This is a genomic window from Bacillota bacterium, assembly GCA_040754315.1.
Taxonomy (GTDB): Bacteria; Bacillota; Sulfobacillia; order DUSP01; family JBFMCS01; genus JBFMCS01.
In genome coordinates this window covers 1-57,671 of sequence record JBFMCS010000004.1, presented here as the reverse complement: position 1 = coordinate 57,671, position 57,671 = coordinate 1, and the positions used below count along the sequence as shown (strand labels likewise).

Here is a 57,671-nt window from a genome sequence, read left to right as displayed (position 1 = left end):
CAGCGTGGCGGCAGCCTCCTGCCGAGCGTCCTCCAGTATGCGCAGGGCCTCCTGCCGCGCGTCCTCCAAGAGGCGCTCCCTCTCCCTGGCCACCCACTTGGCCTCCCTGACCTCCTCCGGTATTAGTTCCCGGGCGCTGTCAATCAGGTCGTAGACCTCATCCTCGTCCACCAGCACCTTCCCGGTGAGTGGCACCCTCATGCTGTTGTTCACCAAGTCCTCCAGCCTGTCCAACAAGGCGATCAGGTCAGTATCCACATGCCGCCCCCCCTGCCTGTCAACTCCGCCCGAATATCTGATCTAGTCTCCGTTCAACGCAATATGGCACCAAGCCCTTGACGCACCCCCCGAAGGAGGCAACCTCCTTTACAATGCTGGATGAGAGGAACGACCATTCCCCGGTAGCCATCATGAACATGGTCTCCACGTCAGGGTCCAGTTTCCGGTTCATCAGGGCCAGCTGGAATTCGTAGTCGAAGTCCGACGCCGCGCGCAAAGCCCTCAGGATCACATCCGCGCCCACGCTCTTGACGTACTCGGACAGGAGTCCATGGGAGGAATCCACTCTGACGTTTGCCAGGTGCTGCGTGGATTCCTGGAGCATCGCCACCCTTTCCTTTAGCGGGAACAGTGCCTTCTTGCCAGCGTTCTGGAAAACGGCCACCACCAGGTAGTCAAAAAGCACGCTGGCTCTCTCGATTATGTCCAGGTGCCCGTTGGTGATCGGGTCAAAACTGCCTGGGTATACTGCTAATCTCAATCAGCATCTCTCCCCACCAAGCCCATTTCCTCGGACCGGTATATTGATATACCGGTGTCACCATATCTCCTGTGCCTCCACCTTCTCCAGCCCCCCAAACCGTCGGGCGGCACTTCGCGGGCGGAATGCTCCAGCACCACGCTACCGGGAGCCTTGACCAGCTCGAGAGAACCCAGGGTCTCCAGGGTGGCCACGGCCGACCCGGCATTGTAGGGTGGGTCCACAAAAACCAGGTCGAACTGGGTCCCCTTGAGAACCTTCCTCAGCGCCCGGCTAACCTCGCTTACCAACACCCGGGCACGCTGGCGAAACCCCGTTGACTCCAGGTTCTCCTTAATAATACGACAGGCAAGGGGGCTTTCCTCCACGAAGACAGCCCTGGATGCCCCCCGGCTGAGCGCCTCTATGCCCAGGCTGCCAGACCCGGCGAACAGGTCCAGCACCTCGCCTCCTGGCACTTGGGCCCCGAGAATGTCGAAGATGGCCTCCCTGACCATGGCCGGGGTGGGGCGTGTCCCCCTGCCAGGAGGTGCCTTCAACCTGGTTCCCTTGGCACTCCCACCGGTAATCCTCACGAGCCTACCCCCTCTTACGCCAATTGTACCAGAAGAAGGCGAAAGGTTACATTAGCCGGGCTCCGGCGAAAAAAGGCGCCTGGGCTAGACCCAGGCGATGGGAGAGGAGAAACCGGAGGAAGAGCCTATGGGGGAGGGTTCAAATTGGAATTTGAACCGTCCTACCGTTTGCGTTTCTAGTATTAGATGCCAACTTGGATCCTATTCACCACGCGTCATGGAAATTTGTGCCATTCCCTTAGGGGCTTCTTGTATAAGCCCGTGGGCCATGGGGATAATCTAGATCGCGGAGGTGTGCTCAATCGTGTCTTCCTCTTCCGGTAGCATCTTCAGTGTCTATACAGATCTTGCCCTGGAGGAAACGGAACGTCTCACTGCCCAGGCGGGCCCACACATACCTGGCGTTAATGTGATCCAAGAGCCCATAGACGGCATCCAGGTCACCAGGGTCCAGGTGGCTACCAAAGAAGCCGAGCGGGCAATGGGCAAAGAAAGAGGACGTTACATCACAATCGAGGCCCCCGGCATCCAGGACAAGAACAGGCTGGCACAGGAGAAGGTCTCATTCGTACTTGCCAAGGAACTTGACTCTCTTTGCAACCTTGGGCCCCATACCACCGTACTCATCATTGGCTTGGGGAATTGGAACGCCACACCCGATGCCCTCGGACCCAAAGTAATCAGCCACGTCCTGGTGACCAGGCACCTTCAGGGCTACGTGCCCCCGGAGCTAAAGGGAACCCTCCGATCCGTTTCAGCATTCGCACCGGGCGTCATGGGTCTCACCGGCATCGAGACCAGCGAGATAGTCCGAGGGGTCGTGGACCGCGTAAAGCCAGACCTGGTACTTTGCGTTGACGCGCTGTGCGCCAGGAGCGTTGAGAGGCTCATGACGACCATCCAGCTGGCCGATACAGGCATCCAGCCTGGGTCCGGGGTGGGCAATCGTCGCCAGGGTATTACCACGAAGTCCCTGGGCATACCCGTTGTTGCCCTGGGGGTTCCTACTGTGGTGGCCGCTGTCACCATAGCCGCGGACACCGTGGACATCCTCGTAAACCAGCTCAAGGGCACCGTGGGGTTCTACCAGATCCTGCAGGAAATGGGTCACGACGACAAGCGACGGCTGGTGAATGAGGTGCTGTCCCCCTCTGTGGGAGACCTTGTTGTCACTCCCAAAGAGGTAGACGTTATGGTAGATGAGGTCTCCCGAGTCGTCTCGGGCGGACTGAACATGGCTTTGCACCCCAGCATAGGGCCAGATGACCTCGCCCGGTACATACAGTAAGAAAAAGCACCCTTTTTAGGGGGTGCTTTCTCCAGCCCGTTACGTTACTGACCGCCAGGTCTCTGGCCCTGGGGTGCAGCTCCAACAAGGGACCTCTCGGCCATTTCAATCATCCGGCGCACCATATGGCCACCAATGGCCCCGCAATCCCTGGAGGGATAATCGCCCCAGTAACCTCCTTGCGGCAACGCCAGGCCAATGTCTTTGGCCACTTCATACTTGAAGCTCTCAAGTGCCTGTGTAGCCTGGGGGACAAGCGCGCGGTTCGTCCTTTGTCCCTGTCCCACTTGTGTTTCACCCCCTTTTGTCGTCCTGTAACTAGTATGAATCGGGGGCCAGTTTTCATACTGTCAATTATTCGTATAGTTGTACCACAGGAACAGTTGCGCTTGGCTGTTCCAGATTAGTCAATGTCAACATAGCCCGCCAATTGAAATCCATGTTATACAGCCCCTTTACGTCTCAGGGCGCATCTGGCCTGCATTCTGGCCCCTATCCCGCTGGACACGCACAGGCAAAGAGCAGTCAACATAATCCAGAAGGATCACAAAACCAGAAGGGCACTCGCCATAAGCGCTGCAGCCTGAGGTCTCCCTGGGGGGGGGTCACTCCACCGAGACTATGTAGTAGTGCAGGGGCTGCCCTCCATACTTCATTTCCACCTCGCGCCCGGGGAAGGCATCTGCCAGGCGCGTCGCGATGCCGGCCGCAACACCAGGGTCCACCATCTCGCCGTAGAACACACTTATGACCTCATCCTCAGGGGATACCAGGGCTTCCACCAGTTCCGCCAGTACGTCCCCGGGGGTTTCTCCGACAGACAGGATTCGCCCTTCGGATATACCTATCGCGTCTCCCGACTTGACGCTGAAGTGTTCGGAGCTCATGTCTCGCACTGCGTATGTTACCTCCCCGGTTTTGACCGAGCGAAACGCCCTTTCCATGTGCATGAGGTTTGTTTTGACCTCCCGGTCACAGCGGAGGGCCAGCAGGGCGGCCATCCCCTGCGGGAGACTCCTGGTGGGGAGCACGTGCACCTCCTTGCCCGTAAGAACCCTGGCCTGCTCCGCACCTAGGATCACATTGGGGTTGTTGGGAAGGAGGATGACACTCTGGGCAGAACACCCCTCGACAGCCCGGGCCAGCTGTTCAGTGCTGGGGTTCATCGTCTGCCCACCGTCAATGACACTGTCGGCGCCAAGGCTCCTAAAAACCTCTATGATCCCTTCACCCACAGCCACCGCCACAACGCCCAGTTCCTTGTTGTCCTCCGGCTCGGGTTCCGGCATGATGGCAGGACACCCGGCCTTGGCTGCCTGGTACTGCAGGCGCATGTTCTCCATCTCGACGCAGGATATCTCCCCGAACTCCAAGCAGGCATCCAGAACCCGGCCGGGGTTGGCAGTGTGGATGTGGACCCTGGAAATCTCACCGCCTCCCACCACCAAAAGGGAATCCCCCATGCCTTCCAGGATAGCCCTCATCCTGTCCACAGGTAAGTGCTCCCCGTGCACCAAGAGCTGCACATCATAGGGGTAGGTCAGGGCTGCCTCCGCATCAATGGCATGGAAATCGGCCCTCTCCGGAGCCGGCTCCACCCACGAGCGGCTCTCGCCTAATAGGCTTTCAAGGCCGGCGGACAGGAAAAAGACCAGGCCCTTGCCACCAGCGTCCACCACGCCGGCCTGTCTCAGGACTGGCAAGAGGCTAGGCGTGTTCTCCAAAGCAACCTCGGCCGCCTCCAGGGCAGCCCGCCACACCCTCACCAGGTCCTGGCCATCCCTGGCAGCCTCCATGGCGGCCCTTGCCGCCTCCTTTGCCACCGTCAGGATGGTGCCCTCCACAGGCTTCATGACAGCCTTGTAGGCTGTGCGGACCCCTTCCTCCATGGCCCGTGCTGTTTCCAGGGGGCTTGCGCAGGTCTTGCCGTTTAGGCTCCGGGCCATGCCCCGGAAGATCTGGGACAGGATTACGCCGGAGTTGCCGCGAGCACCCATAAGGGATCCAAGGGCGACTCGACCCGCCACCTCCCCCAGGGGGCCATCCATGCCCTTCTGGGACTCCGAACAGGCTGAAGCCAGTGTGAGTGACATGTTGGTCCCAGTGTCACCATCAGGGACGGGAAACACATTTAACGCGTCCACAGTAGCCTTCTGCCTCTTTAGGACCTCGGCCGCCGCGCACACTATGGCCTTGAGATCCCGTCCCTCTAACCTATCCTTCGACAAAAGGGCTTTCCCCCCTATCTTGCCCGGTCAACCTTCACTCCCTGGACGTTTATGCGAACCTTCACCACTGGGATCCCCGTGGTGTTCTCCACTGTGTAGCGAACCTTCTCCATGACATTCCGGGCCACTTCGGATATGCGTGTCCCGTATCCAACTATGATGTTCAGCACAATGGTGGCTGAATCACCGTCCACCGACACCTCGGCGCCTTTGGCTAGGTTCTCGCGCCCTAAGAGCTCTGCGATGCCATCGGTGATCCTGGTAGATGCCATGCCGACCACGCCATAGCACTCGGTGGCGGCTACCGCGGCAATGGTGGCTATGACCTCATCCGAGACGATGATCTTCCCGTACCGTCCCATGACCTCCTTACCCATAAAAGGAAAACCCCCCAGTTGGGTCATGATGGTTGATTCGCGCCCAGGCTTCGTTTTCCTTCCAGTGTAGTCTTGAGTGACCTTGCCACAGGACCATTCACCCGGGTTTTGCCTGGAGTCCTCAAGCCTGGAGGTGGGGTGTTAGCCCGACAGGTCCAGGCACGCCCTGTACAATACCCTTAGGCCAGCCTCAAGGTGCCAAGGGGCGCTCCACTCCTGAGGGCAATGGCTGAGCCCATCCCGGCTTGGGATGAAGATCATTCCTGAGGGCACGCTCCTAGCCATTATGCTGGCATCGTGACCGGCTCCGCTTCGCATGGGATGGGAGGCATACCCCTCCTTGGAGGCTGCCGCGGCCAGCGCCTGGCGCACTCCATCGTCCAGGAGTGCCGGTGCATCGGAGCTCAAGAGGTTCACGTGCCCCCCAAGGGGCTCAAGCACCCTGGCCATTTCCGCCTCTGCCTGGTCCAAGAGTCCGGGATCCATGCTTCTTGCCTCAACTCCAACCTGGACTTTTCCCGGCACAATGTTGTAGGCACCAGGGAAGACCCGGAGCCAGCCGGCGGTTAGCACAGCCTGTTCCTCCAGGCCAAGCACGTATTCATGCATTCTCAGGATGAACCTGGAGGCCTTCACTATGGCATCATCCCTAAGGCGCATGGGGGTGGTCCCTGCGTGCCGGGCAGTACCGGGGATTTCCACTGTGTAGCGGTTTATCCCCACTATGCCAGTGACCACGCCTATGGAATACCCCATCTCCTCCAGGGTCATCCCTTGTTCAGCATGGAGTTCGATGTAACAGTGGATGCCCAAGGGGTCCCTGCCAGCTCTCAGGACCTCTCCAGGGCTTAAGCCCGCCGCCACCAGCGTCCTGTACAAGTCCGACGTCTCGTCACCGAGGTCATGCCTTTCCCGGGTCGACAGGCGCCCCAGCATGGCGCGGCTCCCAAAGTAGCCGGAGGTAAGCGTGCCCTCTTCATCTGAGAACCCTACCACCTCGATGGTACGGCCCCTTGTTGCCTGGCCTTCCCCAAGGGTTCTCAGGCACTCTATCCCGGCCAACACCCCCAGGGCGCCATCGAATCGCCCGCCTTCAGGGACGGTGTCCAGGTGAGACCCTATGACCAGCGAGGGCAGGCCTGGCTCCTTACCACAAAGGCTCCCCCACACGTTGCCAGCGGGGTCCATGCGGGCCTCCATACCGGCTCTTGCCATGAGTTCTCGCACAAAGCCCCTGGCCTCCATGTCCGCAGGGCTAAAGGCTGTGCGGGAGACACCCTGGCCGTGGCGGCCAATGAGGGAGAGTGCCTCCAGGTCCTCCTGGAGTCTTTTCACGCTGGGCAAGACTGAGCCTGGCATACGCTCACAACACCTCCGTCTTCCGACCTGTAGTGCTCCTTCTCTGGGGTTTCTTTTCGTCTCTGCGTTGTTCCTGTTGTTCCCGGGCAATCCCTGGTCATGGTCTTCAAGGCCTCTTGCCCGTAACAGAATGTCCCTAACAACATTTTCTCAGGTCGTTTATGCGGCGACAATAGCAAAGACCGGGGCTGTTGCCAGGCTAACCAGGATTTGCGCCTGTGCTTGTAGGATTGAAGCGTTCAAGCCGAAGGAGGTGATTAGTCAGATGATGGCACAGCGGTATCCTCAGGACAAGGTGTTCTAAACGCTTTATTCGGGAACTGGCTCGCCCATCCATGTGGTCATGGATGCGTTAGGCTGTTTGCCTTAAGAAACCTGAGGGAATTTAGGGATTCCACGGGGATGGCGGGGACGCATTGATCACTGTACCCCAGATAAAGCCCCCATTCACGCACCTATGCCTGGCCCCGGTTAAATGGGGCTCTCATTGGTGGCCGGAGATCCGGCAGGAGGCAATGCCGCCAGAAATCACGGCGTTAGGCAGGCTACCTCTATACCCAATTGGAGTCATCCCTTTCTGAAGGGCCTGGAAAGTCCCAGGCCAAGAACCAGGGTTTACCAAACCTCTGCCTAGGCCCTGGGCGACACAGACCCTGGGCGGCGTGCTATTGCAGGCTGGGCTACGCCGTGCTAAAATGTACCGGGACGGTAAAGGGGGTGGAATGTATGGCCAGGGCATGTCATGTGTGCGGGAAGCGCGTAGCAGTGGGTAACCACGTGAGTCACTCCAATGTCAAGACCAAGCGCACCTGGCTTCCCAACCTCCAGAGGGTCCGGATTGACGACAGCGGGCAGCCGCGGAGGGTCTATGTATGCACCCGCTGCCTGAAAGGCGGGAAGGTAAAACGCCACGCATGATGGTGAAGGGGGCTTTGCCACAAGGCAATGCCCCCTGTTGACACCATCCCGGCCTCGGGCCGGGACCCCTTTGCCACCCGCTGGCCCTCAGCAATTGTTCCCCGCCCAACCCTGTCAAGAAACCCTGTGGCGTGCCCCCCCGAACAACCTCCTCAGAAACCCCGGCAGCCTTAGGTAGTAGAATCTCACCTCTTCCCCCCCCTAGTCCTCCAGTGCAAAGAAGGCCCATCCTCCCCAGACCATACCAGCCCCCAGGCAGGCAACCCAGAACCACCCCGGCATCATGCGAAGGAGCAATGCGACGCCGGCGGCCGCCAGAAGGACCCCCGCCAGCTTCCGGACTGCTCTCCGGCCTGATCGCGAAAATGGCCGCCGTCTCACGCAGGTCTCCCCCCCCTAACCCATTTCATCCTATTCCAGTCGGGCAGGGGTTGTGAGGCCAAGGGGAAAACGCAGCAGTACCCAGCCAAGGACATCCCCATAAAGAGTCGCGGCGAAAACATCAGATAGTCTAATTCTTCATGTACAGGCAGAAGGTGCTTGTGGGCCCGGTGGCCGGCAGGCTTAGAAACATCCCCCCTTGGTGTGGCTCTTGAGCCGCGGTGAACCTGTTGATAATCCCAGGTTCTTCGTCAAGGACTAACAGCGGCTTGCCAAGGCCCAAGGCAGACTTGCCCCGGAAGCAGAAGGGGTTAAAGAACCGGGAAAACAATCACCTTAAGGTTGCCCCGCATCACGCCAGGACTTTGTCTAGGCGCAGGGACTGGCTTCACAAGTTGACGACTTTACTGTCCGCCAAGAACGATGTGTGTGGAATCGTTGAAGGCAGGGAAACACGGTAAAGCGCAAGACACTAGCAAAGCCGTCCATGATGTGGCATGGGGCGAACTAGTCCGCCAACTGAAGCACAAGGCTAAAGGGAACGGCACGGAGATGAAGCAGGAACCGAAAAGGCGTGAGCCTCAAGAATCCTCGGACTCGGGGAGGATGTAATGAGTCCCTATCCAGACTAGCTACCACCCCTAATGGCCCTTATGGCACCGGCCATGTCCTCTTGACCGAACACGGCGCTCCCGGCCACCAGCACAGTGGCGCCCGCGTCAATAGCCGCCGGGGCCGTCCTTGGCGTAATGCCGCCGTCGACCTCTATAACTGTTCCCAAACCCATGCCATCAATGATGGCTCTCAGCCGGGCAATCTTCCTCGTCATTGAGTCTATGAAGGCCTGCCCTCCCGCCCCAGGGTTCACCGTCATCACCAGCACCATGTCGGCAACATCCAGAACCCAGCGCACGGCCGACAGCGGAGTGCCTGGATTTAGTGAGACTCCAGCCTTTATCCCCATTCCCTTGATCTGGCCCAGCAAGCGGTGAATGTGAGGAGATGCCTCCACGTGCAGGGTGATGATGTGACTGCCCGCGGCAGCGAAGGCCTCAAGGTGCCGTTCGGGCTCTTCGATCATGAGATGGACATCCAGGGGAATCCCGCAATTCCGGCTCAGACTGGCTACAAGGCCAGGGCCAAAGGTGATAGATGAAACAAACCTGCCGTCCATTACATCCAGGTGAAGCATATCCGCGCCGGCCTCCTGGGCCTGGAGCGCAGCCTCCGCTAGCCTGCCAGGGTCTGCGGCCAGGAGCGAGGGTGCCACCTGGACTCTTATACCGTTATTCATAGCGCCTCTTCTCCCATTCCAGGATCTCTGCGAAAAGGTCACAGTAGGACGAATAGCGTTCCAGGGAAATCCCGGACCCTATAGATTCCTTCACGGCACACCCCGGCTCCTTCTGGTGGTGGCAGCCAGTGAACCGGCAGCCTGCCGACAGGCTCCGGATCTCAGGGTAGCAGTCACCCAGTTCACCAGGGGACATACCCTCAAGATCAAGACGGGAGAACCCGGGAGCGTCCGCCACTATGCCCCCTCCCTGGACTTGAAGGAGCTCCACCCGGCGTGTGATGTGTTTCCCCCGTGAGATCTTGCGGCTCAGAGCCCCTGTGGCCAGGCTGAGGGAAGGGTCCAGGGAGTTCAGGAGCCGGGACTTGCCCACGCCGCTCTGACCAGCCATAACGGTAACCCTACCCTCCAGCACGGGGCGGAGACCCTCAACACCATCCCCTATAAGAGCGCTGGTGGCGAAGAAGGGAAAGCCTGAGGGCTGGTACACCTGCCCCAGGCGCAGCGCCTCACCGGGATCTATAAGGTCTACCTTGTTCAGGCAGAGTATCACCCCGACCCCGGCGTGGGTCGCCAGGACGGTTATCCTGTCCACCAGAGGCAGGTTCAGGGGTGGCTCGCTGGCAGTGAAGACTACTAGCGCCTGGTCCACGTTGGCGATGGCAGGACGCTTCAGTACGTTCCCCCTGGGCAGGACCCTCTCCACCGTCTCCTGCCCCGGAACCTCAAAGGAGACAACAACCCTATCTCCAGGCAGTATGCCACTGCGCCTCAAGCGCCCCCTGAACTGGCAAAGAAGGACATCCCCGCCTACTCTTACCCTCGCGTACCCCCCTGCCACGCTCAGAACAAGGGCCTCAAGGACCATGCGTTCAACCCCTTAGAATAGACTCCCTGTGGAACACCCCATCCAGGTATATCCTGGCCCTCGCCTCAGGACCGTACCATTGAATGGTCATTCGTATTACGTCCCCAGGCCTATGCTTCTGGGCGTACACGGTGTGGTCACCGGTGATATCGTGGAGGTCCAACCTGAGGTCAACCAGCTCATCCTCCTGGCCGCTGGGAAGGACAACGATGATATCCTTCGAGTTCTGGGTGGCGCCACCCGAGGAGACCTTGAGATTCACCGCCGCGCCCTCCATCACCGGCGAACCGGCAGAGGGGGTCTGGGAAATCACATAGCCGGCAGGATATACAGCGCTGGGTTCCTCCCTTACGCTGGAAGCCTCCATCTTCAGGGACCTCAACTCTTCCAGGGCAGCCTCGTACCGGAGACCCACTAGGCTTGGCATGACCGTTTCCCTAGGCTCAGGCCCCTTGCTGACAACGAGATCCACCAGTGTCCCCTTGGACACCCTGTTACCTGCCCTGGGGCTCTGGGAGACGATCTTCCCCTCTTCGAAGTCATCGCTATGCTGGTAGTCCAGGCTCCCGAAGTCGAGCCCGCCACCCTTGAGGGTGAGATCCGCCTCCCGGAAGGTCTTGCCGACCAGGTCAGGAACGGCCACCAGCTCTGGCCCCATGCTCATTACCAGTTTAATCTCGCGCCCTTCCTTCACCGTCTCCCCAGCCTCCGGATCCTGGGAGAGGATGAACCCTACTGGCGCCTTCTCATCATGCTTCTCGGCTATAACCAAGGAGGAAAGACGCTCCTTCCTCAACACGTCCTCGGCCTCGCTGAGAGAAAGGCCCACAACATCGGGCACCGGGACCACAGGCACGTTCACCCAGTCCTGGATGAGCCTGACCCCATATATCACCGTGCCCAGCGCCACCAGGACAATACCGGCGGCCACCAGTTTCCAGACTGAACCGATCCTCCTGCTCCCAGACCTCACGCTCTCCATGCTCTCCTTAGGCCTGGGAGGCTGGGATCTGACCTTCAGGATCTGCATCTCCTCTTCGTCCTCATCTCCCAGGTCCCTGAGTACGCGCCCGAGGTCGTGCTTCATCTCAGCGGCGGAACGGTAACGCTTCAGGGAATCCTTCTCCAGCGCCTTCATGACCACACGCACAAGGCCCTCGGGGATCCCGGGCCTGAGGTCACCCGGGGGAACTACATCTTCCTGCAGGTGTTTTATGGCAACGCTGAAGGGGCTGTCTCCCTTGAACGGGACGGTACCCGTAAGCATTTCATATAGCACAACTCCCAGGGAGTAAAGGTCTGACTTCTCTCCGGTGAAGCCCCCCCGGGCTTGCTCCGGGGAGAAGTAGTGGACAGACCCGATGATGTTCCCGGTATTCGTCAAGGTGGTATCCGACACTGCCCTGGCGATCCCAAAATCCGTGACCTTCACAGTGCCCGACGGCATCACCAGGATGTTATGGGGCTTGATATCCCTGTGGACCACCTGGTTCCTGTGGGCGTGATCCAAGGCCTCACTGATCTGGTAGGCTATCTTCGCCGCCAGTCTTGGTGGCAGGGGCCCCTTTCCCCTGACCAGTTCCTTCAGGGTTGAACCCTCAACGAACTCCATCACGATGTAGTGCGATGAGCCCTCCTGCCCTACATCGTACACGTTCACCACATTGGGGTGGGTCAAACGCGCGGCTGACTGGGCCTCTCGCCGGAACCGCCTGAGGAACTCCTCGTCCTCAACAAACTGAGACCTCAGGAGCTTCACCGCCACGGTCCTGTTGAGAAAGGTGTCATGGGCCCTGTAAACCAGGGCCATCCCGCCACCGCCCACCTTCTCTTGTATCTCGTAGCGTCCTCCGAGACTCTTGCCTAGCACGAGTCTTCACCCCCTGGCTTCACCAGGACCACGGTTATGTTGTCGTGCCCACCCCGCTCATTCGCCAGTCTAACGAGGGAGGCAGCTGCATCCTCAAGATGGCGGGCGGAGGCTATGACCCTGGCAATCTCCTCTCGGTTCACCAGGCCAGAAAGCCCGTCCGTGCATATGAGGATCAGATCCCCCCGTCCCGTGCGGAATTCCTCCAGGTCAACAAGGACCCGGGCTCTGGTTCCCAGTGCCTGGGTCAAGACGTTACGCTGGGGATGCACCATGGCCTCATCCTCGGTAATGTCACCTTGGCGCACCATCTCGGCCACCAGCGAGTGGTCCCGGGTGACCTGCCGGGCACTGCCGTTCCCTACTACATATGCGCGGCTGTCGCCAACATGGCATACATGAAAACCGCCAGGTTGCACCACGGTTGCAGTGAGGGTGGTACCCATGCCCGGGTAGCCGAAACGAGCCATGCTTCGCTTGAGGATCCTCGTATTTGCCCTGGATGCGGCCTGGCCGATAGCACCCTCAAGGCTGGCCCCCCTATCCACCAGGGACGAAAGGGTCTCCCTGAAGGCATTCAAAGCCATGCGGGAGGCCTCACCCCCCGCCTCGCCGCCGCCCATGCCGTCCGCCACAGCCGCCAAGAAGAGCCCGTCCGATATGGGACAGGCCAAAAAGGCATCTTCGTTGGTGGTGCGCGCCTTGCCGATGTCGGTGGCGGCGGCAAATCTCATGGATCTCCCTCCCTGCGTCTCATGCGCGCCAGGTAGAAACCGTCCAGGCCATGCCTGTGAGGGTACAACCAGAGCATGCCGCCCTGGCCTCCCTGTCCCCTGAGTCCCTCAGGCAGGTACCCCTCCATGTCGTCCAGGTGGAATTCAGGACTCCTTGAGAGGAATGACTCCACAACGTCCCGGGTCTCCTCCACCTCCAGCGAGCACACGGAATATACCAGGACACCGCCGGGCTTGAGGCAAGGCGAAGCACCCAGCAGGATCTCCAGTTGCACCTTGCTCAGGGCGTGAATATCGCCTTCTGTCTTTATCCACTTGGCATCGGGGTTTCTCCTGAGGACGCCCAGGCCCGAACAGGGGGCGTCCACCAGGAGCCGGTCCGCGGAGGCGGGATAAAGGGCCCCGAGTCTCCTGGCATCGGCCTCCACTATCTTCACGCACTTGGGCCCCAGGCGCTGGAGGTTCTCCCGGACCTTGGAAAGCCTGGCGGCGCTCAGGTCCACGGCCAGCACCTGTCCCTGGTCCCCCATTAATTCTGCCAGGTGAATGGTTTTTCCTCCCGGCGCGGCACAGGCATCTATGACTATATGCCCGGGACCGGGATGGCATACCAGTCCAGCCAGCATTGAGGACTCGTCTTGGACCGTGAAGAGTCCCTTATTAAAGGCCCGGACGGCCCTGAGGGGAGGGGGAGATTCGAGGGTGAAGGCTCCCGGGAAGTAGCGGCCAGGCCTCAGGGCGACGCCTTCCTCCTGGAGAGACTTGGCCAGGCCCTCTGGGGTGCACCTTAGGGAATTCGCCCTGATGCTCAAGGGAGGGATCTCCAGGTTGGCCTCGAGCAAGGCCCTGGTCTCACCGGGACCAAACCTCCGGTGCCACCGCTCCACCAGCCACTGGGGGTGGGACAGGCGCACGGCCAGGCCGGTCACGGGGTCCAGGTCACCCGGGAGCACCAGGGCATTTCTTCTCCGGTCCAGGTTCCTGAGGACTGCGTTTACCAGGCGGGCGGTGCCCTCGTGTCCTCGCTCCCTTGCGAGCCTCACCGACTCGTACACCGCAGCCCTGGCGGGTACCCTGTCAAGACAGAGGATCTGGTAGGCACCGGCGCGGAGGATGTTCCTTATGGAGGGGGTAAGACGTTCCAGGGGGGTAGTCAGCACCTGCTGGAGCATCCAGTCCAGAAGGCCTCTCCACCGGAGGGCACCATAGGCAATCTCCGTGGCCAGGGCCCTGCCGGCCCTGGAGAGATCGCTCCTTTCCAGGGCCTCATCCAAGAGATCGCCAGCGTTCTTGCCCCTCTCGACCCCGGTGAGCACCTCCAGGGCCAGATCCCTGGGGCCGAGAGGCCCTCTACGCTTCCCGCTACCCATGAGGGGAACCTCCCGTAGGAGGGGAGCCCCGTCCCCTCCAAGGTGTTCTGGACCTAATCTCGCCTGCTCCTGAGGAGCACCAGCCTGAGTAGCTGGGCTAGCGCCATGGCGGTAGCCGCAACGTAGGTCAGGGCAGCAGCATTCAGGACCTCCTTGACAGGCCCTACCTCATCCCCGGTGATGTAGCCCTGTCCCTCCAGGAGCGCCAGGGCCCTGTTGGAGGCGTTGAACTCCACGGGCAGGGTGACGACCTGGAAGATGACAGCACCCAGGAAGAACAGGATCCCCAGGTCCATAAGGAGGGGATACTGCAGTATGAAGCCGATGAAGAACAGGGGAAACGCCGCGTTGCTTCCCAGGCTGGCCACGGGAAAGATGGCGTTCCTGATCCCCAAAGGGGCATATCCCACGTCGTGCTGGATGGCGTGTCCCGCCTCGTGGGCGGCCACCCCAAGGGCCGCCAGGGACTGGCCCTGGTACACCTCGGGGGAGAGCCGCACAGCCTTGGCCCTGGAATCATAGTGGTCAGAGAGTGCGCCCCTGGAGACCTCAACGCTTACATCGTGGATCCCGGAGCCCTTGAGAATGTCCCTGGCAACATCGTTTCCCGTTACCCCGCTCCTGGCCACCTTCAGCATGTTCTTCTTGAAGGCTGTCTTCACCCTGTTCTGGGCCCACAAGGCAAAGACCAGAGCGGGCAGGACGAAGTACATCATGCCGGTATCTAGAAAGTACATTGGGAACACCTCCAGGTTTAGATGCCGAGAATATCCCCCTCGGCCACATGCCTTCCAATGGAGAAAGCCCAACCTGACATGACCCTCTTGCCCTCGGGCTGCACCTGCGTCACTAGCACTGCCCCAGGCAACGTCTTCACCACAAAACCCTGCCGCTTCTCCAGGGAGACCACCCTTCCGGGCTGACCTGAGGCGGGTTTGTCCCAGGGCTTGGCCTCCCACACCTTCAGCCGCTTGCCCCTGAGGGTCGTGTAACCACCGGGATCAGGGTTGAGGGCCCGGATCCTGTTGCACACCTCCTGGGCGGGACGTCCCCAGTCCAGCACCTCGTCGGAAACATCCAGGGCAGGGGCGTAGGTAGCCCTGGCTTCATCCTGGGGGCACCTAGGCACAGCCCCGCCCTCCAGGAGATCCAGGGCCGCCACTAAGAGCCTAGAGCCTGTTTGAAGGAGGCGGTGGGTGAGGCTGCCGGAAGTCTCGTTCTCCCCTATCTCGAGGCGCTCCTGGAACACAATGTCGCCTGAATCCATCCCTTCATCCAGAAAGTGAACGGTAACCCCTGTCACCTCGTCCCCGTTCATGAGGCTTCGCTGCACGGGGGCAGGTCCCCTGTACATTGGCAGGAGCGAGGGGTGAACGTTCAGGGCGCCCAGCCGGGGAGCCCCAAGGACCGGCGGGGGCACCAGCGCCCCGAAAGCCGAACCCGCCAGGATCTCAGGCCCCAGCCCGCGGAAGGCCTCTATGAACCCCGGTTCCGAGAGCCTTTCGGGCTTGAGCACGGGTATGCCCTCCTCAGTGGCCCTGCCGGCCACACTGTGAGGGCCCGTGTCCCGGGCGCCCCCGGGCCTGGTGAGTACACCCACCACCCGGTGCCTGGAGCCCAAGAGGGCGTCCAGCACCGTGAGGCTCACCCTGGGGGTTCCCATGAAAACCACCCTGAGGCCGTCACTCAACGACTCCTGCCTCCTCAAGCCCTTCCTGGGCCTCCACCACGCGGTCCGCCACGTCTGTGAAAAGCACACCATCAAGATGGTCGATCTCGTGCTGCAGCGCCCTGGCCAGGAGGCCGTCTCCCTCCACCCAAACGTGGTGACCCTCCCGGTCAATCCCGGTGACCCGGACCCTCTCGGCCCTGCGCACGTCTCCCACGTACCCTGGCACGCTCAGGCAGCCCTCGACAGCCGTGCATTCCCCTTCTGACCATATGATCTCCGGGTTCACAAGATATATTGGGCCCTCGCCAACATCCACCACGATAAGGCGCTTCTCTATTCCAACCTGTGGCGCGGCCAGTCCCACGCCCTTGGCCTCCTCCATGGTCTTGACCATCTCGTCGAGGATCTCCCTGACAGCCCTGTTGACACGCTGGACAGCCTTGGCCCTCTTCCTCAGCACAGGATCCCCCACAATCCTTATCTCCACCGCCATTCCCTCCGTATCCTAGAGCACCGACGCCGGGTCCACGTCCACTGTCACCCGGACACCCCGCGGCCATCCCTTGCCGTGGGCCCTGGCCAGCAATTCTCCCACCTGGACAGACAGAACCCCCGCGTTCTGGGCCTTCACCACCAGTATCCAGCGATAGCGGCCCTTCATCTTGGCTATTGGGGCCGGGCTTGGTCCCAGTATTTCCAGGCCCCCATTGTATTTTACACCACGGGCTAGGGACTCCGCACCCCCGCGAGCTGCATCCTCCGATACTGCGTCACAGGTGATCTGGGCCAGCTCCCTGAAGGGTGGGTACCCAAGATCCTCCCTGGAGGCGATCTCCTTTTCGAAAAACCCCGGGTAGTCATGGTGCCGGGCCGCTTCGATGCTGTAGTGTTCGGGGTTGTACGTCTGTATGATAACCCGCCCCTCCCTTTCGCCCCTGCCCGCCCTGCCCGCAGCCTGGGTGAGCAGCTGGAAGGTCCTCTCGGCGGACCTGAAGTCCGGGAGGTGCAGCGCGGTATCGGCCGCCATTGCCCCTACCAGGGTGACCCTCTCAATGTCCAGGCCCTTGGCGATCATCTGTGTTCCCACCAGTATGTTTGCCTCTCCGCGCTGGAAGGCGCTGAGGATCCTCTGGTGTGATCCCTTCCTGGCCGTGCTGTCAGTATCCATCCTCAACACTCGGGCACTGGGAAACGCCTTTTTGACCTCCTCTTCCACGCGCTGTGTCCCGGTGCCGAAGGCCCTGAGGTAGTGCCCTTGGCACCTGGGGCAGGTGTCCGGGGCCAAGGCGGTATGCTGGCAGTAGTGACACCGGAGGGCACGGCCCTCAGTGTGAAGGTTAAGGGAGACATCACATGATGGGCAGCGCATAACGAAACCACACTCCCTGCAAAGCATGAAGGTGGAGTGGCCCCTCCTGTTTAGAAACAGGATTACCTGTTCGCGCCGGGCCAGTGTATCCTGGATATCCTCCTTCAGCAGGGCACTGAAGATGGTGCGGTTGCCTGACCTCAGTTCCTCCCTCATGTCCGCCACATGAACCCTGGGCATCGGGCGCCCCAGTGGCCTTGCTTCCAGGCAGAAGAGGCGGTAGTCCCCCCTCAGGGCCCTGTGGTAGCTCTCCACGGAGGGGGTGGCGCTCCCCAAGAGAACCCCGGCGCCCTCCTGGCCACACCTCATGAGGGCAACCTCCCGGGCATGGTAGCGGGGGGCCTCCTCCTGCTTGTAAGTTGTCTCATGCTCCTCATCCACTATGATCAACCCAAGGCTGGCGCAGGGAGCGAAGACAGCGGAACGAGCCCCGACTACCACCGATGCCCGCCCCTCCCGGACCCTGGCCCACTCATCAAAGCGCTCTCCCGGGGTGATCCGGCTGTGCATCAGGGCGACACGCCCCGGGAAGTGATCCTGGAACACCTGGGCCGCCTGCAGGGTCAGGGAGATCTCCGGGACCAGGAATATGGCCTGCCTGCCCTGGTCCACCACCCTTTCTACCGCATCCAGGTAGATGTGGGTCTTGCCGCTTCCAGTCACACCAAAGAGAAGTGAGACGCCTCCCTCCAGGGCTTCGCTGGCCCACATGGCTGCCGCAGCCTGGGCCGGTGTGGGCACCACAGCCCGGTCCTTGGGGGGCTCCTCTACACAGGTCACCCGGGTGGCAAGGCCCTTCTGCTCCAGGGCGAGGAGCACCTCCCTGGGTACCCTCGCCTCCCTGCAGGCAAGCCTCCCGCTGACTGGGGCCGCATGGCGAGCCAGTACCTCCAGGAGCCTCGCCTGCCTTGCGGGGTACTTGCCCTGGAACGGCAGGGCCTCCCACACATCGTGAGGCATTGACCTGCGCTCCGGCGGCACCATGCAACGCAGGACCTCTCCCACCTGGCACAGGTACCTCCGGGCAACATCCCCGGCGAGGACCATCAGGTTGGGCGTCACTACGGCCACCCTCAGCCGCCCCAGTATTGGCCGGACCTCATCAACACCTGGACTGTCCACGAACTCCAGTATGTAGCCCCGGGCCTTCCGGGGCCCGAAGGGAACCAGGACAGGTGCTCCCACCTCGAGCTCGTCCCTGAGGTCCTCGGGCACCGAGTAGTGGTAGACCCGGGACACACCCAGGACCGGGACATCTACGCTCACCGCTGCGTACTGCCTCATTAGGGATCACCTCAAAAAGCCCGCCTGGCGGCGGGCTTACTGGCACGCGACCCCTTTCACTGTGCCCGGGAGACCAGTAGCGCCTCCACCCTGTCTAGTATGGTTTGGGCTAGGACCTCCTTGGGCACCATCCCCAGGTCCTCGGTCTTGCCCTGGGGCCAGACCAGCATCGCCCTGCTCTCACGGGCACCAAAGGCCGAATCCGGCCCGCCCGCGGGGTTTGCCACAACGAAGTCGAGGTTCTTGCGTTCCATCTTGCTCCTGGCATTCTCAAGGAGGTTCTCGCTTTCAGCTGCAAAGCCCACGAGGATCTGGCGGTCCTTGAGCTTGCCCATCTCCTGGAGAATGTCGGCGGTCCTTTCCAGCCTGAGTTCCAGGGGGCCTTCCGTCTTCTTGATCTTGCCCGGGACCACACGGCACGGAGCGTAGTCAGCCACCGCAGCAGCCATCACCACTACATGAGCCCCAGGAAACTCCCTCAAGGCGGCCTCCCTCATCTCCCGGGCGCTCTCCACTGGCATCAGCCTGACCCCGTGGGGCGGGCTGAGAGACGTGGGCCCGGTTACCAGCACAACTTCGGCACCCCTGTTCCGGGCCACCTCGGCCACGAGGTAGCCCATGAGGCCCGAGGAACGATTGCTCAGGAACCTGATAGAATCAATGGCCTCCCGGGTCGGCCCAGCCGTGACCAGGACCTTCAGACCGGCCAGGCCACCGGACCCCTCCAAGATGCTCAAGGCATACTCCACGATGACCTGGGGCTCCGGGAGACGGCCTTGGCCCTGGTGGCCGCAGGCCAGGTGTCCCCAGGCAGGCTCAATGAAACGGTAGCCCAGGGACAGGAGTCTCTCCACGTTCGCCCGGACCACCGGGTTTAGCCACATTGCTTCATTCATGGCAGGAGCGAAGGCTACAGGGACCCGGGCAGCCATGATTACAGCGGTGAGAAGGTCATCGGCAATGCCGCCAGATACCTTCCCTATGACGTTCGCGGTAGCCGGGCACACCAGGATCAGGTCACCCAGTTCCGCCAAGCCCACGTGGTTTACGTTCCACTGTGAGGGCTCCTGGAACATGTGGGTGTGCACTGGGTTTTCCGATATGGTCCGGAAACTGAGGGGCGCCACAAAGCGCTGCGCCGCCTCAGTCATGACCACATGCACATCCACCCCGGAACGCCTCAGCCCCCTCACCACGTCCAGGGCTCGATATGCGGCTATGCCGCCTGATACCCCTAGGACGATGCGCTTCAAAGGGCCCCCTCCTACTTGATTCCCGCCTTGGCCCGCTGGAAGTTCACCCTACCCTTGAGGATCTCCTCCAAGGCTATGCCCACTGGTTTAGGCGATTTGGCCTTCACCAGCCTGGGACTGTCCTCCACGAGTGCCCTGGCACGCTTGGCTGCCATGACCACCAGGGTATACTTGGAATCCACCTTCTTCATGAGAGAGTCCAAGGAAGGTTGGATCAGCAATCCTTCATTCCCCTTTCTCACCTGGAGAGTCTCATGAGACTCTCGGGATCCTGCCGGGATACGCGACATCTCTCCGCGGTTATGATGGCGCTGAGCCGCTGGAACGCCTCATCCAGGCCATCGTTGACCACCACGTAGTCGTAGTGCCCAATGAGGGCCATGTGTAATCGCGCCTCAGCCAGCCGGCGCTTGAGGCTGGCAGTAGACTCCGTGCCCCTTCCCCTCAGGCGCCTCTTCAGTTCTTCCATGGACGGTGCCACCACGAAGACCAGGACTGCCTGGGGGCACCTGGAGCGCACCTGCATGGCGCCATTGGTGTCAATGTCCAGCAATACATCATATCCCTCTTCGAGCAGCCGGTCAACCTCGGACCGGGGAGTCCCGTACAGGTTGCCGTAGACCTCCGCCCACTCTAGGAAGGCATCTTCGCCCTGCATACGGTGAAAGGCATCCTCACTGAGGAAGATGTAGTCCCTCCCGGGCTCTTCGTGGGGCCTGGGTGGCCGTGTAGTAGCAGACACAGAGAAACGCATCCTGGGGAAGGCCCGCAAAAGGGCCCGGGAAAGGGTGCCCTTGCCCGCCCCAGATGGGCCTGACATCACTACCACCATGCCCCTGGCCTTCACGGGTTCAGATTGCACTGCCCTCGCCACCGCTGGTTTCCATGGCGGTCACGCGGTTCGCCACAGTCTCCGGTTGCACTGCGGAGAGGATCACGTGATCCGAATCCATCATAATCACGGCTCGGGTTCTCCGGCCGTATGTAGCGTCGATGAGTACTCCCGAGTCCCGCGCCTTGGTTACTATGCGCTTTATGGGGGCCGACTCCGGGCTCACGATAGCCACTATACGGTTGGCCGACACCATGTTGCCAAAGCCAATATTGACGAGTTTTATCTCCATCACCCCTGGCCGCCCCCACAGGGCGGCCAGCTTCGCTCCCTTCTTGGATGAGGAATCTTACGCATTACGTCCTAGAGGGCTGGCATCCGCCGGCATGCCAGCCCCCGCTCATAATCGAGATCCGGTTCCACTGGAGGAACCGCACTTTGGGGATCTATGTATAACGGCTAAGTCCTACTTGCCCCCGAGGCGAGCCAGGAGCTCTTCCTTCTGCCTCCGCCCAAGTCCCTGAATCCTCCGGGAATCGTCAATACCGACCTCTTCCATGATCTTCTTGGCCTTAACCTTGCCGATCCGGGGGAGGGACCTAAGAAGATAGGCAACCTTCATCCGGGCGGTAACGGGATCATCCGTGTTCAGGACGTCCTCGAAGGAAACATCGCCCCTCTTAAGCTGGCCCCTCAAGTCGCTCCTCCTGCGGCGCATTTCCTGGGCCTTTTTCAATGCCTCCATCTTTTGTTTCTCAGTAAGCTTTGGCAGCGCCAATCTCTTCCCCTCCTCTTACTCGACGTTTTGTACTTGCTCCCGCATTCTCTCAAGTTCAGCCTTGGCCTCCACCACCATGCTGGCTATGGCGTAATCCCCCGCCTTGGAACCGATGGTGTTCACTTCACGGTGCAGCTCTTGGAGTATGAACTCAAGTTTCCTCCCGACGACACCCTCCTCTCCATCAAGCGTCGCACGGAACTGCCCGAGGTGACTGAGAGCCCTTGATATCTCCTCCTGGATGTCTGCCCTTTCAGCCATTATGGCTATCTCCATGGCCAGCCGGGTTTCATCCATACTCCCTTCGGGCAAAACCTCACTGAGTCTCCGCTCCATCTTTGACCTGTATTCCTCTACCACGGTGGGGCTTCTTAGGCTTACGGAACCTATGAGTCTCTCCAGCGCATCACAGCACTCCTGGAGGAAACTGGCTATGACTAGCCCCTCCCTCTCCCTCATGGCCACCGTCTCGCGCAGGGCCTGTCCCACCGCCACCTTGGTGCAAGACCAGAGAGCCTCCAGGTCGGGCCCCTCTTCTTCCAGAGAGAGAACCCCTGGCAAGGATGCAACATAAGCGAGCAGTTGCTGGCGTTCACCGCCAAAGTCCCGCTCCAGGCCCTCTAAGGCCCTATAATATGCCATGGCCAGCGGTTTGTCAACGATTACCTTTCTTGCCTGGGCGTCTCCTCGGAAGACAAGGACGACATCGACTCTTCCCCTAAAAAGGCACTCTTGGATCTCTTTCCGGACCCGATCCTCCAAGAACCCTGCTTCTCTTTGGGATTTTACGTTGGTCTCCAGGAAGCGGTGGTTAGAGGAGCGTATTTCCACCGTGATAGTAGCACCCTCACCGGCCTGGGTCTCTCCCCGGCCATACCCGGTCATGCTGCGTGCCACCTCTAGTTCCCCTCCAACGCAACTAGGACTTCGTTCAGGGACCTCGGGAATCCTCTTCACTCCAGGCAAATATTTCTATTATACCAGCATCTACTGGACCCTAGGCATCATGGCTGATATCCTCTGGCAAGCCTCCCTAAGCCGCTCCTCCGGGACGGTAAGGGCAAACCTCACGTAGTGCTGTCCCTGGGCCCCCCAGGCAGGCCCTGGGGCAACAATCACCCCTGCCTCCTCAAGGAGCAGTGCCGCCATGGTCCTCCCATCCATCCCGCCAGGGCAACGCGCCCACAGGTAGAAGGTGCCCTGGGGCTTCTGGACATCCCAACCCGAGGCCCCGAGCCCCTCCACCAGGACATCGCGGCGGCTCCGGTACACCTCATTCATGTGCCCGATGAACCCTTCCGGGTCATCCCTCAGGGCAACTATCCCGGCCTCCTGTATGGCGCCGGACTGGCCCGAGTCAGTGTTGGTCTTCACTTTGCCCAAGGCTGCCAGGGCCTCCTTGTTGCCCACGGCGGCAGCAATGCGCCAGCCCGTCATGTTGAAGGGTTTGGACAAGGAGTAAAACTCCACGGCCACCTCCCGGGCTCCCGGTATCTCCAGTACGCTGGGGGCCCTGTAGCCGTCATAGGTCATCTCAATGTAGGCGGCGTCATGGCACAAGAGAATACCATGCTCCCGGCAGTATCCGGTAGCAGCCTCGAAGAACCCCCGCCCGGCCACAGCCCCAGTGGGGTTGTTCGGGTAGTTCAGGAACATCACCTTCGCCCTCCGGGCAACACCCTGGGGAATAGCACGGAAGTCCGGGAGAAAACCCGCCTTCGCCTCCAGGGGCATGAAGTAGGGCTCTCCTAGGGCGTAGTGAGTATGGGCCTCGTACACAGGATAGGCCGGGTCCGGGATCAGCACCACGTCCCCAGGATCCACCATGCCCCATACCATGTGAGCAAGGCCCTCCTTAGACCCAATGAGGGCCATGACCTCCTCCCGGGGGTCGAGTGAAACCCCGAAGCGCCTCTGGTAGTACCCGGCCACCGCCTCCCTGAACCCCAATGACCCCTCATAGTCAGGGTAGCGATGGTTCCTGGGTTCCCCCACAGCCGCCCGGGCTTGTCTCCACACCCACTCCGGAGTGGGAAGGTCTGGATCGCCCACTCCCAGGTTGATTATGTCAACTCCCCTCTCTATGGCCCGTTTTTTTGCCTGGTCCAGTTGAGCGAAGGCGTACGGCGGCACCTTGTCCAAACGCTGAGCGGCCTTGATCTCTAACACCGGTCAAACCTCCCCTGATCTGGTGTAGACCCCCTGGAAAACCTCGTTGGCAGGCCCTGTCATATAGACGTGATTGTCTTGGGCCCACTCCACCAGGAGCTCCCCTCCCGGGAGTTCCACCTGGACTACCCGGGACGTCTTCCCCAGGGCCGACGTGACAACAACGGAGGCGCACGCCCCCGTACCACAGGCCAGCGTTACACCGGAGCCCCTCTCCCACACCCGGACCTTGATGCGTCCTGCGTCCCGGACCTCCACGAACTCCACGTTGGCCTTGGCGGGAAACGCCTCGTGGACCTCGATCAGGGGGCCAAGCCACTCCAGAGGCACCCGGTACACCTCGGGCACCAGGATCACTGCATGGGGGTTGCCCATGGATACGGCAAGTGCCTCCAAGGACTCCCCTTGGATCTCCAGGACCCCGCAAGGGAGCCCAGCCCGGGTGTCCTCCAGGCGGCACGGTATATCCTGCCTGGAAAGACGCGGGGGGCCCATGTCCACCCTGACACCGGTGACACGGCCCCCTTCCAGGAGCACCTCAGGCCTTATGATCCCTGCCAGGGTCTCCACTTCCATGGCGGTGCTGCCCACAAGCCCTCGCTCGTAGGCATAGCGGGCAAAACAACGGATACCATTGCCACACATCTCACCCTCGGAGCCGTCGGCGTTGAACATGCGCATCCTGAGGTCCCCGCCAGACGAGGGCGGCATGATCAGGATGAGCCCGTCCGAGCCGACCCCGAAGTGCCTGGAGCTCACGCTCCTTGACACTTGAGGCCAGTCCCTCTCTGGCGCTCCCGAGGTCAGATCCACGAATACGTAGTCGTTTCCCAGCCCTTCCATCTTCACGAACTCCAGCGCCTGCACCCCCCGGGGGTTGCGTATCCTGTACCATTCGCCGGTTTGGCAGGAATTCCTTCCCCCTGGCAAGCCCTCGCCCACAAAGCCGTGAGGATACTCCCGGCGCTTGACACCGCCACCACTATTGCCCAGTCCCCCCATGACAGGGGTACGGTGCAGAACAGCCCCTGGAGGAAGGGGTGGTAGACGGCTAGCGACAGCATGACCCAGGAAAGCGCCACGGACACCGCAAGGAAGGGGTTCCGGGACAAGGGAACCGAAATGGGCCCACCCTTCTCCGAGCGGCAATCAAACACGTGCCACAGCTGGCAGGCCACCAGTACGGCGAAGGCCCAAGTCCTGGCCTCCTCCAGGCTCACGCCAGCCTGGAGCCTCCAGGCAAACGCTCCCAGCGTTGTCACGCCAATAAGTATGCCTCTCACCACTATCTTTATGCTGAGCCCACGGCCAAGGAAGCCCTCGTTCGCAGGCCTGGGTGGCCTAGACATGACACCCTCCTCCGGGGGCTCCAGTCCCAGTGCTATGGCAGGCAAGCCGTCGGTGGCCAGGTTCACCCAGAGGATCTGCACAGGTATCAGGGGAAGAGGAAGTCCCAGGATCGCCGCGATGAACATGGTGAGGACCTCCCCAATGTTACATGCCAGGAGGTAACGGACGAACTTGCGGATGTTGTCGTAGATGGCCCGGCCTTCCCTCACCGCCACGGCGATTGTGGCGAAGTTGTCGTCGGCCAGGACCATATCCGCGGCATCCCGGGTAACGTCGGTTCCGCACCTGCCCATCGCGATACCAATATCTGCCGCCTTGACCGCGGGGGCGTCATTCACGCCATCCCCCGTCATTGCCACCACGTGCCCCTGAGCCTTCAGCGCCCTGATTATCCGCATCTTGTGCCCGGGAGAGACCCTAGCATACACCATGACATTCGCCGAGACCCTCTCCAGGAGCGCGTCAGGCATGGAATCCATTTCCATGCCCGATAGTGACCGGCCCCCTGGCGCGAGTATTCCCATCTGGGAGGCGATGGCCACCGCCGTGTTGGGGTGATCCCCGGTTACCATCACAGTCCTGATGCCTGCGCGAGCCAGTTCCCTGACAGCCCGTACCGCCTCGGGCCTTGGGGGATCCGCGATGCCCACAAGTCCCGTCAGGATCAGGGAATCCTCGACTATCACCAAAGGATCCCCCGGCTCAAGGCGACGTTCAGCCAGGGCAAGCACCCTGAGGCCCCGGGAGGCCATGGCCGCGGCAGCCTCCAAGGCTTCCTCCCTTGATCCCGCAGGCCCAAAGTCCGAGCACAGTGGCACAACAGCCTCGGGGGCGCCCTTTAGCACAACCATGATCTCCCCCCCGGACCGTACCAGGACCGACATGAGCCTGCGCTCGGCGTCAAAGGGCACCTCTGAAACACGCCGGTACCGCCGGGCCCTGGCATACACCCTGGCGTCCCACGCTGCATCCAGGAGGGCGACCTCTGTGGGATCACCCTCAGCCCCGCGGGCAAAGACCCCGGCGAAGCCCCGGGAAATGCTGGCGTTGTTACACAGCGCCCCCAGGAGAAGCAGCCTCTCCACGCTAGGTTCCCGCGGCCCCCCTGCCGGAACCCAGGTCCTGGGGCCCAAGGTGTATGTCTCCGCCAGGACCATCCGGTTCTGTGTCAGCGTGCCAGTCTTATCTGAGCAAACCACCGTAGCGCACCCCAGGGTCTCAACGGCAGGCAGGCGCCGGACGATGGCATTCCCCCTGGCCATTCGTTGCACCCCCAGGGCCAAGGCCACGGTCACCACGGCAGGGAGCCCCTCAGGTATAGCGGCCACGGCCAGGCTCACACCGGTCAGGAGCATGCGGGCAGGGGCTTCGCCCCTGAGCATGCCCAGGATCCCCACGGCCAGACACACCGCGGCGCACAGTACCACCAGGTGCCCGCCCAGGTGGGCCAGGCGTCTCTGCAGGGGTGTCTTGCCGGCCCCAGCCTCCTGGAGCATGTGGGCGATGTGACCCATCTGGGTATCCATGCCGGTGGCCACTACAACCGCCCGCCCCCTGCCCCGGGTTATCGCTGTACCTGCGTAGACCATGTTGGCACGGTCACCCAGGGCAAGATCCCGTTCCAGGCCGTCAAGGGGGGCCTTGGACACCGCGAAGGCCTCCCCGGTAAGGGCAGACTCGTCTGCCTCCATGGCCTGGACCTCCACCACCCTAGCATCGGCGGGAACCCTGTCTCCAGCCTCCAGGAGGATGACATCCCCTGGAACAAGGGTGTCCGCCCCCAGGCGTTGGGCAAGGCCATCCCGCACTACCCTGGCTGTGGGGGCCGAAAGCGCCCTCAGGGACATGAGGGCCCTCTCAGCCCGGTACTCCTGGACACTGCCAAGGACGGCGTTGAGGAATAGGATGGCAATGATGGCCAAGGCATCGGTGGTCTCGCCCACCAGGGAGGCCACCACCGTCGCTGCCACCAGGGTGAGAACCATAAAGTCCTTGAACTGCCGCACGAAAAGGTCCACTACGCTGGGGGCCTTGGTAGCGCTAATGGTGTTGGCCCCCGTGGACGCCATGCGCGCGCCCGCTATCCTCTGGGCCAGACCCTGCTCAAGATCGGTATCCAGGGCCCGCACTAGTTCCGCCAGGGCCAGGGTGTGCCAAGCCTTCAATGGCCTCCCTCCTCGATACGCATAGATATGCCTATTCACACCACCAATGGGCCATGCCAGGGAGGGCGGCTTGGAAACGGCAACCAATTTCCCGAAAGAGGAAGGTATCTGCAGGCTTGGAGAAGAAGGCTGTCATGAGCCTGGCGGTCAGCACAGAAGTCTAATACGAGGTGATGTTATGTCAAGAATAGCAGTGGCCAGCGGATCTGGCGCCCAGGCCAGGGTCCTGTCCATGCTGGAGCGGATGAGCCATCGGGGAGAAGGTAGTGGCTGCCTGAGGGAAGTGGGCCCCTTCGTCACCGGCTACGACGAGTCTCAAGACGACAGGGCAGGCGTTTATGTAGATGGGATGGCCTGCCTGTCCCAGCAGGGGCTCGATAGCGAATGGTCCCGGGAGATCCCCGCGAACCGGGTGTTACGCCCGGAGGAGATCAGTGAAGGTTACCGCCGGGGAGGGCCGGAGTTCCTGGAGAGCCTGTCCGGGCCCTTCGCCATGCTGTTCATCACCGGCGAGGGTGTTGTCATGGCCAGGGACCCCTTTGGCCTCAAACCCCTCTACTACGCCGTGACACCCGGCGGCATGCTGGCGGCCTCGGAGATCAAGGCCTTTGCGGGCTTTTCCGGGACCGTGCGCACCTTTCCCCCTGGCCATGTGGGAGTCCCCGGCCACCTTACCCCCTTTTACTCCCTGGACGACACGGAACTGGAGACCCTGCCTCCACTGGACCAGGCACTGGCGGGCTTCCGTCAGAGGATGGAGACCGCCGTCAGAAGGTCCCTTGACTCTGGGAAGAAGGCGGGCGTGCTCCTCAGCGGGGGGGTTGACTCCAGCATCGTTTCGGCGGCGGTGGCCCGCCTCGAACCTGGGGTGCCCACCTTCGTCGTGGGAACCCGGGATTGCAGTGACGTGAGTTCCGCAGCCCTGGTGGCCCAGGCCTTGAAGCTAGAGCACCATCGCTTCCTGTACGGCCTGGGGCACATAGAGGAGTGCCTTCCTAATGTCATTTACCACCTGGAGTCCTTCGATGCTCCACTGGTGAGGAGTTCGGTGGCCAACTACATGGCCGCGCGCCTCGCCAGGAAAGCAGGGATGGAGATGGTGTTCTGCGGTGAGGGCGGTGACGAGCTCTTCGCGGGGTACCACTACCTCAAGGCGCTGGAGAGGAAGAATGACGTCAGGAAGGAGCTCCGGATACTTCTCACCCAGGGCCACTCAGGGGCGTTCCAGAGGGTGGACCGCATGAACGCCGCCCACGGCCTCGAACCGGCCCTGCCCTTCATGGACCTGGATGTGGTGGACTTCTCAGTCTCCCTCCCCCTGGAGTGGAAGCTCAAGCGAGAGGGTGGCAACGCCACGGAGAAGTGGTTTCTCAGGAAGGCCTATCTAGGGGCGCTTCCCCGGGAGGTGGTGTGGAGGAAGAAGGAGAAGTTCTACCTGGGCTCAGGCACAAGCGGCCTCATGACGGTGCTGGCCGAGAGGAGGGTCAGTGACTCGGACCTGAGGCGGGCGTCCCGTGAGGCGGGCTGCTTCGTCCCCTCCAGCAAAGAGGAACTCCTCTACTACCGGATCTTCAGGGAGTTCTTCCCCCACAGGTGTGTGGACCTAGTGGGCAGGACCCGCACAGCCCGGGTCAACTGAAGGGTCCCAGGTGTCCCCGGCACCAGGCCTCTAGCCGGGCGGCTCCCCGGGGGCTCCCTGCTCCGGAGCACTCTCCGGATCCCCCGGGCATGCCAGCATGTAACCCAGCCCCTGCCTGGACAGGAGATACCGGGGACGCGAGGGGTCCCTCTCAAGTTTCCTCCGGAGGTACCAGATGTAGGCCCTGAGGTAGTCCACCTCGTTTCTGTACTCGCTCCCCCAGACCCTGGTGAGCAAGTCTTCGTGCAGCACGATCTCATTGGGGTGCTTAGCCAGCTCCGAGAGGAGCTTGAACTCGGTGGGGGTGAGATCCACCGTGCCGGCATGCTCAGTGGTTATCCTGGCCTGGGCGAAGTTGATGGAGATCTCCCCGCAGACCAGTGTCGAGGGTCCCTTGACCTTGGAACCCTCACCGCTTCGCCTCAGGATGGCCTTGACCCTGGCCAGCAACTCCTGGGAACTGAAGGGTTTGGTCAGGTAGTCATCTGCCCCAGCGTCAAAACCCCTTATCTTGTCCGCGTCCTGGCTCTTGGCGGTAAGCATCAGTACGGGAACATCGGAGAACTCTCTAATGCGCTCGCATACCGCGTAGCCATCGATTGGACCCACCAGGAGAATATCCAGGATAACCAAGTCGGGGTTCTCCCTCTCCACGATCTCCAATCCCGAGGGCCCGTCTCCGGCGCAGAGCACAGCGTACCCCGCCAGCTTCAGGTTGGTCTGGATGAGCCTGAGTATACGGGGTTCATCATCGACTACTAGAATCAGGTGCTTCTTCATCTAGGCCCTCCCTCGTTCCCCTTGCAGTATCCGGCACCTGGGACGGCCCCCCGTTCCTACGGGAAATGTCTGTGAGGGGCAGCGCGAAGAAGAAGGTGCTCCCCTTCCCGGGCGCACTCTCTGCCCATATCCGTCCCCCGTGTTTTTCGATGATCTCATGGGCCACGGGCAGCCCCAGGCCCGTCCCGGCCATCTCCGACTTGACCCTGAAGAACTTCTCGAAGAGCCTGTTCAGGTCCTCTGGGGCAATCCCCATGCCCTGGTCGGCTATGCTGATAATGGCTTCCCTGCCCACAACCCTTCCATTGATTACTATCAAGCCCCCTTCAGGGGAGTACTTCACGGCATTGTCCAGGATATTGTCCAGGACCTGCTTCATCCTGTCCGGGTCCCCCTCCAAGACCGGGAAGTCCTGGGAGATGCTCACGACAAACCTGTGCTTCCTCGTCTGAACGCTGGCGTTCTCCACGGCCTTATGTACGATCTTCGTCATCAGCATCGGCTGTTTCCTTATCCGCAGGAACCCCGCCTCGATTAGAGAGGAGTCCATCAGGTCCTTGATGAGGTTATTCATGGTATCGCTCTCACTGTCTATTATCTCCAGGAACTCCCGGCCGTTGACGTGGTCCAGCTCGGGGTTCTCCAGAAGCGTGGTAGTGTAGCCCTTGATACACGTCAGGGGGGTCCTGAGCTCATGGGAGAGGGTGGAAACCAGCTCCGAGAAGCCCTTCTCCTGGTTCTGCCGCATAGTTTGAGCCTTGTGAACAAAGAGCACCAGGAGTTCCAGGGCATGGATGACGCAGGACAGGAGACGCCGGCCTACTACCACCTGGGCAGAGCGGCTCTCCAGCACCACGCACCCCAGGGCAACGGAATCCAGGCGCAACGGGACACACACCATGCAGGAGGACATGGGAAGACTACCCTTCCCGCTCCTGGTGAGCTGGGCCTGGATCTCGCGGATACGCTTGCTCGAACGGGAGACCCTCGGCTTGCCGGTGTCAAAAACCTCGTACATGATGGAGTCCCCAAGCGCCAGGTGCTCCAGGGCATCCATCTCGTAACCGTAACACGATGCCGGGACCAGCCTGTCCAGGGTGTCATCGTATAGAAAGAGCACACCGGCGTCGAAGGGCAGGTGTCTTGTGAGAAGCAAGACAGCCTGGGGAATGAAGGTATCCGTGTTGAAGTCAGCAATGAGGCTGCGGCAGAGCCCCGCGACACCGCAGGCGCGGAAGTCACGGCACGCGTGAAAGGCCTGGTACTTCCCTTCATCACAGGGGCGGGCCCATCCCTGCCCGTTGCCCACTCTCATCACACCCTTACCGTGGAGTCCACTGCCTACACTTCTAGCCGGGAAAAGAAAATCCTGCGATGACATGGCCATCGCAGGCAATATAGGAGGGTTTACTGCCCGGATTGCTAGTTAATGGCGCCGCCAAACGCAGAAGCTGGGTGTACTCAGCGAGCCTATTATGGCACTGAGCCCCTTGCGCTGGTATAATTCCTCTTGTTCTACCAGACATATGTTTGAGAAGGAAGTCACTCCGTCCGCTGCTGGCTCCACCATCTTCCGGTACTCCGCCAAGAGGTCGCCATCCAGACTCTCGACCACAGCGTCCAGGGCCGCCGTGCGCCTTTCGGTGCACACCACCAGTGTCAGGGGTACCGTTGGCGGAGCATTCTCCTCGAGGGCCTCCTCCGGGTACAGGTATACCTGGGTGATGGTATTATCCGCCTGTCCCAGAAGGGACCCGATCTCCTGGGCAAGCCTGTACCGGAAGTAGCCTGTTGCCGTTGGCTCACCCTTCCTGATTAGTTCCAGGGCATCTTTCCTGCCAGTCTTGGCCTGGCAGTATATCAGAGCCTCCTTCAGCATCTCTCCCGCCGGCACCTTGATTCCTGCATACTCCAGGATGCTAGCCATTGTGTGAGTCCCCCTTTCAGGTCTCTCCCCTACTCGGCCCAATCCTGAGGTTATCCAAGGATCTCCTCTATCTCGTTCCTGTCTGCCTCCATGACGAAGTCGATCCCGCTGACCTCACTGGCGTGCCTGGTCAATGCAGCGATGTCGGACCGGTCCACGTACTCCAAGGCAAACTTCCTGCTGCCTGCCATAAGCTGCTTGAGGCCTTGGGAAAGCCTCTCGCAGAACGTGAAGAGTCCAATGGCACCCGCAGGGAGTTCCGCAAACCGGTCGTTGCCCACTAGCTGCCTCAGCTCCGTGGCCGTGACGAAGACCTCCTCCTTGGACCTCCCGAAACGTTCAACATACACGGGGAGACGGCCCTCGTCGATGCTCCTGCCAATTGTCTTGCCCACCATGGCCGCGGCCAGTGGCGCCCGGGCCATTCCAATGGCCTTCACGTATGGGGCCCCCAGGGCAAGGCCCTTGAACATCTGGTCCTCCATGACGAAGCCCCCGCCAAACACCAGGTGCGGCACGTACTCGCCCTTTGCCGCCAGCCTGTCACAGAACTCCCGCGCTAGAGAATGCATCTCTACCGGTGGCACACCCCACTCGTTCATCATGCGCCAGGGGCTCATTCCTGTCCCGCCCCCAGCTCCGTCCACCGTGAGTACATCCACCCCCGCCATGGAGCAGTACTTGACCGCCCGGGCCATATCCGCGGGCCTGAAGGCCCCCGTCTTCAGAAGCACGCACTTGGCCCCGGCCTTCCTCAGATCCTGCACCCGCCTGATGAAGCCCTCAGGCTCAACCATGCCGACCCTGGAGTGGCGCTCGAACTCCTTGAAGGCACCCCGCTTGAACCCCTCAATGACATTGGGATCCTCCGGATCGGGCAGCACCACGTATCCCCGGCTCTTGAGCATCTTGGCCTTTTCCAGGTCGGAGATCTTTACCTCGCCACCGATGTCCTTCGCCCCCTGGCCCCACTTCAGCTCCACGCTGGTCACGCCGAGTTCCCTGATGCCGAACTCCTGCACTCCGAGGCTGGTGTCTTCGACATTGGCCTGGAGCACCACATCGCCGTAGCCGTCCACCTGCCAGTCTTTGAAGAGCCGGACACGCCTGGCCAGCTCTGGGCTCCTTGCCACCTTCCCGTTACGGATCTCGGACTGGGGGTCCATGCCGCAGATGTTCTCGCCTATGGTGACAACGATACCGGCCAGGGCTGCCCCGATGGCCAGGCCCTCCCAGTTGACACTGGCGATACGTGTGGAACCCATTCCCGAGACAACCAGAGGCAACCTGGTTTTAATGCCCTCTCCCTTACCCATGCGTGCCTCCACGTTAACGGAGGGGAAGATGGCCTTGTCGCTGTCGGGTTCCACTCCAACGGCGCCCACCGTGGTGCCCATGATGGAGAAGTGAGAGTAGTCCAAGGGGTAGTTCTTCTCCGAGGCCGTGCTGATAAGCCCAAACGGTTGAGGGTATATAACCTCATGACCCCGGTAGGCGGACTTGCCCACCTCGCACATCCCAATGCACCCATCTATGCATGTGGCGCACATGCCGCTAAGAGAACTGATCGAATCCACGGTGCGATTCTTGGTCAGGCTTGCAGCACTTGCGTTGATTCGAGAAAAACTCATGGGTCGCTTCTCCTTTCGGTCGTAACGATCTCTGTGGGCTGTCTCTCACAGGCAACGCACGGGTCCATATAGCACATGGCATGCTCGAAACGTTCCAGGCATGCCACAGGCAGGTTGAGACAGGCATTGCACACAGGCTCGCTCTCTTGCGGGCCTTGGCACCTGGCTTGGCACGCAGGACAGACGTACATGCAACCACCGCATAACCGGCAATCCTCCGATTTCTTGTCAAACGGCGTCAGGACTCTTCGATCTGCTCCCCGGTGACCAAAATCGATGGCCTTGCCCTGCATCTGTTCGGCGCACATTCTGACACAAAGCCCGCAGAGAATGCAGTCCTCGTTCCGAGGCTTGAAGCGGACCTCAGTAACGTGATGCTTTGAGGCGAGATCCTGGATGGTCTTGGATGAGGGGCAGGTCGCCAGGTACAGTTCCAGAAGCATCTTCCTCCTCATCATCACTCGTTCAGAGTGCGTCCTGACCACAAGGCCCTCTTCTACCCTGTGAATGCAGGATGAGACTAATCTCGGCCTCTCCGGCGGGCCTACCTCCACCAGGCAAAGCCGGCATGCCCCGTATGGGCTCAGGCCATCAAGGTAACAGAGGGTCGGTATCTCGATCCCATAGAACCGAGCTGCCTCCAGTATCGTCATGCCCTCATCCACACCAACCCTAAGACCGTTCAGCGTTATTTCCAGCATTCAAATACACCCCTGCTTCTAGGATGCTCCCGCCAAAGAGTGCCGGTTGTCTTGTTCTTCTTCGTCATCTTGCTGCACGTCACACCGCAGGCAACGGGACGCCTCATTACACGCGACTTCCTCGGAGTACGCCATTTCTACCTCCCGGAAGCCCCTGATTCGTTCACTCAACGGGATCTTCCCTGGAGCATAGCGATCCAGCGGAGTCTGGATGATCTCCGACCGGAACTGGCGTACGGGCTCTTCGTCATCTCCCCACAGCACACCGTCACCCCCCAGGTACTTGTCAATTGAGGCTGCTGCTATCCTGCCCTGGGCTATGGCATCAATGGCCATGGCTGGACCTGTAACACAATCACCGCCGGCAAACACCCCCGCTACCTGAGTGGAGAGACTACGAGAGTCAACAGCAATCGTCCCGTTTCCAGCTATCGACACGGTCTTGCGGACAGTATCTGGAACATCCGGCGCCTGGCCGATGGCCCGGATAACAACATCCACAGGAAGGTGAAACTCCGTGCCTGCTTCCGCCACCGGGCGCCTCCTTCCGGTCTCGTCGAAGTCCCCCAGTCCCATACGGACACACTCGATGGCCCTAACCTTATCGTCACCCAGTATTCGCACTGGCGCAGTCAACTGTGTGAGGTGTATTCCCTCAGCCAGTGCGTCAGCGATCTCCTCTTTCATCGCTGGCATGTCTTCCTGCCGGCGCCTGTAAAGTATGTGTACCACACGAGCGCCCTTTCGCAGGGCAACCCGGGCCGCGTCAATGGCTGCGTTTCCTCCCCCTACGACTGCCACCGCTTTGCCGTCGACGTCCACCTGATGCCCCAAATTGACGGCCCGAAGGAATTCGACGCTGGAGAGGACACCCTCCAGCCCCTCCCCGGGGATCCCCATATCCCTGTCCTTATGGGCACCTATGGCCAGGAATATGGCCTCGTAACCATCCTCCCTCAGGTCTTGGAGAGTGAAGTCCCTGCCAAGCGCCGAGTTCATCCTCATCTTGACCCCTGAGTTCCTGATGGCCTCGATGTCAGCATTGAGAGAGTCCTTGGGCAACCGGTAATCGGGGATCCCTAGGGCCAGCATGCCGCCGGGCACCGGAGAGGACTCGAATACCGTTACCTGGTGGCCTTTCCGGCCTAGATAGAAAGCAGCGGTCAGCCCGGCTGGCCCAGCCCCGATGACCGCTACCTTCTTGCTGCTCTTAATGCCTGGAACCCTCGCGGGTCTTTGGCCATTACTCACGGCGTAATCGGCGGCAAAGCGCTTCAACGCCCTGATGGCTACCGGCTTATCTATCTGCTCTCTCCGGCACCTAGACTCGCAGGGATGATGACACACTCTCCCGCAGACAACAGGGAAGGGATTATTCTTTTGAACTGTCTCGTAGGCTTCAATGAACTCACCATGCCTGATCTGGTCGACGTAAATTGGCACATCCACACCCGCGGGGCACGAATTCTGGCAAGGGGACCGGAAAAGGGACTCACACACCGTCGCTCGGCAAAACTTGTGTCTTATGTGCTCCAGGTACTCCTCCCTGAAGTACCGGAGACTGCTGAGAACAGGGTTTGGAGCTGTCTGGCCGAGCCCGCATAGAGATGTATCCTTGACGGTGAGGGCTAATTCCTCAAGGAGATCCAGGTCTGACTCCACTGCCCTGCCTTGAGCAATCCGGTCCACGATCTCAAGCATGCGCTCGATTCCCACACGGCAGGAAAAGCACTTTCCGCAGGATTCACTCTTGAGAAAACCCAGGAAATAGCGGGTCACATCCACAATACAGGTATCCTCGTCCATTATGATCATGCCGCCCGAGCCAATGATGGAACCCGCCAGAGCCAATTCTTCAAAATCTATATGAAGGTTCAGTTTGTCCGCTGGGAGACACCCGCCAGAGGGGCCACCGGTTTGAACTGCCTTAAACCGTTTCCCCTTCTTCGTTCCGCCACCAATGTCGAAGATGACATCACCGAGTCTGGTCCCAAAGGAAACCTCTATGAGCCCAGCATTGAGCACCTTTCCCACCAGGCAGAATATCTTCGTGCCTCCTGATTTCTCCGTCCCGAGACTGCGGTATGCGCCGGCCCCCCTCTCCACGATGATGGGAACATTGGCCAGGGTCTCCACGTTGTTAATCACAGTGGGCTTGCCCTTGAAACCCGATTCGGAAGGGTAGGGAGGCTTCTGTCGCGGTTCGGCAACTCCTCCCTCAGCGGCGCGAATCAGGGCTGTCTCCTCACCGCAAACAAAGGCACCAGCTCCTTTGCTTATGGTCAGGTCAAAATCAAACCCAGACCCGAGGATATCCTTCCCAACAAGGCCAAGATCCTGGCACTGTTGGATAGCGTGCTGGATCTTGGCTACCGCAGTGGGATACTCTGCCCTTACGTAGATTATCCCATTGCTCGATCCTATGGCGAAGCCTGCTATCAGCATCCCTTCCAAAAGCGCGTGAGGGTTACCTTCCAGGATGCTACGATCCATGAAGGCTCCTGGGTCTCCCTCGTCAGCATTACAGATCATGTATCTTTCCTTCTCGAGCTGCTTTCGTGCGATATCCCACTTCAGCCAAGTGGGAAACCCTGCTCCACCTCTTCCCCGAAGGCATGCCTCTTTCATCATAGCGATAACCTCTTCAGGGTTCATTCCCGCCAGCACGCGAGAAAGAGCGTGGTACCCGCCCCTGGCAATGTAGTCGTAGATGTCAACGGGGTTCGTATGCCAATTGGCTTCCAGGAGCATGCGTGTTTGCCTGCTATAGAAGGGAATATCCCTGGCACGGGGGATAATCCGACCCGTAACGGGATCCGCATATACCAGGCGATCCACTACTTTGCCAGCAATGATCGCCTCCAGCAATTCTTCCACGTCATCCGGGGTCACCTTGCAGTACAGGACCTCATCATGCATGGCCATGACCGCTGGCGCCTGCTCACAGAAGCCGAGACATCCGGTGACCTTCAAGTCAACCTTGTCACTAAGTCCCTTCTTGTCGATGATGTTCCGGAAACTCTCTGCAAGCCCCAAGGAGCCGCAAACCGTACAGCCGGTGTCGCCACACACCGTCACGCAGGGTTTCCGAGTATCTAGACGAGTCTTAAGGCAATCTGCCAACTCAGCCAGGTCGCCTGGTGCCAAGAGTCTTCTTGGTGTGACGCTCATCAACGGTTCTCCTTTCATGTGGCTCCAACGGTCACGGCTTCTCGCTTGACGGAGTCTAACACCTTCTTCACCTCGTCAGGAGTCAGGTTACCGTAGTGCCTGCCATCCACCACCACCACGGGAGCAAAGGCGCAGCATCCAAGGCAGTTTACAGACTCTAGTGAGAACTCACGATCCTCAGTCACCTCGCCCACGCGTATTCCCAGGTTCTTTGTGATCTCCCTGGACACCCGCTTGGCTCCGCGGACGTGACAAGTCGTCCCTGTGCATACGACTACCTGGTGCTTCCCGCGGGGTACAAGTGAGAAGTAGTTGTAGAAGGTTGCTGTGCGGTAGATCTCACTCAGGGGAACCCCTGTCTTCCTGGCAAGGGCCCTCAGTGCATCCTCGGGCAAGTAACCGCAGTCTTCTTGAATGTCCTGAAGGATGGACACAAACCCATGGCCATTCCGCTTGATACTCTCCTCCAGGAGAGTTTCCAGACACTCACACTGATGTGACATGCTGATCCTCCCTTACAGGGAATGCATCCGAGTCAGACAATTGGGCTGAGGGCAGGAGACTACCCCCCTTAGACTGTACAGGAAAGCCTGTAAAAAAGGCATGTAAAAAGGCAGGTCGCACATAAGAGAGTCATAAAAAAGGGGGTATAAGTGGCCCGCACTGGAGACACTATTGCGATGCTGTGGCGGAACCTGGGCTACCATCCCCGTAGTGTGTTCCAGGCCCCAGGGGCTACGACGCCTGGATCCAGTGACTAGGATGCAAGAGGGCCCGAGGAACACAGTAAGCGCAGGGCCTGGGCTAATGGAGAGCCCTTAACCTGGAGGGTGGCCAAGAGGCCAGGATATGAAGGTCGTACTTGTCGCCCATGCTCAGAACGGCAGCCGAAGCGGACCATCCGGTCGTACGAGGTAACTTCCTGCCCCGCACTCGGGGCACTTCTCCGGTTCACACAGGGTACTTTCAAGCCCACGTATATTCTATCCCCTCCTTCTGGAAAGCAGCCTACTCACCCTTGTTCATCCCTCTTCGCCCTGCGGGCAAGTTCCTCAAGGACGTCCTCGGCCTTGTATCCCAAGACGCTCAACAGCACCATGCAGTGGTACCAGAGGTCAGCAACCTCCCACACCAAGCCCGGGGCTCCCTCCTCTTTGGCGGCCAGGACTACCTCAAAGGCTTCCTCCGAGACCTTCCTCAGTATGGCCTCCGGTCCCTTCCCAGCCAGGGCTGCCGTGTAGGACCCCTCGGGCTTCTTCATCACCCGGCTCTCGATTACCCCGCCCAGCTTCAGGAGGATGCCGGGGGATGCACTACCCATAACCGGCCTGTGAAAGCAGCTGGTCTTGCCTGTATGGCATGCGGGCCCCTCAGGGGTCACCTCCACCAGTACCGCGTCCTGGTCACAGTCCATTGTGATGGACTGTACGTTCAGGTAGTTCCCGCTGGTAGCGCCCTTCAGCCAGGGCCCCCCCCTGGACCTGCTCCAGAACCAGACACGCCCTTCCCTGGCGGTTCTCTCCAGGAGCTCAGCGTTGGTATAGGCCAGCATGAGCACCTGTCCCGTGATAGCGTGCTGTACCACCACGGGGGTAAGTGTCCCCTGTTCAACCTCGCTCACAATCAAGCCTCCCCTCACCACGGGATACCCTAAGGACCTCCCCCAGGGATAAAACGCCTTCATAGAGAGCCCTTCCAATGACAACCCCGGTCAGGTTAGGCAGCCCCGCGAGGTCCCGCAGGTCTTCAAGCCTGGTGACACCGCCCGATGCTATCACCCTCAACCCGGAGCGTACCAGGATGGCCAAGCCTGCAAGATCCGGACCCTCCATGGTGCCATCCCGTTCTACCGCGGTGGCCAGTACCTCCCTGACCCCCTGCTCCAGCAGGGTTTCAGTAGCCTCCTTCAATGAGAGGCCGTGCTCCTGGGTCCAGCCGGAAACCACCACCCGGTCCTCCCTGTGATCAAGGGCGACTACCACCCTGTCCCCGAACCGGTCCAGGCACCAGCAAAGAAGGTCCCTGGACCTCAGCGCGGCGGTGCCCATGACGACCCTCCACACCCCGGACCCAAACGCCTCCTTTACCGCCTCCCTGCTCCTCAAGCCCCCCCCCAACTGCACGGGGACCGTCACGGAGTCGACGATGCGCCTGACAGCATCGGAATTTGGCTTCCCTCCCAGGGCACGATCCAGGTCCACCAGGTGGAGGGCTCCGGCCCCTTCTTGCTCCCACCGGAGGGCGGCGTCCAGGGGATCTTGGTGGTAGACCCTGCTCTCCTCCGGCCTGCCCTTCAGGAGCCGGACGCACTGGCCTCCCATAATGTCAATGGCCGGCAGCACCAGCATGTTCACGACAGCACGCCCTTGGTTGACAGCGCCCTCCCGCTGAGCCTGGGATCGGGTGAGACAGCCTGGGAGAGAGCCCGCCCAAAGGCCTTGAAGGCAGCCTCGCCCACGTGGTGTGCATCGTGACCCGCCAGCCTCCTCAGGTGGATGGTGGCCTCGGCCCTGCGGGAAAAACCCAGGAAGAACTCGCGTAAGAACGCATTGACCCCCAGGTCCCCCACAGGCCCCAGGTCGTAGTTGCAGTAGGACCTTCCCGACAGGTCCAGGGCCACCTCCACCAGGGCATCGTCCATGGGCACCACCGAGTGGCCGAACCTGGACAGGCCTTGGCCCTGGCCCACAGACCTCCTTATGGCCTCTCCCAGTACGATCCCAAGGTCCTCTGCTGTGTGGTGCCCGTCAGGGTCAAGGAACACCTCGGCCTTGAGCTCGAGGTCAAACATGCCATGCCTTGAGAGGGTATCCAGCATGTGACCGAGAAAGCCTCCAACCTCAACACGGGACTCGCCATTACCGTCCAGGTTGATCCGGAGATGAATGGACGTCTCCCGTGTGGTCCTCTTGTGCTCCACTTCGCGCAACAGGTTCACCGCCTCTCCCCGATGGCCTTCATCAAAGCCCGGCCAGCGTGTGACCCTCGCTCTGGATAAACCCCTTTACCCTCGCGATGACGTCCCCCAGCTCGCGGGCCTTCACCTTGTAGCTGGCAGGGTTCGCCACCAGCCTGGCAGTTGTGGTGCCGGCGTTGGCCACCACCCTGAGGCCGTTTTCCGCCAGGGTCTTCCCTGTGGCCGTTATGTCGAATACCATTTCCGCTAAACCCACCCGGGGTGCCAGCTCCGCCGCTCCGTGTACCTTGATGATGTGGTGACTGGCCCCCTGGCTCTCCAGGAACAGCGAGGCGATCCTGGGGAACTTGGTGGCCACCCTCAACCCAGGCCTTGTCCAGTCAAAACCCTGATCCACCCATTCGGACACTGTGGCCAGCACAAAACGCCCGGCCCCGAACCCAAGGTCCAGCACCTCGTATACCTTGGGGCCCATCTCGATGAGGGTATCCTTCCCGCAGATGCCGAGGTCAGCCGCCCCATACTGTACGTAGACGGGAACGTCCGAGGGCCGGGAGAAAAGGAACCTAAGTCCCTTCTCGGGAATCTCCAGTAAAAGACGCCTCCCGTCCTCCTGGGGGCAGGGCACCCCCGCTGACCGGAGAAGCCTCAACGTGCCATTCATGAGGCGTCCCTTGGGCAGGGCATAGGTAACAAGATCCAACCGCCTCACCCCTAGTGGATACTGAGAGAGAACCCACTCAGGGCACCCTCCGTCGATATCTTCGAAATGGCCTCCACGTTATAGGCAAAGCCCACAGCCGCCTCCGCAGCACCGATCCGGCCCAGGAGATCGTCGTACCGTCCCCCGCCAGCAACGGGCTCGCCAAGCCCCCTTATGTACACGTCAAATACCAGGCCTGTGTAGTAGTCCAGGTCCCGCAGGAGACCGAGGTCAACGAAGACACTCTCACAAAGCCCCATGGCCCCGAGGCGCCCGTAGGTCAAGCGGAGGGCCTCCAGGTGAGGCTCAAGCAAACTGCCCTGCCAGGCCTTCAAGGCCCTGTCCAGGGCATCCCCGTCTCCCCGGGTATCAAGGAGGTCCTGGAAGGAGCGGGCAAGCCCCCCCCCGGCGGCACCCAGGAGTCGCTCAAGGGATACGAGATCCTTGCCAGAGAGGGCCTGGACGGTCCTTCTAAGGGTGTCCGGGGTCAATCCCGCCTGGTCCAGCCAGGCCCGGAGCACGCCGGCATCCCCCAAGGCCACGTGAACCTCCCGGACCCCCACAGCCTGTAGTCCCTCCAGCGCCACGGCAATGCACTCGGCATCAGGATCGCCGTGCGGAGACCCGATGTTCTCCACCCCGGCCTGGGGCGTCTCCCGCATGCCAGAGGTCCCCCGGCGAAACACTGAACCGAAGTAAGAAAGACGCAGCGGTCTCGGCTCGCAGGCCCACTGGCCTGTGACCATGCTGGATATGGCCGCGGTGAAGTCCGGCCTCAGGCAAAGCACCCTCCCCTGGTGGTCAATGACCTTGTAGGAGGACTCCATGAGCTGGGGCCCTGCAACGGGTTCAAGATCTTCAGCCGGTTGCAGCAAGGGCACCTCAATCTCAGCGAAGCCCCACCGGGCAAAGACCTCCGCCAGCCGCTGGCATATCCTTCTCCTGGCCCTGGCCTCCTGGACCGTAGGCTGCACCATTCACTCCACCCCCGGGGACTTTAGCGCTTTACCATAGTAAAGTCACCAGCGACTGCATTGTATACCCCTTTACCGGGATCCGTCAATAGCATGACTTGCATCATACACGACTTGACATTATAGTAGCAGCATGGCCTGGTGTCTTGAAATCTACAACAATGGTGTCATGCACCCAAAACCTTCTCCAAGATTGACTGATCCCGGCCACCCGGATATATTATCCACAACAACCGGCGTCGCTTCGCTCCGACCCGGCCGGAAACTCCGGAACAGATGGCCGGTTCACCGGAATGCACAGTTGAAGCAAGGTTTAAACAGCTTCTGAATGAGATCTGTATAGATATGGATATTGACGTAAGGTGATGCAGGAGGTATCAAAGTTGGTTGAACAAACAAATGATTTGAGCCACCTAACCGAGGTCATCAAACGGCGGTACAACCGTTCAGCGCTATACTATGACTGGCTGGATCGGATGATTGACGATGGGTTGAGAAAAAAAGCGTTAGGCTTTGCCAAAGGGAAGGTATTGGAGGTGGGTGTGGGTACCGGAAGGAATTTGCCCTATTACCCGGCGGACTGCGAAATTACCGGCATTGATTTTAGTCCAGGAATGCTGGCTAAGGCGAGAAAAAGGGTCCACCAGAGCGGTGCCCAGGTAACCTTACTTGAAATTGATGTTCAGCAAATGGATTTTCCCGATAATACTTTTGATACAATAGTGTCCACCTGCGTTTTTTGTTCGGTTCCAGACCCTGTAAAAGGGTTGACTGAAGCACGCCGGGTGTGTAAGCCTGATGGCCAGATTATCCTACTGGAACATGTACGAAGCGAACATCCTGTTTTAGGAGCGTTAATGGACTTACTTAATCCGCTGACCCTGTACATGATAGGTTCTAGTATCAACAGGCGGACAGTGGAAAACATTCAAAAAGCCGGGATAAAAATCACCAGCATCGAAGACAGGTTTGGTAAAATATTAAAACTGATTGTGGCAACTCCTTAGGTTAGCCAATCAGCCCTTTGTCCCATCGGCCATCGGACATGTTATTCCACTCACAGAAGCCCCGATGCAATGAGCAACGCCTATTTGATTCCACTGCAAAAACCCCCGGCCGGTCCGGATGGAAGACGGAGACAGAGGAATTTACGGGGTGAACGTCGAAGCAATATAAAGTAATTGGAGGAGGTGTGGGCAATACATCAGTAGCTGTCCATGCCGGAGCAGTTTGACGGTAATTGTCTGCGAATAGATGGCGGGTTTGTATTAGGTCAAGATGCGCCCTCCGGGCGCATCTTGGTTTGATAGGCGGGAGTGAATGAGAAGGTCTCAAGCCTCGAGGTCAGAGAGGACACGTGCAAGGTGAGAGTCCTTGACGAGGCGCCCTTCATGGAGGGCGGCATCCAGTAGGCAACCGCGAGTGAGGCGGTTAATGAGCCTAGGGAGGCCCTTGGAGTGGGCATGGATCTTGTCGATGACTTGCTGGGTGAAAAGGGGCTGGTCACAGCCGGCTGTCCGAAGTTGGTGGTGGATGTAGTCTTGGGTTTCGGGCGGGGCGAGTCCTCCGAGGTGGAATGTTAGCCGAAGGTCTGCTTCATCCTTGAGCCTTTGCCACACGGTGCTGGCTTTGTTCTCCTTCAAGGCTCCCCGGATATGTTCCCTGTAGGGCTCGATGGCCTTAAACCTCACGGACCGTGCCAAAGGGTCGTGAGTAAATGGCAAAGCCTCCCGTATAAACCGCATCCACTCCTCAGATAACGGCTGCTCGCGGGTGAACCCGGCTTCTTCGGCACTCCGAATGTATCTCCTGACCGCATTCCTGTCTATTCCCAGGCTCGATGCTATTCTCCGAATCCCACTTCCCGCTTGCCAGTGAAGGTAAATCTCAATGAGATCGTGGCAGCGAAATCCCTCCGCGCCATTCCGGCGCCTCCTCCTTTTTCTCTTTTGTCACCAGAATGGCTGCATTCTTCGCTGCGCTCCACGACCCCCTGTGTGGGTGAATTACTTGACACCGACAGTAGGTGAATTACTTGACTCTAGGGTGGGTGAATTGCATGACCGTTAACAAGCGCTTCAGGGTATTTTCCAGCAGCCGGCGAGCGGTGAGGTGGAATAGTTCCTCGCACTGCCCGGTTGTGAAGCGACAGGCTTTACCGGGAGCGACTTTTCGTAAGAAGTTTAGTATCCTGGCTTACTAGGACCCACGACGACAACCTTCTGACCGCAGGGAGACAAAAGCCCTTTGAAAAAAAAGACTTTTCGCCAGGGGGTCGAATCCTAGTCTAGAAGGTCTGACCATGGTAAGGTAGCGGTATACCTCAAGCCTGGCCGGTGGCAATGGGCGAACCTGGTGCTATGCCGCCGAAAGGGCTCCAGCACGCCAATCACACTGGGATACCATTCATCCGGGGGAGGCAAGGCTAATGGGTTACGGTTATAATGGCAAGGTATTGCGGGTGGACCTGACAGGCAGGAGGTGGGAGGTGGAAGAGTATCCTGAGGCCTTCTACCGCACCTACTTCGGAGGCCACGGTTTTACCTCCTACTGGCTCATGAAGAGGCTGAGGCCCGGCGTCGACCCACTGGGCCCGGATAATGTTCTGGTCTTCGCTCCTGGGTTGCTGGCTGGGTCTAACCTGGCGGGAACCTGCCGGAACAGCGTCGCCGCCAGGTCTCCCCTCACGGGAGCCTACGGGACCTCAGAGGCAGGAGGGTTCTTCCCACAGGCCCTGAAGCGCACCGGCTACGATGCCCTCGTAGTGGAGGGCAAGGCTGACCAGCCTGTCTATCTATTCATCTCTCCCGGGACAGTGCAAGTCAGGGATGCCACTCACCTCTGGGGACAGGAGCCCAAGCTTGTCCAGCAGGCCATCAGGGACGAACTCGGGGATGGCCAGGTAAGGGTGGCACAGATAGGCAGGGCTGGGGAGAATCAGGTGCGATACGCCAGCGTGGTGAATGACCTCAGGCACTTCGCCGGGCGAACCGGGATGGGCGCTGTGATGGGCTCCAAGAACCTGAAGGCCGTAGCCGTCAAGGGTGAGGGTAGGCTGTCCATGGCCGACCCCCAGCGTGTCCAGGAACTCGCCCGGTTCATGTCGGAAGAAGCCCCCAAGAGAGTCCCAAGGTACTATGACACTGGGACCGCTGGCTCCATCCTGATACTCAACGCCGCAGGAGGCCTTCCCACCCGCAACTTCCGCACAGGCTACTTCGAGGGCGCCCAGGGCATCTCCGGGGAGATGCTCAGGGATAAGCTGCAGGTTACCCGGCAGAGCTGCCACGGCTGTCCCATCAAGTGCAAGGGCGTTGTGGCTTCCCAGGGCAAGTACCCAGTGGATCCCGATTACGGGGGGCCGGAGTACGAGACAATGGCCGCCCTGGGGTCCAACTGCGCCGTGGATGACTTGGAGGCCGTGGCCAAGGGCAATGAGATGTGCAACAGGTACTGCCTGGACACCATCTCCGCAGGCGTCACCATTGCCTTCGTCATGGAGTGCTTCGAGCGAGGCCTTCTTGACAGGGACTCCATGGGAGGCCTGGAGGTGCGCTTTGGTGACTCCAAGGCCATGCTCCAGTGTATCGAGATGATTGCCCAGAGAGAGGGTTTTGGCGACCTCATGGCCCGCGGGATAAAGGCGCTCTCCAGGGAAATCGGGCAGGGCTCCGAGGAATTCGCTCATCACGTGAAGGGACAGGAGACACCCCTTCACGACCCCAGGTTTAAAAAGGGACTTGCTCTGGGCTACGCCGTTTCCCCCACGGGTTCTGACCACTGTCACAACATCCACGACACCATGTGGAATGCCAGTATCGACCCGCTGAAACCCTTCGGCATCCTCGAGCCCATCCCCGAGGGAGAGATGTCAGCCCGGAAGGTGCGCCTGGCCTACTACGTGACCAACTGGAACCACTTCGCCAACTGCGGGCTGTGTACCCTGACACCATGGCGCCCGCTGGAGGCGGTTGAACTGGTAAAGGCAGTGACGGGCTGGGAGACTAGCGTGCACGAGCTCCTTAAGGTTGGGGAGCGGGCCCACAACCTGGGCAGGCTCTTTAACCTCAGGGAGGGCTTCGGGCTGGCCGGTGACACCCTGAACTACTGCTTCCTGAAGCCCATTGAATCGGGTCTGCTCAAGGGTTCCGTCATCATCCAGGAGGAGTTCGACGACGCCCTGCGGTTGTTCTACGAGATGTCTGGCTGGGATCATGAGGGAGTGCCCACCAGAGGGAAGCTGGCGGAACTGGGCATTGAGTGGGCAGTGGACTGAAGGAGGAGAGATTCTTGGCGAAGGGACGGATGCCGGTGGGCACAGTCTTCAAGGGCGGTTACACCACCTACGGTATTCCCCTGGGTATTCTCATGCTGGAAACGGTGTTCCCGAGGATCCCTGGGGATGTGGGCAATGCGGGGACCTTTCCTTTCCCCGGGAGATATCACGTAGTCCCGAGCCCCGGAAGGATACCGGGGTCCAACGACGACTCACTGGAGCCCCTGGTACATGGGGCACGGCTACTGGAGTCTGGCGGGGTAAAGGCAATTGCCGCTGGCTCGGAGCGCCTGGCGGTGCACCAGGATGAGCTGCGGCGCGCGGTGAGTGTGCCTGTGTTCACCTCCAGCCTTCTCCAGTTGCCCCTGGTGCTGCAGGCACTGAACCCTAGGAAGAAGGTAGGAGTCCTCACGGCTGCCAGGGACCAGCTCACAGGGGAGCACCTCCGCTCGACCGGGCTAGACCCAGGGGATGCGCGCCTGGTGATACAGGGGCTCGAGAACACCTCCGAGTTCGCCCGTAGCGTGCTGGAGGACCGCCCCGAGGCAGACTTCGGGGCCATCCAAGCCGAGGTGGTCAGCGCTGCCAGGGAAATGACGGGCAAAGAGCCTGAAATTGGCGCTTTCCTGTTTGAATGTGCCAGCCTCTGCCCCTATTCCCGGGAGGTCATGGCCAAGACCAAAAGGCCGGTATATGACCTTGTCACCCTTTGTTCCATGGTCTACCACTCAGTCATCCAGCGCGACTACACCTCGGGCGGCGGCACCTCTGGGGGGGTGATGGTATGAGCGAGAGGACAAGGGGTGGATACACCACCTATGGCCAGGTAGTGGGGATCCTCATGCTGGACACCCGTTTCCCGAGGCTACCCGGGGACATAGGCCACGCCTCAACCTGGCGCTACCCCGTGAGGTATCACGTGGTCAAGGGGGCTCTCCCCAGCCGCGTTATGGGGTATGAGCCGGATGCCAGCCTCATCGAGCCCTTCATCGAAGGCGCCCGGGAACTGGAGGCGCAAGGGGCAAGGATAATAACCACCAGCTGCGGGTTCCTGGCACCCTTCCAGGAGGACCTGGCCGGGTCCGTGTGCGTGACCGTGGCCACCTCCAGCCTCCTGCAGGTTCCCCTGGTCTCCAGGATGATAGGACCGGACCAGCGGGTCGGCATACTGACGGAGCGCTCCCAGTTCATGTCCGATGTTCACTTCGAGAAGGTAGGCTTCACCACCAGTACCGTGCCAGTCGTCACCGGGGGCCTGCCGGAGGGCTCCCGGTTCGCCACGGCCTTCATCGGGAACAACCTGGAACTGGAGTATGAAACCCTGGAGCAAGAGATGATAGAGGGAGCCAAGGCCCTGATACGAGAAAACCCCGGCATAGGGGCCCTGGTTTTTGAATGCACCAACATGGTGCCCTTCTCCGCCGCGGTCCAGAGGGCTACCGGCCTTCCGGTTTTCGATGTTGTCACACTGGTGGACTGGTGCTTCGCCGCCCACAGAGGCCTGGTGGGGCCTTGGGGTTCGCCCGTGGACACCAGGAACAGGTGGTAGCATTCCAAAGCGGCAAGGTTCGTGAGGGAGGTAATGATCAATGCTTCTGTACGATGAGATGCTCAAGAAGGCCCCTGAGAGCCTGAAGAGGCCTGTCACCTGGCAAACGGCAGGCACCAAGGCCCTGGGCAAGCTGGTAATTGGCTGCGGGGTAGCCAGAACCGCCGGAGAAGAGGCCCGGAGACTTGGGGAGCCCAGGGCGCTACTGGTCACCGACAGCACCCTGTCCAGCCTCCACGTAGTTGACGTAATCGTGGAGGCGCTGGAGTCCTCAGGGGTCAACGTGGATGTGTTCAGCCAGGTTGAGGCCGAACCCAGGATTGAGCTGGCAGGCGAGGCCGGGGAAATGGCCCGGAGGCACCAGTACGGCACGGTGGTGGCCCTGGGGGGCGGCAGCGTCATTGACACTGCCAAGGCCGCGGCGATGCTCGCAACAAACCCCGGGGAGATCTTCGAGTACATCAGCGGGAAGGGTTTCGAAGGTCCAGGCCTGCCCCGGATCGCCATCCCGACCACCTCGGGAACGGGGAGCGAGGTCAGCAACTCCTTCGTCTTCAGCAGGGAGGGAAGGAAGGTGTTTTCCGCGGACGCGCTGCTCTTCCCTGACGTGGCCCTCATAGACCCCATCATGACCAGCACCATGCCTCCCAGGGTAACGGCGGGCACGGGCCTGGACGCGCTGTGCCACGCAGTGGAAGGGCTCGTGCATCCCAAGGCATACCCCATCGGGGACGCCCTGAGCTGTAAGGCCATTGAGTTCGTATTCAACTACCTGCCCAGGGCAACCCGGGATGGCTCCGACATCGAGGCGCGCTACCACATGTCGTGGGCCTCCTCCCTGGGGATGATGTCGTACAACTGGACCGGCGGTCTTTACGCTCACAGCATTTCCTATGTTCTCACCCATCACCTGGGCATGGGCCACGGGATGGGTTGCGGGATCTCTCTGCCCTACACCCTCATGCTCAACATTGACTACATCAGGGAGAAACTGGTCTACATGGGCAGGGCCCTGGGGATGGCCGGAGACGCAAGTAATCTGCCGGAGAGGGCCATCCAGCGCTCCTGGGAACTACTGGAGGAAGTCAACTTGCCCCAGAGCCTGGAGGAAGCCGGGGTTGAGCGCCAGTCCCTCAGGTCCTACGCTGAGGAGACCATGGAGCAGTACTACAGGCCATTCAATCCCAGGGATGTGGGTCTTTCCCAGGTGGAGCGGCTCCTTGAGAACATGTGGGAGGGAAGCCTCAAACCTGTGGAATGAAGGCGGGAGAACAAGATTCGGAGGTGGCACCATGGCAGGAAGAAAGCCCATCCGGGGGTTACTGGCAGCCAACATCACCCCCATGAACCGGGACGGCTCCAGGGTAGACCTGGAGGGCCTGGAACGCCTGTGTCAGACCCTTCTTGGGGAATGGGGAGTCGGCGGGCTGGTACCCCTGGGTTCAACCGGGGAGGGATTGCTCCTCACAGGTCAAGAGAGGGATGAGGTCATCAAGGTCGCTGTGAAGGTGGCCAGGGGCAAGGCCCCTGTGGTGGTGGGTACCACTGCCGTCACCACCACGCAGGTGATAGACTATTCCAGGCGTGCCGCCGAACTTGGAGCCGACGGTGTCCTGGTGGCCCCACCCCCCTATATCAAGCCGTCCGAAGAGGAACTGTTCCAGCACTACAAGAGGATCTCTGGTGCAGTGGACATCCCCGTTGTCCTTTACAACAATCCCAAGAGAGTGGGCGTCGATATCCATCCTGAGCTCGCAGCCAGGCTATCGGGGGAGAAGAACATAAGGTTCATCAAGGAATCCACGGGTGATATCAAGAGGTTCACCCAGATCGCCATGCGGTCCGCACACACCTTTACAGTCCTTAACGGCAGTGACAGCACGCCCCTGGAGGGAGCCCTCTTGGGGGCAGGCGGCTCCATTTCAGGACCCGCCAACGTGGTAGGCAGGCAGCTGGCCAAGATACTCTCCATCCTCGCTGAGCACGGGGATATGGAAGATGCCATGACCATGTACGCCGAGATCACGCCCTTCCTGGCCTACCTGGAAGGCGCCAGGTACGTGGCAACCATGAAGGCGGCCACGGCCATGGTGGGGTTGCCAGCGGGGAGCCCCAGGGAACCGCTCCTTCCCCTAACCCGGGATGAGGCCCGGGCTCTCAGGGGCGTCATGGAGGGGTGCGGTCTCATCTAGGATTGGCGCTTAGACCCAGAAGTGCCGTTCCCCGGCTGGGCTGTAGTTCCAGCCGGGGAAACTGTGCTCGGCACTCAGCCGCAACAGGGCTCAGTCCCCCTCAGCCTGCCCAGGAAGATGGCGTAGGCGCACCCTACACCCGCTCGCACCCTCAGGGCGCCGGATGGGCAGTTCAGGGCGCACCCCCCGCACTCCATGCAGGCATCCCGGTCCTGGATGCTGGAATGCCCAGCGCCCAGGGAGAACACCCCGTGAGGGCACACCTCCAGGCACAGCCCGCAGCCTGTGCACTTCTCCTCATCCAGTTCAAGTGTTACAAATTTGGACAGGTACCTCAGACCCACCGGAACCTCCTCCTCGCACACTGGTATCATACAATCGCTCGTACTACCGCCCACACCACACCCAGAACCACCGCCACCGCTGTTACAGGCAGGGCTACCCCCATTTCCTCCAGCACGCCGGACAGTGAGGTGTACGTGGTGGAACCGGTGAAGTTCAGGGCCAGGAATGACGAAATCGCCGGGAGCACCAAGACGTAGGGGACGGAGGCCACCCAGTCCACCTCAGGGTAGCTACGGGCCGCATAAGCCAGGGCCCACAGGAGACCCAGGAGAGCGCCCTTAAAGGACAGTGCCCTTCCCGGTATGTAGGGTAGCAGCGCTGGGACAAACACTGAGCCAGCCAGGACGGCGCCAGCGTACGGTACCGCCCCCAGGAGCGCCCCGGAGAGCGCACCGGCGGGACTCACAGGCCGTTCCCTGAGCCACATCACCGCCAGGAGCACCAGGAATCCCGTAAAAGCCCACTTCCGGATGCCCATCACCTCCACCGGCGTCAGGACCACGCGGTCCCAGAATCCGAACCTGACACGTCTCATCTTGGGCGTAGCCTTCATGCCAGCCCGGAGGAACTCCGGGATGTCAGGAGCCCTCACCGGTCCGAAGACCACGCGAAACCCAGACAACCTGGACAGTTCATTGCTGTCCACTCCGGGGGCGCTGAGCTGGGGGAGCACCAGCGTGCGGTGAGTGACGATACGCTGCAACCCGCTTTCCATGATTCGCTGGTGGATCTCCCTGGCGTTGAAGGTGCCCTTCCCGGCGGAACACCACACGTTAACCCCCGCGGTCTCTATCACCAGCACCCAGGTATCCAACCCTGGCAACGCACTGCGAAGACGGTCAAAGCTCATCTTGTAGTTGGCTGATACGAGTACCGGTGAGTCCTCACCGGGATTGCCCACTGCGTACAAGCCCGGAGGCACGCGGCGTACAGGGCGTCCCAGGCGCCAGCGCAGGTTCCAGGAATCCAGGTGATCCCTCATGGTCATCCTGGTGGCGACCTGGGGTATCCGGGCACTTGCCCGGGAGATCCAGCCCGTGAGGTATCCCGGGTTCAGATCCTCAATGGACGCCAGGGGTTCCAGGGAAACGGATCCCCCGCAACACGATGAATTCTCGCAGGACTTCTGGCCCGTCAACAGCCATCCCCCACTTCCTCTGAGTTCTTCCCAAACCGTTTCATGGCCTCGGACAGGAGCACTACTGCCTCCATTACCTGGCTGTGTTTTTCCCGGGGAATGAAGCCGAAGACTCGAGTATAGTAGGCATTGCGCCCACTGTCCACCTGCTCCAGGAGTGCCCTGCCCCGGGGCGTCAGTGAGATGGACACGCATCGCCTGTCAGCGCGGTTTGTGGTCCTCCTGAGGAGGCCTGCCCTCACCATGGACTGGACGGTCCTGCTCAGGGTGCTGGGGTCCAGGCCCAGCCGGGCAGCCAGGTCACCCAGGGACACCGTCCCAGACTTACCGACCTCGAGAAGCACGTGGCACTGGGCCAGCGTCAGCCCGCAGCACTGGCAATCCGACCTCGACCATCCCACGGTGTGGCGCTCGATGCAGCGAAGGTGTTCCCTCAAGATGCGGATGGCTTCCTCCTCCATCCCGTTATCCCCCCCTCGAGTGGCGGTCCGCTTATGCTTGTATTATACATCCATTGGTGGCTCCAAGTAAATAGGAATGGCGTTTTCCAGGCGGAGACACCCTATGAGGGAACGCGGCATCACGGTGCCTGTCAAGGGGCAGGGGGAGGCGATGTAAATGAGGGGGGTTACTCCTGGGGATGGGTGTGATCTGGTTTCTCCATCCTATCCAGCACAAGCCTGTAGCCGTCCGCGCCGTAGTCCAGGAACCTCTTTATCCGGGAGATGGTGGCCGTACTCGCACCGGTAGCCCTTACGATGTCGTTGTAGCTCTTCCCCTTGTGCAGCATCTCGGCAACCTCAAGGCGCTGGGCCAGGGACCGGGTTTCCTGAACAGTGCATATGTCATAGAAGAACCGGTAGCACTCGTCAATGCTCTCCAGGGAGAGGACCGCCTGGAATAGACGGTCACTGGCCTTGTCCCTGATCTTGTCGTCAAACACCACGGCCATCCCCCCGGTGGTCTTTCCCTGCCAGTATATCACAGGGAAGGATTTCCTCCAAGGTCACCTTGTCCTCTCTCCATGATAGCCTTGACGCTGTTCTCATCGGGAGTGACGAAGATGGTGTGGTGATTACGGTAAAGAACCATGCCGGGCTTGGCGCCCCTGGGTTTCCATACATCCCGGCGCAGTGCGTAGTCCACCGGTACCTGGCTGCCCTGGCGCGCCCTGCTGTGGTATGCCGCCAGCATAGCTGCCTCGACCAGGTCTCCGTGGGAAACCGTCTTCCCCTCGCTCTTCAGGAGCACATGGGACCCCGGGATGTTCCGGGCGTGAAGCCACACATCCTCAGGAGACGCCAGGCGCATGGTTATGAAGTCGTTCTGGCGATTGTTCCTCCCCACGTAGATCCGGGCGCCGCTCCTGGACAGGAAACCAGGCACGCTCGGGGCGCCGGTGACCCTGGGAGCCCGCCTTACCGTGGCCTTTTTCCTGGCCGGGGCGCCCAGGTAGCCTTCGGCCTCCAGCTCCTCCAGTATGGAATCGGCCTCCTCGGGCGATCTCGCCTGGTCGATACAAAGAAGGGACTGCTCAAGGTAGGCCACCTCACGCTGGGCCTTCTCCAGCTGGACCTTGATGGCCTCCAGCCCCTTCTTGGCCTTGTTATACTTCCGGAAGTACTCCTGGGCGTTCTTCACCGGTGAAAGCCTGCTGTCCAGGGGAACCGTAGTCCAGGTGCCCGGGGACCCGAAGTCTTCCAGGCTAGCCTCGTTCCCGCCTGGGAGATGGTGAAGGTTAGCCATTATGAGCTCTCCGAACCTCCTGTACTCCGGCGCCTTCCTGGCCTCCAGGAGATCCTCCCGGAGGTTCGCCACCCGGCGCTCGGCCCTCTCCAGGGCAGCCTTCACTGCCCTCCTTGCCTTTGCCCTTCTTGTCTCCAGGGTCTGTTCCGCGAACCGGGTTAAGTAGTACGCGTCCAGCATGTGGTTGATGGAGGGGTACGTGTCCTTGTCCTTAGTGGGTTGCTCTAGGTGGGTGAGGTCAAAAGGCGCATAGCAGGTCATCTTCTGGTCATCGCCCCACACTATGGATGGCTTTGACGTTCCTTCTCTAACAGATACGGCCATCTCCCGGAGAAAAGCCGCAAGACAACCATACGTCTCAGGATCACCGGTGCAGCGGTGAACAGCCTCCCTGGCGGTAACCGGGCCCACGCCTGCAACTGCTGCCACCAGCCGTTGCGAATGGCCCCCTTCGCCCTGGGCCAACACCTGGGCCAGGGAGCCGGGGTCCAGATCGCTGGGGTCCATCTTGTCCTGGGATGGAGGCAGGGCGTACCTCTCACCGGGGAGCACCTGCCTGTGCCTGCTCATGCTCGGGGTGACCCGGCGAATCGCGTCTATTACGCTGCCGTTCTCGCCCAGGAGAATGATGTTCGAGTGCTTTCCCATGAGTTCCACTACCAGCCTTCTTCTGCCTCCCCCGGAGAGCTCGCTGGCCTCGAACTCCATCTCCAGCACCCGTTCGAGAACCCGGACCTGGGAGATGGCGGTCAGGCGTGCGCCCTCCAGGTGCTTGCGCAACAGAAGGCAAAAGGGCGGCGGGGAACCCTGTTGATCGTGATCACCGCTGGTGAGATAGATGATGGGATCCGCAGGGTGTGCCGAGATACGGAGTCTCTCGCGGGCACCTCGGTACAACAGCAGCGCGACCTCGAGGCTGGCCGGCTGGTATATCTTCTGGACCCGGCCGCCCAGGAGGCGTTCCTCCAGTTCGCGCCGGACCCCGGAGAGGGCTATGCCATCCAATCCCATATCGCTGCACTCCCGTGTCTTGTGCCGGGGCCTACCAGGAACCCTGGCACTGTATCCCAGGGCCACACCGGGCATATCCCCGGGCCGGATGGTTTCACCGGCTCCAGGGACGATGACCTGGGCAGGCCCGAAACGCCTCCCCGTGAAACCCTGAACGCATCAATTATATCACTCCCACGGTTCCCCGCGCCACGGCTGCCTGAGCCTCCAAGGGAGGTCTTGCCCTGGTTTCTGCGCCGGCACCCTATCCAAGCCCCCTGCTCCCCGGCGTCTCCAGGGGCACCCCTGCCCTGCACAGGGGACACTCCTCTGGCCTGTAACTGGGCAGGTCCAGGGAGACAAGGCACTGGTAGGGAACGGGGAAGCTGGGCTTGGGCCCCCTGCAGACGATGGAGGAAACCCCGGTGACCTCTGCACCCAGGGTGTTCAGGAGGTTCACGACCTCCAGGGCGGTCCCGCCGGTAGTGACCACACCTTCCGCCACCAGGACCCTCTCGCCTGGCGAAACCCGGAATCCCCTCCTGAGTACCATGATGCCCTCAACTCGTTCCGTGAACACAGACCTTACCCCGAGCGCCCTGGCTACCTCATGTGCAACGAGGATGGCACCCATGGCGGGGCCCACCACAACGGAGACACTCTTGTCCTTGTAGGGTTTGGCCATTTCCCTACCCAGGGCTTCCGCGAGGTCCGGGTGCTGCAGCGCCATGGCCATCTGGACATAGGTGTCAGCGTGAAGGCCCGATGTGAAACGGAAGTGCCCCCGCATGATGCCGCCCTTCTCTTCCAGGGTCTTCAGGAATCCCTCGTTCACCGCGTGCTCCCCCTTCTCATCGCTTCCTCTACCTGTCGTCTTAGCATCATGACCGCCTCCACGGGATCCGGTGCCTGCAGGATGGGGCGACCCACTACCAGCAGGTCAGCCCCGGAGGCAATGGCCTCCTCAGGAGTGGCCACCCTTTTCTGATCGTGAACATCGCTGGCCCGGGGGCGCACACCTGGGGTAACAAGGAGGAAATCGCTGCCAAAGGCATCCCGGAGGGCCTGCGCATCGGAGGGAGACGCCACAACCCCGTCCAGCCCTGCCTCAAGCGCGTGCTCTGCCAGGAACAGCACCTGGTCCCTGGCGGAACGAGACAGGCCTAGTTCGCACTTTACCTCCTGGTCTCCCAGGGACGTTAGAACCGTGATAGCCAGGAGGCCAATAGAACCGTCCACTGTCTCCCGGGCCCGTGTCATCATCTGCCTGCCCCCAGAGGCATGGAGGGTTAGGAGACTGGCCCCCGTCCCCCGGACGGCCTGGCAAGCCAGGGAGACCGTGGCTGGTATGTCGTGGAGCTTCAGGTCCAGGAAAACCCTTCCCAGGCGGGACAACTCCCTCACAGCGGCGGGGCCCTCAGCGGAGAAAAGGCCCAGTCCTACCTTAAAGTATCCCACGTGCGGGCCCAGCCGCTCCGCCAGGGCAAGGGCTTCACCCAGCCCGCCTACGTCCAGCGCAGGGACCAGGCGATCCCTTGGCTCTTCCCACCACTTTCTCAATGCTGTCCATCCTTTCTTCTTGTAGGTAGTCCCGGATACCTGTCACAACCTTCCTGGGGGTCTCGGGGTCACGGAAGAGGGCGCTCCCCACGGCGACGGCTGTGGCCCCCGCCAGCATGAATTCCACGGCATCCTCCCAGCCCAAGATGCCTCCCATCCCCACAATGGGGATGCTGACCGCGTCAGCGCAGATCCAGACCATCCTCAGGGCTATGGGCTTGATCGCCGGGCCTGTCAACCCCCCCATCACCGCCCCCAGTGCAGGGCGTTTTTCCCGCACATCTATGGCCATGGCGGGCACGGAGTTGATTACCGACAGCCCGTCTGCGCCTTCCTCCTGGGCCACCCTGGCACTGAGGGCAATGTTGTCTCCGGGCGGGAGTTTCACCAGGACCGGGAGACGAGTCCTGGCCCTCACCCTCTGCATCACCTTGGCCAGCGCCCTGGGGTCTTGACCGAACAGGAGCCCTCCATTCCTCACGTTGGGGCAGGATACGTTCACCTCAATACCGGCAAGGCCAGGGGCACCGTCGAGCCTGGCGGCTATCTCGCCGTAGTCCTCCTCGGTATCCCCCACTATGTTGCAGATGACCACAGCGCCCTTTGATGCCAGGCAGGGCAGGTGTTCCTCCAGGAAGACGTCCACACCGGGGTTCTGGAGCCCTATGGAATTGAGGAGCCCCGCAGGGGTCTCCCAGATCCTCGGGGGCGGGTTTCCTCGCCTGGGTTTCAGCGTAGTGCCCTTGACAACCACCGCACCCAGAGAGTCCAGGACATCACCGGGATAGTCCATCCCATAGCCAAAGGTGCCAGACGCCGCCATCACCGGGTTCTTCATGGCTATTCCGCCCACATTCACTCCGAGCCAGACATCCCTATCCAACACAGAACACCCCCTCGGCGTTGAACACCGGGCCATCCGCGCACACCCTGAGGTACCCATCCCGGCTGTCCACAACACATCCCAGGCAGGCTCCCACACCACAACCCATCCGGGCCTCCAGAGACACCCAGCACGGCAGCCCAAGGGCCCGGGCTGCCTGGCTCACACCCCTCATCATGGGCTCTGGACCACACGCGTACACGGCTTGGGGCGGCTTTTGCTTCATCTCCGGGACCGCCAGGTCCACTGCTGTACCCCTAAGACCGCAGCTGCCGTCATCCGTAGCTGTCATCACCTGCGCACAGCCCTCCAGCAATTCGAGGCCAGCCAGCTCCGAGGCTGTCCTGGCGCCCACCACCACCCTGACCCTCACCCCTGCATGACCCAGCCTGTCAGCCAGGAATAGCAGGGGGGCTATCCCAACCCCTCCGGCCACCAGGAGGGCGTCCTCCTCAACTAGGGGGAAGCCCTTACCCAGTGGTCCCATGACCCCCAGGGCTTTCCCGTGCTTCACTTGGGCCAGTAGATGGGTGCCCGCGCCCTTGGTACCGAACAGGAGCGTGAAGATGTCCCCGTCCACCATGGCAACGCTGAGCGGCCTCCTGAGGCAAGGGTCCAGGGTGGGGCCAGCAAGGACGTGGACGAACTGGCCAGGCACAGCGTGGGCCATCTCCTGGGCCCGGGCCGACAGGAGGTACCGTCCGGGGGCCACTTCAGTGTTCCTTACAACCTTGGCCTTGAAAGGACGCCACTTGACCGTCACTTCAAATCCCCCGTTTCGCCTGGACTTCCGAAGCCTCCCCATCTACTCCCCACAATTGGTAACCCCCCGCCACCGGCAGGGGGTATCATCGCGCCCTTCTTGCCTCGCGCTTCCCTTGCCGGCCTCTCTGGACCGCCTTAAAGGGTCGGGTATATCTACTCCTGGATCTCCCTTATTACCACGCCGTCTTCGCCGTCCACCTCATCAACAAGCACATCGACTACCTCTTTCTTGGATGTGGGAACGTTCTTTCCTACGAAGTCCGGCCTTATGGGCAGTTCCCTATGCCCCCTGTCCACTACCACCGCCAGCTGGATCAGGCGAGGCCGGCCCATGTCAATGAGGGCATCCATGGCCGCCCTGATGGTGCGGCCCGTGTAGAGCACGTCATCTACCAGGACAACACTCTTGTCGTGCACATCCATGGGCACGCTCAGGCTATTCACCACCCGCCGCTCCCGGGGCCCGATATCGTCCCTGTACAAAGTAGTGTCGAGGCTCCCCGTGGGGACCTCGACTCCCTCTGTCTGCCTTATGACTCCCGCTATTCGTGAGGCCAGCGGGACGCCCCTGTTCTTAATGCCAACTATTATGAGGTCTCCGGTCCCCTGGTTTCGTTCCACGATCTCGTGAGCGATTCGCACGAGGACTCGTCGAAGGCCGTCTCTATCCATTATCCTGGCCTTTTCTCGAAACCTCATCGAGGGCATCGCTCCCTTCGAAGACTATTTAACCCCACTAGCGTGTCACTGTCAATACCCAAAGTGTCGACGTCAAGGGAAAATGTCAGGTTAATTGATAAGCGATTCTGTCAGTAGGGGGCACCGTCTCAAGTAAAGCACTATTAGCGGCACGGCGGGTCGGCGGTCCATCACGGTACACATACTTGCGC

The 57,671-nt window shown here is 60.8% G+C and carries 58 protein-coding genes (1 of these 58 running past the window's edge); 9 read left to right on the top strand and 49 right to left on the bottom strand.

The features are described from left to right. The 3 genes in view from AB1576_00885 to rsmD are tightly spaced (at most 19 nt apart) and all read right to left on the bottom strand, a layout consistent with a single transcriptional unit that may run on beyond the window. On the bottom strand, positions 1-258 hold the 5' portion of the coding sequence (locus AB1576_00885; protein ID MEW6080352.1) for an ATPase. Its footprint begins 255 nt before the window's first position; the window shows 258 of its 513 coding nt (coding positions 1-258); the start codon lies at positions 256-258; its stop codon lies off the left edge, out of view. A 19-nt stretch (positions 259-277) separates the two neighbouring features. After that, positions 278-760 (bottom strand): pantetheine-phosphate adenylyltransferase, encoded by a 483-nt coding sequence (coaD, locus tag AB1576_00880; protein ID MEW6080351.1) that lies wholly within the window; start codon positions 758-760, stop codon positions 278-280. Continuing rightward, the gene (gene rsmD, locus AB1576_00875; GenBank protein MEW6080350.1) at positions 757-1,335 is read right to left on the bottom strand and encodes a 16S rRNA (guanine(966)-N(2))-methyltransferase RsmD; all 579 of its coding nucleotides are present in this window, start codon (positions 1,333-1,335) and stop codon (positions 757-759) included. The genes coaD and rsmD overlap by 4 nt, the downstream gene beginning before the upstream one ends. Before the next feature lie 304 nt (positions 1,336-1,639). Here rsmD and gpr point away from each other — a divergent pair, with 304 nt between their 5' ends. Then, positions 1,640-2,623, top strand: coding sequence for a GPR endopeptidase (gene gpr / locus AB1576_00870; GenBank protein MEW6080349.1), 984 nt, complete (start codon positions 1,640-1,642; stop codon positions 2,621-2,623). 44 nt (positions 2,624-2,667) lie between these two features. On the opposite strand, the gene AB1576_00865 is transcribed toward gpr, so the two are convergent. The 4 genes from AB1576_00865 to AB1576_00850 form a co-directional block, all read right to left on the bottom strand. Continuing rightward, positions 2,668-2,910, bottom strand: a complete 243-nt coding sequence (locus AB1576_00865; protein MEW6080348.1) for an alpha/beta-type small acid-soluble spore protein — start codon at positions 2,908-2,910, stop codon at positions 2,668-2,670. A 318-nt stretch (positions 2,911-3,228) separates the two neighbouring features. Further along, positions 3,229-4,851: a DAK2 domain-containing protein gene (locus tag AB1576_00860; GenBank protein ID MEW6080347.1), complete on the bottom strand. Its 1,623-nt coding sequence runs from the start codon at positions 4,849-4,851 to the stop codon at positions 3,229-3,231. Positions 4,852-4,865: 14 nt separating this feature from the next. Then, positions 4,866-5,228, bottom strand: a complete 363-nt coding sequence (locus AB1576_00855; protein ID MEW6080346.1) for an Asp23/Gls24 family envelope stress response protein — start codon at positions 5,226-5,228, stop codon at positions 4,866-4,868. A gap of 141 nt (positions 5,229-5,369) precedes the next feature. Then, the gene (locus AB1576_00850; protein ID MEW6080345.1) at positions 5,370-6,587 is read right to left on the bottom strand and encodes a M20 family metallo-hydrolase; all 1,218 of its coding nucleotides are present in this window, start codon (positions 6,585-6,587) and stop codon (positions 5,370-5,372) included. A 726-nt stretch (positions 6,588-7,313) separates the two neighbouring features. On the opposite strand from AB1576_00850, the gene rpmB reads away from it, so the two are divergent. Next, positions 7,314-7,505: a 50S ribosomal protein L28 gene (gene rpmB, locus AB1576_00845; protein ID MEW6080344.1), complete on the top strand. Its 192-nt coding sequence runs from the start codon at positions 7,314-7,316 to the stop codon at positions 7,503-7,505. A 201-nt stretch (positions 7,506-7,706) separates the two neighbouring features. On the opposite strand, the gene AB1576_00840 is transcribed toward rpmB, so the two are convergent. From AB1576_00840 to AB1576_00750, 19 genes are all read right to left on the bottom strand, one after another. Continuing rightward, positions 7,707-7,886 carry a hypothetical protein gene (locus AB1576_00840; protein ID MEW6080343.1) on the bottom strand — a complete coding sequence of 60 codons (180 nt, stop codon included), beginning with the start codon at positions 7,884-7,886 and terminating at the stop codon, positions 7,707-7,709. Between the two features lie 628 nt (positions 7,887-8,514). Next, the gene (gene rpe, locus AB1576_00835; protein MEW6080342.1) at positions 8,515-9,180 is read right to left on the bottom strand and encodes a ribulose-phosphate 3-epimerase; all 666 of its coding nucleotides are present in this window, start codon (positions 9,178-9,180) and stop codon (positions 8,515-8,517) included. Further along, positions 9,173-10,048, bottom strand: a complete 876-nt coding sequence (rsgA, locus tag AB1576_00830; protein ID MEW6080341.1) for a ribosome small subunit-dependent GTPase A — start codon at positions 10,046-10,048, stop codon at positions 9,173-9,175. The genes rpe and rsgA overlap by 8 nt, the downstream gene beginning before the upstream one ends. A gap of 4 nt (positions 10,049-10,052) precedes the next feature. After that, the gene (gene pknB / locus AB1576_00825; GenBank protein ID MEW6080340.1) at positions 10,053-11,918 is read right to left on the bottom strand and encodes a Stk1 family PASTA domain-containing Ser/Thr kinase; all 1,866 of its coding nucleotides are present in this window, start codon (positions 11,916-11,918) and stop codon (positions 10,053-10,055) included. Then, a complete protein-coding gene (locus tag AB1576_00820; protein ID MEW6080339.1) occupies positions 11,912-12,652 on the bottom strand; it encodes a Stp1/IreP family PP2C-type Ser/Thr phosphatase in 741 nt (246 codons plus the stop codon). The genes pknB and AB1576_00820 overlap by 7 nt, the downstream gene beginning before the upstream one ends. Beyond that, positions 12,649-14,022, bottom strand: a complete 1,374-nt coding sequence (rsmB, locus tag AB1576_00815; GenBank protein ID MEW6080338.1) for a 16S rRNA (cytosine(967)-C(5))-methyltransferase RsmB — start codon at positions 14,020-14,022, stop codon at positions 12,649-12,651. The genes AB1576_00820 and rsmB overlap by 4 nt, the downstream gene beginning before the upstream one ends. A gap of 53 nt (positions 14,023-14,075) precedes the next feature. Further along, positions 14,076-14,759, bottom strand: a complete 684-nt coding sequence (locus AB1576_00810; protein MEW6080337.1) for a zinc metallopeptidase — start codon at positions 14,757-14,759, stop codon at positions 14,076-14,078. A 17-nt stretch (positions 14,760-14,776) separates the two neighbouring features. After that, positions 14,777-15,712: a methionyl-tRNA formyltransferase gene (gene fmt, locus AB1576_00805; GenBank protein ID MEW6080336.1), complete on the bottom strand. Its 936-nt coding sequence runs from the start codon at positions 15,710-15,712 to the stop codon at positions 14,777-14,779. Beyond that, positions 15,705-16,187: a peptide deformylase gene (gene def / locus AB1576_00800; GenBank protein MEW6080335.1), complete on the bottom strand. Its 483-nt coding sequence runs from the start codon at positions 16,185-16,187 to the stop codon at positions 15,705-15,707. Before def ends, fmt begins: the two co-directional genes overlap by 8 nt. 12 nt (positions 16,188-16,199) lie before the next feature. Then, on the bottom strand, positions 16,200-18,347 hold the full coding sequence (priA, locus tag AB1576_00795; protein MEW6080334.1) for a primosomal protein N': 2,148 nt from the start codon (positions 18,345-18,347) through the stop codon (positions 16,200-16,202). Positions 18,348-18,403: 56 nt separating this feature from the next. Beyond that, positions 18,404-19,600, bottom strand: a complete 1,197-nt coding sequence (gene coaBC, locus AB1576_00790; GenBank protein MEW6080333.1) for a bifunctional phosphopantothenoylcysteine decarboxylase/phosphopantothenate--cysteine ligase CoaBC — start codon at positions 19,598-19,600, stop codon at positions 18,404-18,406. Positions 19,601-19,611: 11 nt separating this feature from the next. Continuing rightward, the gene (gene rpoZ / locus AB1576_00785) at positions 19,612-19,818 is read right to left on the bottom strand and encodes a DNA-directed RNA polymerase subunit omega (GenBank protein MEW6080332.1); all 207 of its coding nucleotides are present in this window, start codon (positions 19,816-19,818) and stop codon (positions 19,612-19,614) included. A 20-nt stretch (positions 19,819-19,838) separates the two neighbouring features. Next, positions 19,839-20,462 (bottom strand): guanylate kinase, encoded by a 624-nt coding sequence (gmk, locus tag AB1576_00780; GenBank protein ID MEW6080331.1) that lies wholly within the window; start codon positions 20,460-20,462, stop codon positions 19,839-19,841. After that, complete coding sequence (gene remA, locus AB1576_00775; GenBank protein ID MEW6080330.1) at positions 20,452-20,724, bottom strand: extracellular matrix/biofilm regulator RemA; 273 nt, start codon at positions 20,722-20,724, stop codon at positions 20,452-20,454. Before remA ends, gmk begins: the two co-directional genes overlap by 11 nt. A 174-nt stretch (positions 20,725-20,898) precedes the next feature. Continuing rightward, positions 20,899-21,210: an integration host factor, actinobacterial type gene (gene mihF / locus AB1576_00770; protein MEW6080329.1), complete on the bottom strand. Its 312-nt coding sequence runs from the start codon at positions 21,208-21,210 to the stop codon at positions 20,899-20,901. 15 nt (positions 21,211-21,225) lie between these two features. Next, a complete protein-coding gene (locus tag AB1576_00765; protein ID MEW6080328.1) occupies positions 21,226-22,107 on the bottom strand; it encodes a YicC/YloC family endoribonuclease in 882 nt (293 codons plus the stop codon). A 90-nt stretch (positions 22,108-22,197) separates the two neighbouring features. Continuing rightward, positions 22,198-23,379 (bottom strand): LL-diaminopimelate aminotransferase, encoded by a 1,182-nt coding sequence (locus tag AB1576_00760; GenBank protein ID MEW6080327.1) that lies wholly within the window; start codon positions 23,377-23,379, stop codon positions 22,198-22,200. A 3-nt stretch (positions 23,380-23,382) separates the two neighbouring features. Next, entirely contained in the window at positions 23,383-24,222 is an 840-nt protein-coding gene (gene dapF, locus AB1576_00755) for a diaminopimelate epimerase (GenBank protein MEW6080326.1), read from the bottom strand. A 2-nt stretch (positions 24,223-24,224) separates the two neighbouring features. Then, the gene (locus AB1576_00750; GenBank protein MEW6080325.1) at positions 24,225-26,894 is read right to left on the bottom strand and encodes a cation-translocating P-type ATPase; all 2,670 of its coding nucleotides are present in this window, start codon (positions 26,892-26,894) and stop codon (positions 24,225-24,227) included. Positions 26,895-27,072: 178 nt separating this feature from the next. Between AB1576_00750 and AB1576_00745 the strand changes: the two genes are divergently transcribed. After that, positions 27,073-28,533, top strand: coding sequence for an asparagine synthase-related protein (locus AB1576_00745; GenBank protein ID MEW6080324.1), 1,461 nt, complete (start codon positions 27,073-27,075; stop codon positions 28,531-28,533). A 30-nt stretch (positions 28,534-28,563) separates the two neighbouring features. On the opposite strand, the gene AB1576_00740 is transcribed toward AB1576_00745, so the two are convergent. From AB1576_00740 to AB1576_00685, 12 genes are all read right to left on the bottom strand, one after another. Further along, positions 28,564-29,313: a response regulator transcription factor gene (locus AB1576_00740; protein MEW6080323.1), complete on the bottom strand. Its 750-nt coding sequence runs from the start codon at positions 29,311-29,313 to the stop codon at positions 28,564-28,566. Further along, positions 29,282-30,628, bottom strand: a complete 1,347-nt coding sequence (locus AB1576_00735; GenBank protein ID MEW6080322.1) for an ATP-binding protein — start codon at positions 30,626-30,628, stop codon at positions 29,282-29,284. The genes AB1576_00740 and AB1576_00735 overlap by 32 nt, the downstream gene beginning before the upstream one ends. A 111-nt stretch (positions 30,629-30,739) precedes the next feature. Continuing rightward, the gene (locus AB1576_00730; protein MEW6080321.1) at positions 30,740-31,240 is read right to left on the bottom strand and encodes a hypothetical protein; all 501 of its coding nucleotides are present in this window, start codon (positions 31,238-31,240) and stop codon (positions 30,740-30,742) included. A gap of 50 nt (positions 31,241-31,290) precedes the next feature. Further along, entirely contained in the window at positions 31,291-32,871 is a 1,581-nt protein-coding gene (locus AB1576_00725) for a glutamate synthase-related protein (GenBank protein MEW6080320.1), read from the bottom strand. Then, the gene (locus AB1576_00720) at positions 32,868-33,572 is read right to left on the bottom strand and encodes a 2Fe-2S iron-sulfur cluster-binding protein (GenBank protein ID MEW6080319.1); all 705 of its coding nucleotides are present in this window, start codon (positions 33,570-33,572) and stop codon (positions 32,868-32,870) included. Before AB1576_00720 ends, AB1576_00725 begins: the two co-directional genes overlap by 4 nt. 18 nt (positions 33,573-33,590) lie before the next feature. After that, entirely contained in the window at positions 33,591-36,743 is a 3,153-nt protein-coding gene (locus tag AB1576_00715; protein MEW6080318.1) for an FAD-dependent oxidoreductase, read from the bottom strand. 14 nt (positions 36,744-36,757) lie between these two features. Next, the gene (locus tag AB1576_00710; protein MEW6080317.1) at positions 36,758-37,246 is read right to left on the bottom strand and encodes an NAD(P)H-dependent oxidoreductase subunit E; all 489 of its coding nucleotides are present in this window, start codon (positions 37,244-37,246) and stop codon (positions 36,758-36,760) included. A gap of 509 nt (positions 37,247-37,755) precedes the next feature. Further along, entirely contained in the window at positions 37,756-38,364 is a 609-nt protein-coding gene (gene hisIE, locus AB1576_00705) for a bifunctional phosphoribosyl-AMP cyclohydrolase/phosphoribosyl-ATP diphosphatase HisIE (protein MEW6080316.1), read from the bottom strand. Continuing rightward, positions 38,351-39,091, bottom strand: a complete 741-nt coding sequence (hisA, locus tag AB1576_00700) for a 1-(5-phosphoribosyl)-5-[(5-phosphoribosylamino)methylideneamino]imidazole-4-carboxamide isomerase (GenBank protein MEW6080315.1) — start codon at positions 39,089-39,091, stop codon at positions 38,351-38,353. Before hisA ends, hisIE begins: the two co-directional genes overlap by 14 nt. A gap of 2 nt (positions 39,092-39,093) precedes the next feature. After that, the gene (gene hisB / locus AB1576_00695; GenBank protein MEW6080314.1) at positions 39,094-39,663 is read right to left on the bottom strand and encodes an imidazoleglycerol-phosphate dehydratase HisB; all 570 of its coding nucleotides are present in this window, start codon (positions 39,661-39,663) and stop codon (positions 39,094-39,096) included. A gap of 40 nt (positions 39,664-39,703) precedes the next feature. Further along, the gene (gene hisG / locus AB1576_00690) at positions 39,704-40,363 is read right to left on the bottom strand and encodes an ATP phosphoribosyltransferase (protein ID MEW6080313.1); all 660 of its coding nucleotides are present in this window, start codon (positions 40,361-40,363) and stop codon (positions 39,704-39,706) included. Positions 40,364-40,374: 11 nt separating this feature from the next. Continuing rightward, positions 40,375-41,337: an ATP phosphoribosyltransferase regulatory subunit gene (locus tag AB1576_00685; GenBank protein MEW6080312.1), complete on the bottom strand. Its 963-nt coding sequence runs from the start codon at positions 41,335-41,337 to the stop codon at positions 40,375-40,377. A gap of 383 nt (positions 41,338-41,720) precedes the next feature. Between AB1576_00685 and AB1576_00680 the strand changes: the two genes are divergently transcribed. Continuing rightward, a complete protein-coding gene (locus AB1576_00680) occupies positions 41,721-42,344 on the top strand; it encodes a class I SAM-dependent methyltransferase (GenBank protein MEW6080311.1) in 624 nt (207 codons plus the stop codon). 324 nt (positions 42,345-42,668) lie between these two features. On the opposite strand, the gene AB1576_00675 is transcribed toward AB1576_00680, so the two are convergent. Continuing rightward, positions 42,669-43,082 (bottom strand): hypothetical protein, encoded by a 414-nt coding sequence (locus tag AB1576_00675; protein ID MEW6080310.1) that lies wholly within the window; start codon positions 43,080-43,082, stop codon positions 42,669-42,671. 683 nt (positions 43,083-43,765) lie between these two features. Here AB1576_00675 and AB1576_00670 point away from each other — a divergent pair. From AB1576_00670 to dapA, 5 genes are read left to right on the top strand one after another with little or no spacing between them, the layout of a single operon-like run. Further along, on the top strand, positions 43,766-45,613 hold the full coding sequence (locus AB1576_00670; protein ID MEW6080309.1) for an aldehyde ferredoxin oxidoreductase family protein: 1,848 nt from the start codon (positions 43,766-43,768) through the stop codon (positions 45,611-45,613). A 14-nt stretch (positions 45,614-45,627) separates the two neighbouring features. Further along, complete coding sequence (locus tag AB1576_00665; GenBank protein ID MEW6080308.1) at positions 45,628-46,401, top strand: aspartate/glutamate racemase family protein; 774 nt, start codon at positions 45,628-45,630, stop codon at positions 46,399-46,401. Beyond that, complete coding sequence (locus AB1576_00660; GenBank protein MEW6080307.1) at positions 46,398-47,162, top strand: aspartate/glutamate racemase family protein; 765 nt, start codon at positions 46,398-46,400, stop codon at positions 47,160-47,162. Before AB1576_00665 ends, AB1576_00660 begins: the two co-directional genes overlap by 4 nt. Positions 47,163-47,202: 40 nt before the next feature. After that, a complete protein-coding gene (locus AB1576_00655) occupies positions 47,203-48,423 on the top strand; it encodes an iron-containing alcohol dehydrogenase (protein ID MEW6080306.1) in 1,221 nt (406 codons plus the stop codon). A 31-nt stretch (positions 48,424-48,454) separates the two neighbouring features. Then, positions 48,455-49,354, top strand: coding sequence for a 4-hydroxy-tetrahydrodipicolinate synthase (dapA, locus tag AB1576_00650; protein MEW6080305.1), 900 nt, complete (start codon positions 48,455-48,457; stop codon positions 49,352-49,354). A 74-nt stretch (positions 49,355-49,428) separates the two neighbouring features. Here the strand turns inward: dapA and hgcB are convergent, their stop codons facing one another. From hgcB to pyrR, 10 genes are all read right to left on the bottom strand, one after another. Continuing rightward, positions 49,429-49,698: a mercury methylation ferredoxin HgcB gene (gene hgcB, locus AB1576_00645; GenBank protein ID MEW6080304.1), complete on the bottom strand. Its 270-nt coding sequence runs from the start codon at positions 49,696-49,698 to the stop codon at positions 49,429-49,431. A gap of 26 nt (positions 49,699-49,724) precedes the next feature. Further along, on the bottom strand, positions 49,725-50,837 hold the full coding sequence (gene hgcA, locus AB1576_00640) for a mercury methylation corrinoid protein HgcA (GenBank protein MEW6080303.1): 1,113 nt from the start codon (positions 50,835-50,837) through the stop codon (positions 49,725-49,727). Further along, complete coding sequence (locus AB1576_00635; protein MEW6080302.1) at positions 50,834-51,298, bottom strand: MarR family transcriptional regulator; 465 nt, start codon at positions 51,296-51,298, stop codon at positions 50,834-50,836. The genes hgcA and AB1576_00635 overlap by 4 nt, the downstream gene beginning before the upstream one ends. Positions 51,299-51,465: 167 nt before the next feature. Then, positions 51,466-51,789, bottom strand: coding sequence for a YerC/YecD family TrpR-related protein (locus AB1576_00630; GenBank protein ID MEW6080301.1), 324 nt, complete (start codon positions 51,787-51,789; stop codon positions 51,466-51,468). A 29-nt stretch (positions 51,790-51,818) separates the two neighbouring features. Next, positions 51,819-53,594: an NFACT RNA binding domain-containing protein gene (locus tag AB1576_00625; GenBank protein ID MEW6080300.1), complete on the bottom strand. Its 1,776-nt coding sequence runs from the start codon at positions 53,592-53,594 to the stop codon at positions 51,819-51,821. A 244-nt stretch (positions 53,595-53,838) separates the two neighbouring features. After that, entirely contained in the window at positions 53,839-54,408 is a 570-nt protein-coding gene (gene pyrE / locus AB1576_00620) for an orotate phosphoribosyltransferase (GenBank protein MEW6080299.1), read from the bottom strand. Then, positions 54,405-55,133, bottom strand: coding sequence for an orotidine-5'-phosphate decarboxylase (gene pyrF, locus AB1576_00615; GenBank protein ID MEW6080298.1), 729 nt, complete (start codon positions 55,131-55,133; stop codon positions 54,405-54,407). The genes pyrE and pyrF overlap by 4 nt, the downstream gene beginning before the upstream one ends. Next, positions 55,066-56,016, bottom strand: coding sequence for a dihydroorotate dehydrogenase (locus AB1576_00610; protein MEW6080297.1), 951 nt, complete (start codon positions 56,014-56,016; stop codon positions 55,066-55,068). The genes pyrF and AB1576_00610 overlap by 68 nt, the downstream gene beginning before the upstream one ends. Beyond that, positions 56,009-56,779, bottom strand: coding sequence for a dihydroorotate dehydrogenase electron transfer subunit (locus tag AB1576_00605; protein MEW6080296.1), 771 nt, complete (start codon positions 56,777-56,779; stop codon positions 56,009-56,011). The genes AB1576_00610 and AB1576_00605 overlap by 8 nt, the downstream gene beginning before the upstream one ends. A 155-nt stretch (positions 56,780-56,934) precedes the next feature. Beyond that, positions 56,935-57,480, bottom strand: coding sequence for a bifunctional pyr operon transcriptional regulator/uracil phosphoribosyltransferase PyrR (gene pyrR, locus AB1576_00600; GenBank protein ID MEW6080295.1), 546 nt, complete (start codon positions 57,478-57,480; stop codon positions 56,935-56,937). Positions 57,481-57,671 lie beyond the last annotated feature (191 nt).

Coding starts and splice junctions, on each gene's coding strand:
- AB1576_00855 (MEW6080346.1), bottom strand. CDS start 5,228: ATGGGTAAGGAGGTCATGGGACGGTACGGGAAGATCATCGTCTCGGAT.
- AB1576_00850 (MEW6080345.1), bottom strand. CDS start 6,587: ATGCCAGGCTCAGTCTTGCCCAGCGTGAAAAGACTCCAGGAGGACCTG.
- rpmB (MEW6080344.1), top strand. CDS start 7,314: ATGGCCAGGGCATGTCATGTGTGCGGGAAGCGCGTAGCAGTGGGTAAC.
- rpe (MEW6080342.1), bottom strand. CDS start 9,180: ATGAATAACGGTATAAGAGTCCAGGTGGCACCCTCGCTCCTGGCCGCA.
- rsgA (MEW6080341.1), bottom strand. CDS start 10,048: ATGGTCCTTGAGGCCCTTGTTCTGAGCGTGGCAGGGGGGTACGCGAGG.
- AB1576_00820 (MEW6080339.1), bottom strand. CDS start 12,652: ATGAGATTTGCCGCCGCCACCGACATCGGCAAGGCGCGCACCACCAAC.
- rsmB (MEW6080338.1), bottom strand. CDS start 14,022: ATGGGTAGCGGGAAGCGTAGAGGGCCTCTCGGCCCCAGGGATCTGGCC.
- AB1576_00810 (MEW6080337.1), bottom strand. CDS start 14,759: ATGTACTTTCTAGATACCGGCATGATGTACTTCGTCCTGCCCGCTCTG.
- def (MEW6080335.1), bottom strand. CDS start 16,187: ATGGCGGTGGAGATAAGGATTGTGGGGGATCCTGTGCTGAGGAAGAGG.
- priA (MEW6080334.1), bottom strand. CDS start 18,347: ATGAGGCAGTACGCAGCGGTGAGCGTAGATGTCCCGGTCCTGGGTGTG.
- remA (MEW6080330.1), bottom strand. CDS start 20,724: ATGGAGATAAAACTCGTCAATATTGGCTTTGGCAACATGGTGTCGGCC.
- dapF (MEW6080326.1), bottom strand. CDS start 24,222: ATGGAAGGGCTGGGAAACGACTACGTATTCGTGGATCTGACCTCGGGA.
- AB1576_00745 (MEW6080324.1), top strand. CDS start 27,073: ATGTCAAGAATAGCAGTGGCCAGCGGATCTGGCGCCCAGGCCAGGGTC.
- AB1576_00740 (MEW6080323.1), bottom strand. CDS start 29,313: ATGAAGAAGCACCTGATTCTAGTAGTCGATGATGAACCCCGTATACTC.
- AB1576_00735 (MEW6080322.1), bottom strand. CDS start 30,628: ATGAGAGTGGGCAACGGGCAGGGATGGGCCCGCCCCTGTGATGAAGGG.
- AB1576_00730 (MEW6080321.1), bottom strand. CDS start 31,240: ATGGCTAGCATCCTGGAGTATGCAGGAATCAAGGTGCCGGCGGGAGAG.
- AB1576_00725 (MEW6080320.1), bottom strand. CDS start 32,871: ATGAGTTTTTCTCGAATCAACGCAAGTGCTGCAAGCCTGACCAAGAAT.
- AB1576_00720 (MEW6080319.1), bottom strand. CDS start 33,572: ATGCTGGAAATAACGCTGAACGGTCTTAGGGTTGGTGTGGATGAGGGC.
- AB1576_00715 (MEW6080318.1), bottom strand. CDS start 36,743: ATGAGCGTCACACCAAGAAGACTCTTGGCACCAGGCGACCTGGCTGAG.
- AB1576_00710 (MEW6080317.1), bottom strand. CDS start 37,246: ATGTCACATCAGTGTGAGTGTCTGGAAACTCTCCTGGAGGAGAGTATC.
- hisA (MEW6080315.1), bottom strand. CDS start 39,091: ATGCTGGTGCTGCCGGCCATTGACATTATGGGAGGCCAGTGCGTCCGG.
- AB1576_00675 (MEW6080310.1), bottom strand. CDS start 43,082: ATGCGGTTTATACGGGAGGCTTTGCCATTTACTCACGACCCTTTGGCA.
- AB1576_00670 (MEW6080309.1), top strand. CDS start 43,766: ATGGGTTACGGTTATAATGGCAAGGTATTGCGGGTGGACCTGACAGGC.
- AB1576_00660 (MEW6080307.1), top strand. CDS start 46,398: ATGAGCGAGAGGACAAGGGGTGGATACACCACCTATGGCCAGGTAGTG.
- AB1576_00655 (MEW6080306.1), top strand. CDS start 47,203: ATGCTTCTGTACGATGAGATGCTCAAGAAGGCCCCTGAGAGCCTGAAG.
- dapA (MEW6080305.1), top strand. CDS start 48,455: ATGGCAGGAAGAAAGCCCATCCGGGGGTTACTGGCAGCCAACATCACC.
- AB1576_00635 (MEW6080302.1), bottom strand. CDS start 51,298: ATGGAGGAGGAAGCCATCCGCATCTTGAGGGAACACCTTCGCTGCATC.
- AB1576_00630 (MEW6080301.1), bottom strand. CDS start 51,789: ATGGCCGTGGTGTTTGACGACAAGATCAGGGACAAGGCCAGTGACCGT.
- AB1576_00625 (MEW6080300.1), bottom strand. CDS start 53,594: ATGGGATTGGATGGCATAGCCCTCTCCGGGGTCCGGCGCGAACTGGAG.
- pyrR (MEW6080295.1), bottom strand. CDS start 57,480: ATGAGGTTTCGAGAAAAGGCCAGGATAATGGATAGAGACGGCCTTCGA.